Raw genomic sequence first — 57,671 nt, 5'->3', positions numbered from 1 at the left:
ATATGTCCGTGCCGCCGTCCCCTTCAGAATCGTTCGGATCGTCCGCCGGCTCATCAGCAGGCGGAGTGACGTTTTTAGCGGCAGTGGCGGTCTGGACGGTTTTTGGCTCCTGATCGCCTGTGTTATCGGAAGCAGGCTGCTCTTCTTTTGTGCCGTCTTCCGTTTTTCCGTCTTCTCCGGGATTTGTTCCGTTATTCGGATCGGTATCGCCGGAGTTTTCACCGTCATCGCCTTGGCCCGGGTTTTCCGGTTCCGGTTTTTCTTTTTCCGGTTCTTTTAATCCGTCAGAAATGTCATTGATTTCAGCGGAGATGCGTTTTAATTCGTCACGCTGATCGTCAAGGTCCATCTTCAGATCGCCGGGTTTTTCTTCTTCCGGTTTTTCTTCTTCTTTCGGTTCATCCGAGCCGTCATCACCCGGGTCCTTTTCCGGAACGGTTAATGCCGGCCGATCCCTTTTCATAAGGGTTTGGATACTGTTCAGTGTTTCAAATCTTGCTTGAGCTTTATATTGAGTCAAAAAATTGTTCAGTAAATTGGATTGAATATCTGCCATCCCGTGTTCCTGCTCAGGAACCTGCGCTTCTCTCACCTGTTGGGCGGCAAGAAGAGCCGATCCCGTCTGGTCAAGCTGTGTCTGCGCCCGGTTTATGCCTGAAGACAGCCCGCTCATCATCGTGCTGAACTGGTTGGCGGCCTGCTGTGCTTTAATGGCATTCAGTCCGGTTGTGATTTGCTTTTGGTTTTGTTCCTGCGCGGCCATCAGCAGTTTTTTCTGATTTTCTTGATATTGTTTATAGCGCTCGACCGTGTCGGCAAAGTCTTTAAGCGTGGTTTTGGCTTCATCTGCCGAAGTCAATTTTTCTTTTGCCGCGCCCTGCGCTTCATTCATTGATTTTTTCAGTTCGTCAATCAGGTCTTTTTGCCGTTTGATTTCACCTGCCAAGTCATTGGAGCTCGGCTTGTAAAAGTTATACATGACGTTTTGAAACTCTGATTCTTTATTGACGATCTTGTCAAAATCGCCTCGGACATTGTTCACTTTTTGCGAGACGAAATTCCAATATAATGCCGACATTTTTTTATTCATTGATTTTTGGGCGTCTTCTAGCTCACGCTGCACCTTTTCTTTGTTGACGGCGTTCAGGTTGCTTTGAATATTGAATGTCAGCGTGGCTTTTTGCGGACGCTCCTTGTCATAGCTTAAGATGTCTTTTGAAAAATCGGATGGAATGTAAACGACGGCGTCATACTTCTTAGCCGCCAGACCGTTTTCAGCCGCGCTCCTGTTGACAACCGTCCATGAATAATCCGGACGGCCGCCGAGAGCGGCCGCTACTTCTTTGCCGAAATGGACGGATTCCTCTTCCTCATTTTCATCTGTTTGTAAGCCCATGTCTTCATTCACGACTGCGATTTGGCGGGTGGCGTTGATTTTTTGTTTTCCCGGGTCATCGCCGATAAACCGGAAAAACAGCACCGGCAGCAGCAGAATGATGACGACCGCGGCTATTAATTTGATCAGGCTTTTTCGTTGTTCAGTCATCTGACGGCCTCCCTTTCCGCTGAACATAAAGGTATTTGGATTTTTTGCTCCTTCCCGTTTTCAACCAAATAGCCGAAGCCCGGCTGAATGTCCGGTTCCTGCCTTTGGTAAGGCAGCGGAATGACATTTTGTTCGGATTTTTTCACAAGCAGCATCGCGTGGCGGATCTGTTTCATTTCCGTCGTTAAGGAATCATAGCCTTTTGAGAATTCGCTGTGATTGCCCGCCGGGATAAAACTGAAGCCCACATGCGCGTAAGATTTCATAAACATCGCCAGTTTGTCCTGAATGGCGGTGTCGATCGTCTGCTGGAATCTTGTAATGCCGTCGGCCATTAACACGACCGGAGAGAAACTGAGTTTGTGCACATCGCCATTTTTGACGGCCTGCGCATACTGAGCTTCGCGCTCCGTGAAAATAGCTTCTGCCGTTTCGATCCACTGCCGGACGTCTTCTTTTGTGTCCAGATAGCTGACCTTTGTTTCCTGCGCATACTGCGACAGTCCGCGGTCAATCGAGTCAAACAGCCCGACCCGTTCCGTACCTTCACGCAGCAGGTGATTCAGCATCACTTTCAGGATGTTTGTTTTTCCACGCTGTGTCTGGCCTAAGATAAGGCAATGCTTATTTTTGCCCAGATCAAAGTACACAGGGCTGACCTTTTCCTCATGAAGCCCGACAGGAATGCGGAACGGTTCTTGATCCGGGCCGAGACGGAGTGAAAATTCGCCGGCCGTCAGCCTATCCGGAAGCATCGGAATCGGGTCTGGGCCGGCTGTTCCGGCGTGGCGCTCAGCTAATGCTTTGACATCGGCTTTCAGCGCCTGGAACATCTCGAGGTCATTTTCCGCTTCAGCCGGAAGAAACATTTGCGCGAAATACAGTTCTTCTTTTTGGATCATGACGCGGCCCGGGATCGGTTCGAGACTGAACGGCGGACGCCCGTAAATGGAGTATCCTTCTGACTGATCCATTAAATAATGGACGACTTTCGTTTTTATGTTGTTTAACAGCGACTGGCGGACGGCGTTTACCCTCGTTGCGGTCAGCAGGAAGTAAATGCCTAAGCTTTGCCCGTCGCGTGAAATCTGGATAAATTCCGTTTCTAATTCATGCATTTCATCTTTGACGATGTCGAAATTGTCAATTGTGATAAATATAAACGGCAGCTCTTCTTCACTGAGCGAATTGTACATTTTGATATGGCTGACTTCTTTTTCTCTGAACAGCCGTTTCCGCCGCTCGATTTCTTCCTTGATGCGGATCATGAATTTTTCGATCTTTCTCATTTGATCCATTAAGAAATAGTCTGCGGTGTGCGGAAGCTTTGCCAATGGCAGAAGCGTGCCGTTTCCGAAATCAAAGATGTACATATGAAGCTCTTCCGGCGTGTATCCTTCCGCGAAGTTCATCAGGAAGGTGATGGCAGCCACTGACTTGCCGTAGCCGGATGAGCCGAAAATGCCGATGTTGCCGTCATCCATCATCGTATAAGCGAGAGGCGCCTGTCTTTGCTGATCAGGCTCATCAACGCAGGCGATGAAGAAGCGGTCTTTTTCCTGCGCGGGGTAAAGCGTGCGCGGGATACGTTCGGCAAGCGGCGGAAGCCACGGGCTCGGCAGCTTTTCAATGCCCATTTCATTTTGAATCCGCTCGATTTCTTCGACTACGGCTTCTATTTCTGCCGGGGCATCTTTTTTCGCCGCATCATCCGCATCCACCTCAGACAGCGGAATTAAGCCGGTATCGGTAACGATGGCAACGTCATCCTCGGTGCCGTATACATCTTCCATGTAAGGGGCGCCGCTCCAGGCAGACTGGAACTGCTCATACACTTCGTTATTTCCGACTTGCAAGTAGCCGCGTCCGGTGACCGTAATATTCGCCGCATCACTGTTTTTCAGGATTTCTTTACTGTCACTTGCATCCTGCACTTTCAGCGCGACCTTAAAGCGTGAGTTGCTCCATATTTGGTCGTCAATGATGCCGCCCGGCTTTTGCGTGGCGAGAATTAAATGCACGCCAAGGCTCCGTCCGATGCGGGCCGCGCTGACAAGCTCCCTGATAAAGTCAGGCTCTTCGCTTTTCAGCTCGGCGAATTCATCTGAAATCAAAAACAGGTGCGGCATCGGAATATCCGTTTCTCCCTGTTTATACAGCTTTGTATAGTCATTGATGTGATTGACGCGATATTGATCAAACAGCCGCTGCCGTTTTTTCAGCTCGCTCTTAATGGATGCAAGCGCCCTGATACTGAAGTTTCTGCTTCCTTCAATATTCGTGATGGTCCCGAGAAGGTGCGGCATCTTGCGGAACGGCTGGGCCATTCCTCCGCCCTTATAGTCAATCAGCAAAAACGCCGCTTCATGCGGGTGGAAATGAACGGCCAATGACAGGATGTACGTTTGCAGAAATTCACTTTTCCCGGAGCCGGTCGTTCCCGCCAGCAATCCGTGCGGCCCGTGCGCTTTTTCATGCAGGTTTAAATAGACGATGTCGTCTTTCCCTTTATAGCCGATCGGAACAGCCAGCGATTTTGCAGACTCACTTGTCTCCCACTTCTGCCTGATGCCGATTTCTTTTACTTCCTTCGCATGAAACAGCTCCAGAAATGAGACCGTTTCAGGAATGGAATTCGTCATTCCGACCTGATGGTGCAATGTCCGAAGCGTCCGGGAAAACCGCTCGTTGTTTGTCCGTTCATGCCTGTCCAGCTTAAACGGGATCTGCACCGCTTTTTTCTGCTGAATGAGAATGTCTCCCTCATCTTCATTAATGTAGCGGACGAGGGTGTGAATGTTTTCCGCCAGGCTTTCCTTCGTTTCCGCGGCGATGATTGCCGAGATGCCGAGATGCTCATGCCGGCCTTCGATGTATTCTAAAATGACGTGCTCTGCGATCAGCTGCTGATTTGTGATGACAAAGACAAAATGCGGCTGGAAGATCTTTTTTTCTTTATCTTCTTCCAAATCCCGCTCACGCAGCAGCTCGTAAATGGACGATAACAATTGATCGCGGGTCTGTTCATTGTAAATAAATCCTTTCGCATACATATGAGGCAGCTGAAATTGCGGCAGCCACTTCATCCATTCCCATTCCTTATATTCGTCCTCATGAAAGATAAAGACAAATCGCAGGTCATGGTAGCTGTTGAAGAACGCGAGCTGGCCGATCAGCTGGTGAATTTCATTTTTGACGATCTGGGGTTTCCCGACAAGCCCCATCGGCCCTTCTTGTAAATCAACGGTCACGGGCGCATGGCGGATATCTTTATACACACGCTGCATGTGCTGCGACTGCTCCATCAAGTCATCCACATCACGGTTCGCAAGGTCTCCGCCGCTCATTGAAATCTCGTAGCTTGCCGGGACCGTGCCCGTTCCGAGCCGAAGCATCAGAAAATCCCTGCTTTCCAGCGATTTCTCCCAAATGCGGCCGCTGATTTCAGAAGTTAAATATTTCATTTTTTCAAACGGGGGAAAATGATGCGTCAGCACTTGCAGCTGTTTTTCCGACAGCGTCTGAAGCTCTTTCCGCTTGCTTTCTAAATACTGCTTGTACACACGCTCCCGTTTTTCCTCCCGTTTTTTCCGCTGGTTTTTTTCACGGAAATACTGCACGGTGGAGGTAATGAGAGTCATCATAAACATCGCCAAAGAGACAAGGATGAATATGCCCCTCGGCTGTATAATGGCGACAACCCCCATTACAATCAGCATGACCAAAGGAGGCAGAATGACGAGCCACAGCCCCCGGTTATTCTGTTCGCTTTCCTGCGAGGGAAAGCTGAATGAAACGCGGTCTTCTGGAAGATCGTAGACCATGCGCGGCGTTCTTCGATATTGCGGGTATTTCTTTTTCATTTCGGTGCTTGGTTTTACCGTTTTGGTTAAACCGGTTTGAAGCTTTTCGTGATGAACGATTTCTAAAAGGTCGTCCTCCGTCAGCCTCACACGCAGAAAATTCCACAGCAGCTCATCTCCCGTCCGGAGCCTTTCGGGAGCTTCTGCAAGTATTCCGTTCACATAAACGTCCTGGCCATCAGGGACGACAGACCAGCATCCTCCCGACTTTCGCAGATAAAAAGCCCCTGTTTGAGCGGAGGACGGCTCTTTGTATATATCCGCTTCCTCTGTTTCTGATGAGAAAACGATCTCATCCTTCCCGCCGATAAAATAAACGGAGGATTCTTCTTTGTCAGGGGTGAGCAGAAGCCGCATCGTCTCTTCTTCGATCCGGCAGGGCATTTCATTTCCTATTGTCAATTCGCCGGCACAGTTATTTCCCAGGAAAACATCATAACGATCTGTTTCTTTTCGATAAAGGGTTGCGGCGTTTTGCCGTAACGGAAGTGTGCCGACCGTGATTGTATCTTTCATATCCGGACCGATCGTAATCGGCTGAGACGGCGGGAGTTCAGACAGCTGAATCTTTTGTACGTGCTCTCGGTAAAAGACCCATAACAGACTCATATGGCGAACCTCCTGACAGCCTGATCGTTACCTGCGGCCATTTGATGTGTGCTGTTATTTTTTTTCATCTTTTTTCTCATCTTTCTTGTCGTTCTCTTTGTTATCTTTCGCTTTGTCTTGTTTGCTTTCATCCTGTCCGGCGGAAGCTTCGGCGGTGTCACCGTTTTCCTCCGCTTCTTTATGCTGCTCCTCCGCCTCTTTTTTCGCCTTCGCAAGCTCGCTTTCCACGGCGTCCAGTTCTTTCTGCTTTTCGTCGTCTTTCATACTGTCATCCGCTAATAATTGCTGTTTATATTTTGTAAGTCCGAGCCAGATGTACGGGTTGTACTCAAGATTGCGGCCGATTTTGATGGCTTCTTCATTCTCCCCTCTGCCGATATCAATCCAATAAAGGAAATGCTTCGGGTCTGATTGCAGCGTGACCAGATTCCCGATGTTTTTCCGCTGCTCTTCCCTCAGATTTTCAACTGCCACATAAGAGGAAGCAAGCTCGTACTGCACAGATTCCGGGAGGCTTTCCGCATCGTATTTGGCGAGTGTGTCAATGACTTTGCTGTACTGCTGATTTAAAAAATAGCGGTTGCTTTCTGTAATTGCCTCTTGCTTTGGCTGGGCGAAAAACAGAACGTATAAGGAGTAAAGAAGTGTCGGCACAAGGAGGACGGCAAGCGCCAGCCCGGCGTATCTTTGGATTTTCCATTTCTTTTTCGGCAGTTTTATGTATGTCTTGTCCCTTTCTTCGAGGGAATCAATTGCGGTTTGAATGGTTTCTTCCAGTTCTTCAATCGTCTCCGCCTCTAGCACGCTTTTCACCTCAGGAGAGAAGTGAAGCGTCTCCTTGTACTTCAAATATTCATCGAAGGTGTACGCCCCGTCAGCTGCAAGCGCCGCACAGGCTTTGAGCTCTTTTAACACCCTTTCTCTATCTTCCTCATAAGGCGGAAGGCTCTCCTTTACGCCGTAATGAAGAAAGTAAGGCGTCAGCGCTTTATCAAACACGATATTTTCAGGGGCGGCAATCAGATTGAGACGTTTCAGCTTATGCTGTTTTACGGCTTGGACAAGACGGTAGGCAAATTGCCACCTGCTTTTTTTATCTTTTCCTTTTATATAGCGGAAAGCCTGATAAGAAGAAGGAGGTTTGATTGTGATGGTTACTTCGTCTTCTGAAACTGAGACCTCTTTTTGAAAAAAAGGATCAGCATCTTTAATCACGTTTGCTTCCAGCCCGTCAAGAAGCTTGATTTTTTCCCGCTGGAAGGTGAACGTGAAGCCTGATTCGGTTTCTTCCCGGACGGCGTCTAATTCTGTTTCTAAATAAGATCTGTTATGACCTGTCATTCCACCATGTCCTTTCATAAAATTTCAAGGCGGTCTCCGTTCGTAATGCCGCAGTCAGATAGCTTTTGTTCTCCGGAAAAAACCGTTTCTTTATTGACCACTCTGATCCAATAGCCTTCACGCGGCGGAACGGATACATGCTGAGCCTGCCGGGCAATATCAATGACTTTTTTCACAGAATGGTAATCTGACAATCTGAGATCGAAGACGCTGCCGTTATAATGTGTTAAATCTATTGTAATATCGATATACATATTCATATCACCCTTACATAGAAAGAGCGCCGTCTTCTTGATTGAATCAGGCGCTCCGTTTCTTCATTCATCTTATTATCCGCGAATTTGGTTAGCGATATCTTGGTCAGTAGACTCAAGCGTATTTGCCGTTTGATCGAGCTGATGATTCACATCTTGAAGCAATTCAGACATTTTAATAAATGAAGGTTTCAGCTGCTCATATTGATCTGCAAATGCTTCACTTGAAGCACCTTCCCACATGCCTTTCAAATCAGAAATCATGCGGTTCAGGCGGTCAACCTGATTCATGACTTCCTGACTTTCAACGCCATATTGCTTAGCCATCGCTCTTAGCTCTTCGGGTGTGACACGAATTAATCCAGACATATTCCTTATACCCTCCTGTGTCATCAGCCTAAATATGGGCTAATTCACTTATTTTTTGAACGTCATTATTATAAAAACAACCATTCGGCACAGTCAAACAAATCTGTTTTAATTTTACAAAATGAGTCTTATGATATATTGGATTTTTCGTTACATTTACACATTTTGTAAATATAATAGTATGATTTTCTTATTATTTTCGTTTTCATCGAATGATCTTATTGTCCTAGTCTGTTTCCCTGCAAAGATGCCTTTCAGTCTGAAAAGCAAGATGGTAAGATCAAGATATGAAGCTATGAAAAAGTAGGGATACAGATGACCAATCCAAAGGATCCATTTAAGTACAGTTTCGACAGGCTTGAAGATGTTGCCGACCATATCAGTGAAGTTCTTCAATGCCCCATTACAATAGAAGACGTTAATCATAAACTGCTTGCATACAGCACGCACAGCGATTGTACAGATCCGGCCCGGACGTCGACGATTATCGGGCGGAGGGTGCCGGAAAAAGTCATCAACAAACTCTGGAAAGACGGAACCATTCCGGCCCTTTTAAAAACGGACCAGCCGATCAAAGTGAAAGAAATTGACGAGGTGGGCCTGAGCAACCGCGTGGCGATTTCCATCTGGAAAAACAGTCAGGTTCTCGGATTTATTTGGGCGCTTGAGATCAAAAAAAAGCTCAATGACGAAGATCTGAAGACACTTCAGCTGGCAGCCAAAGCGGTGCGGAACAAGCTTTTGCACCTGCAGATCCGCAAAACGAAAATCGAAGAGCGGGGCCAGGAGTTTTTTTGGAAAATGCTGACCGGCCATATTTATCAGGAAGCCGAAATGGCCGAAGGGTTTCATAAGCTCGGGATGGCGCTGCCGTCCGTGTTCAGCGTCATGATCATCCGTTTACATGATGAGCTGACTGAAAAGACGGAACAGCAGCTGCAATATTTGCAGGAAACGACACAGCAGATTCATGTCATGCTGGCGACTGTTGATTCAAATGAATTAATCTTATTAGCCGCGCCGAAAACCGATCAGCCTTTTAAAGATGTAAAGCACTTCGCCCTTCATATTCAAAAACAGCTGAAGGAACGATATAAAATTGAGGATGCGTCGATTGCGGTCGGCGGTATTTACGAATCGATTTCTTATGTTTACCGCTCCTATCAGGAAGCGCTTTCCGTATTAAAAGCGAAAGAGCGGTTTGTGAGAGAAACCAAACACCTTTTCAGCTTTTCGGAACTCGGCATTTATCAGTACCTGGATGTGTTGGATGAAAAACGCAAGCACAGCGGCTATATGAACTATTCCCTGTCAAAGCTTGAGCAGTATGACAGGGAGCACCAAGCCGATATGGTAAAAACGCTCGAACATTTTATTGATGCCGACAGCAACGTCAACACCGCCGCTAAAGCGCTTAACATCCATGTCAATACATTGAATTACAGGCTGAAAAGAATCAGCCAGATCGCAGAAATCGACTTAAAAAATGTGAATGAAAAGTTTACGATTTACCTTGATATCAAACTTCGCAGCATGGGTTCGTGAAATTTCACAAATCCGTGTTTTTTTATTTTCTGTTTCAAACAAAGAATTTTCGCAAAAATCGCGCTACACTTGAAGCATCACACAAACATTGGGGGAAACAGACATGATTATCGGGGTTCCAAAGGAAATCAAAAACAATGAAAATCGAGTGGCATTAACACCTGGAGGCGTTTCACAGCTTATCGGAAACGGCCATCGGGTTCTTGTGGAATCCGGAGCGGGACTCGGAAGCGGCTTTACAAATGAAGATTATGTATCAGCAGGGGCGGAAATTCTGGAGGACAGAACGCAAGTATGGGATGCGGAAATGGTCATGAAGGTAAAAGAACCGCTGGCTGAAGAGTATGCGTATTTCCGTCAAGGTCTGGTCTTATTCACTTACCTTCATTTAGCTGCAGAGCCGGAATTAGCTAAAGCGCTTACAGAAAAAGGCGTGACAGCTATCGCGTACGAAACGGTAACGGACGGACGTTCCCTTCCGCTGCTTACGCCGATGTCCGAAGTGGCCGGCAGAATGGCCGCGCAAATCGGGGCTCAGTTTCTTGAAAAACCAAAGGGCGGAAAAGGAATTTTATTAGCCGGCGTACCGGGTGTATCCCGCGGAAAAGTCACGATCATCGGAGGGGGCGGCGTCGGAACAAATGCCGCGAAAATGGCTGTCGGACTCGGTGCCGATGTGACAATGATCGATTTGAACGCAGACCGACTGCGTCAGCTTGATGATATTTTCGGGCATCAGATTAAAACATTGATGTCAAACCCTGTAAATATTGCAGATTCCGTCGCGGAAGCGGATCTTCTGATCTGCGCCGTGCTCATCCCGGGAGCCAAAGCGCCGACTCTCGTTACGGAAGAAATGGTTAAACAAATGAAACCGGGTTCCGTCATTGTTGATGTTGCCATCGATCAGGGCGGCATTGTGGAAACCGTTGATCATATTACAACCCACGATAATCCGACTTACGAAAAACACGGCGTCGTTCACTACGCTGTCGCCAATATGCCGGGCGCCGTACCGCGTACGTCTACGCTCGCATTAACGAATGTGACCGTTCCTTACGCGCTTCAAATCGCCAATAAAGGCGCGGCACAAGCCATTGCAGACAGCCCTGCGCTTAAAGCGGGCTTAAATACGGCTAACGGACATGTCACGTATGAAGCGGTAGCCAAAGACTTAGGCTATGACTACGTGCCTGCTGAAAAAGCAATGCAAGGTTCGGCTGCAAAAGCTTAATAGATATGAAGAGGACAGCCTGATCAGCGGGCTGTCCTTTTTTTCTTTCTCATAAAAGGAAAAACGGCCCCCTGTCTCGAATATCAATTCATATCCCGAAAGAAAAAGGAGGATTCATATGGCTGTTCAGCACTATGGTGTATTAAAAGGCACTGTGTCAGATATGAAAAGGGAAACAGATGATGATTCTCCGCATTTTCAAGTCGAGGTGCTAGGCGAGCCTGATACGCGCTATCGCTGTGCGATCAATGTCATGTCAAGTTCAAAAGAATCAGAGGTTCTGTATGCGGCATGCGATCATTTTGACGCAAGCGCGATCACCCTGCTGCCCAACATTCCGTATGGATATACCCCAATTGATGAAACCAGCCGTGAGCTGGCGCTGGATTATGTCCGCGGCGGATTGTTTGATCCCCGGAACATGGTGCCCCTCCCGCATGAAGTCACCGGTCCGGACAATGACTTAAATGACTTTATTGAGACGTACATGCAAAAAGCCAAATCAGAAAAAGCCACCGTCTATATTTACGGCTCTAAATTTGGGCCGGAGCCGGGCGCTGATAAGATTTTCGGGTTCAAGCCGACAAACGGCATGCATAATATTCATATGAATCAGGGAAACCCAATTGATACACGCTGGAAGAAGGATAACGGAACGTGGCACGACGGCGGTATTTTAATCCAGTTTGCAGACCAGTGGGCCGCGGTCTTTTTGGCTTTTCTGTCTCAGTCATGGTGCACGAATGAAGAAGGCCACCCTTATACATTTTGTGATCATACACAGCTTAACGGCTGATGTCCGCATAAAAAGCCTGCCGAAATAACGGCAGGCTTTTCTTATTACATTTTAGCGGCTTCGGCCTGTTTCAGGCTTTCCGGCCTCATATCACGCCAGTTTGTTTCAATATATTCGAGACAAACTGGGCGGGTTTCATTCGTGAGGCGTATTTCCCAGCCGCCCGGCACATCCAGATAGGCCGGCCACAGTGAGTACTGGCCTTCAGCATTGACGAGCACATGGTATGAGCCGTCTTCCCGTTCAAATGGATTTGTCATATCATCTCTTTCCTTTCTTTACCGGACTGTACGCCGTCCGTTTAATTTCTCTGCCAGAATCGCGCCGATGTCGGCAAGCGGGCCCGGCTGGCACATATCTTTATGGCGGCAGTCTAAGTCATACCGCTCAATTTTCCCCGTAATATACGGTTTCCAAGTATCCGGCTCAATCGGGTCAAACCACTCCGGAATAATCGTTGATCTGAAGAACAGCACATCTCCGTGGAACGGCTTCGGCTTGTATGTTCCTAACAGCCCGACAGAATTAATGTACGTGTCTTTCAGATTCATCATCACTGACTCGTCCAGGCTGGCTAATGCGCTTCCCTCACGGCGGAGAATGGTCAGCGCGGTGTCAAAATCAAGCGGCTGATCCCCGAGGCTGTCCGGGTCGTACCCTCCCAGGGCAAGCAGCGCGATGACGGCTTCCTCGTCATCAGGCGCATTTTTTATCGGCAGAAAATGATTCGGATACGCGTCAAGCATCACCAAAAGCGAAACCTCTTCACCCCGGCTCTGTAATTGTGTCGCCATGGCCTGAATGACATTCCCTCCTAGAGACCAGCCGAGCAGACGGTACGGCCCTTTCGGCTGCACGGTACGGATTTTTTCAATATAATCCGCCGCCATGTCATCTAGGCTTTGCGGAAGCGATTCTTTTTTTCCGATGCCTCTCGCCTGTAAGCCGTATATCGGATAATCAGCCTCTAAAGAAGACATCAGCCCGGCATAACACCAGCTGAGACCGCCGGCCGGATGGACACAGAACAACGGTGTTTCTTCTCCTGCCGTTCTGAGCGGAAGAAGAACATCAAGCGCGCTTGCGCCCGTTCCTGACTCAAGTCTTTCAGCAAGGCTTGCCACCGTAGGAGCTTCAAATAATGTTCCGATACTCAGCTCGGCTCCCATCGCTTCCCGAATACGGCTCATTAAATGAACCGCAAGCAAAGAATGGCCGCCTAAATCAAAAAATCTGTCATCAATACCGATACGCGGCAGGTGAAGCACCTCTGCGAACAGCTCACACAGCATTTCTTCCTGCGGCGTTCTCGGTCCCCGGCCGGTGACCTCCGTTTGGAAGTCAGGCGCAGGGAGCGCTTTTCGGTCAAGCTTTCCATTCGGTGTCAGCGGCAATTCATCCATTTGGACAAAAGCTGACGGAACCATGTAATCCGGCAGGCTTTCTTCGGCAAACCGGCGCATGTCCCCCGTGTCCAAGGTGCTGCCGGCAGCTCGGACAAGGTAGGCGGCCAGCCGTTTATCTCCCGGCCGGTCTTCACGGACGACTACGGCGGCATCCTCGACATCCGGATGTTTGACGAGAACCGCTTCGATTTCTCCCAATTCAATCCGGAATCCGCGGATTTTAATCTGGTGGTCCGCCCTGCCCATATAATCAAGAGAACCGTCCGTCCGCAGACGGGCTAAATCCCCCGTCCGGTACATCCTCGTTCCCGGCGGGCCGTACGGATCAGCCACAAAGCGTTCGGCGGTCAGGCTTTGCCGCCCTAAGTAGCCGCGTGCCACGCCTCCTCCGGCCACATACATTTCGCCCGTGATGCCCGGGGGCACAGGCTCCAGCCGGTCATCAAGCACATATACGTTCAGATCAGGAATGCCGCAGCCGATGAGGCTGTTTGCTCTCAGTTCGGCAATGTTTTTGTCTAATTCAAGGTAACTGACGTGCACCGTCGTTTCCGTAATGCCGTACATATTCACGAGCACCGGCTGATTGTCTGCGTGGCGGCTGTACCAATCCTCAAGCCGGCTCAGCTCAAGCGCCTCGCCGCCGAAGATGATATATCTGAGTGCGAGCTGACGCCCCAGCTCTTTGTGTTCTTTTTCCGCATGCATCAGCTGGTAAAACGCTGACGGCGTTTGGTTAAGCACGGTTACCCGCTCTTTCACGAGGAGATGTAAAAACGCTTCCGGCGATCTGCTGATGTCATGCGGCACGACGACGAGACGTCCGCCGTGAAGCAACGGCCCCCACATTTCCCAGACAGAGAAATCGAAAGCGTAGGAGTGAAACATCGTCCATACATCATCAGAATGAAAGTGATACCAATGCCGCGTCGACTCAAACAGCCTGATAACATTGCTGTGCGGAATGATGACACCTTTCGGCACACCTGTTGATCCCGACGTGTAAATGACGTAGGCCGGGTGAAGCGGTGACAGCGGCCGAATCCGGTCAGCGTCCGCAGGGTTCGTAACGGCATATCGCTCAAGTGTTTCTTTATTCTGCGGGTCATCCAAGATGAAGGCCGGCATGCCGCTTTCGATAGAGAGCTTACTTGCGCCTTCACGGTTGGTGAGCATAAATACAGGCTTGGCATCATGTAACATAAAAGCAATGCGGTCCGCGGGATAATCAGGATCAAGCGGCAGATACGCTGCCCCCGTCTTCAGGACGGCTAACAGCCCGACAACCATATCTAAAGAACGCGGCAGCGCCAGTGCGACAAACTGCTCCGGGCCGACGCCGCGGGCAATCATCATGTGCGCAAGCTGATTGGCTCTTTCATTCAGCTCTTTATAAGTGAGTCCGCTCTCTTCAAAAACTGCCGCCGTTTCATCCGATTTTGCGGCGGCCTGTATTTCAAACAGTTCAGGCAGTGTCTGCCGAGGCTGAATATGCTGTTTTGCCCGTTTAACCGGCAAAAGCTTCCGGCGCTCTTCATCAGAAAGAATGGTTAAGCTTCCGATCGGTTTTTCCGGATGTGATGCGGCATCTTCGAGCAGAAGAAGCAGGCGCCCGGCAAGTGCTTCAGCCGTTTCTTTTCTAAATAAGTCCGTACTGAACTCCAGCAGGCCTTCAATACCGGCAGGCGTGCCGTCGTCATGGCGCTGTTCAGCCAATTCCAGCGTCAAATCAAATTTGGACGATCCGACACTGCTGATTTGCAGGCTTGTTTCCATATCAGGAAGACTGAGTACAGGGTCAGGCGTATTTTGGAATGCGAGCATCACTTGGAACAGCGGATGTCTTGACCGGGAACGAACCGGATTCAATTCTTCCACGAGACGTTCAAACGGCACGTCCTGATGTTCATATGCTGCGAGATTCATTTCTCTGACCCTTTCAAGGAGCTCACAAAAGCTCGGATCGCCAGAGGTATCGGTTCTCAGTACGAGTGTATTAATGAACATACCCACAAGGTCTCCCAATGCGTCATCACTGCGGCCGGCTATCGGACTGCCGATCGGAATATCGGTCCCTGCACCGAGCCGGGTCAGTAACGCGGAAAGCCCTGATTGAAGCACCATAAACAGGCTTACGCGCTGATTTCTGGCAAGTGAGAGAAGACGGGCATGAAGCTCTTGGCCGATGTTGACCGGAATGACGCCGCCCCTGTAGCTTGATTCAGCGGGACGCGGAAAATCAGACGGCAGCTCCAGCTGATCCGGTACATTTTCAAGCGTTTTCTTCCAGAAATCAAGCTGGCGCGCAATTAAGCTCTCAGAATCAGACGCGCTGCCTAAAAGCTGCTGCTGCCAAAGCGCATAATCCGCATATTGGACCGCCAGCGGCGCCCATTCTGCTTTTTCACCTGTTTGCCGGGCGATATAGGCTATGGATAAGTCACGCATGAGCGGATTCAAGGACCAGCCGTCACCTGCGATGTGATGCAGGAGAATCATCAGCGTATACTCGCCGTCACCAAGATCAAACAGCTCGGCCCGGACGGCCGGCTCTTTAGCGAGATCAAACCGATATCGTGCCGCAGCGGCAAGCATGTCTTGGAGCTCGTTTTTGTCTGCACGTGTCACTGTAAACACAGGGCGGGCTTCTTCAGCAGATAAAATGAGCTGATGAGATGATCCCTTATTTTCCGGAAAAACGGTGCGCAGGCTTTCATGACGGCTGACAACATCGTAAAAGGCGTGTTTCAGCGCTGATTGGTCAAGCTTGCCTGACATGCGGACAATCACCGGAATGTTGTAAGTCGGGCTTGGCCCTTCAAGACAGTAGAGAAACCATAGACGCAGCTGCGCAAATGACAGCGGGATATGCTCCGGCCGGTCAAACGGCTTGAGCTTAGGCCGCGCACTCTTGGCGGTGTCAAGCTGTGCGGCGAGCCCGGCAACGGTCGGCGTATCAAACAGACGGCCGATGCCAAGCTCTGCGCCCATCGTCTCCCGGACCCGGCTCATCAGGCGTCCGGCTAAGAGTGAATGTCCGCCCAATTCAAAGAATCCGTCATCAATTCCGACCCGCGCGAGACCGAGAACCTCGGCAAACAGATCGCATAATATTTCTTCCTGCGGCGTCCGCGGCCCTCTGTCAGACAGGACAGCGGAAAAATCAGGTGCAGGCAGAGCGCTGCGATCGAGCTTCTTATTCGGTGTCAGCGGCAATTCTTCCAGCTGTACAAACGCGCCCGGCACCATATAATCCGGCAGGCTTTCGCCCATATATTCACGAAGTCTGCCGATATCAAGGGGCTGATCCGCGACAGCGTAAGCCGCCAGCCGCTTATCTCCGGGCTGGTCTTCACGGACAATGACGGCGGCCTGCGAAATACCCGGATATTTCGACAGCACTGACTCAATTTCTCCTAATTCTATCCGGAACCCGCGGATTTTAATTTGGTGATCGGCTCTGCTGATATAATCAAGCGAGCCGTCCTCACGCCAGCGCACGAGATCTCCCGTCCGGTACATCCTCGCGCCCGCGGACCCGTACGGATCGGCAATGAATCTTTCAGCTGTTAAATCAGGACGGTTATAATAACCTCTGGCAAGCCCCTCGCCCGCTATATAAAGCTCGCCCGCGATTCCCGGCGGGACGGGCTGCAATGCGGCGTCCAGCACATATACCCGCGTGTTCCAAATCGGCTTTCCGATCGGAGGCGCCCCTGTATGGTCTTTTGCAAGCGGCTGTGCGGCCGACCAGATTGTTGTTTCAGTCGGCCCGTACAGATTCGTCACCGTACAGCCTGATTCAAGCAGAGCATGCATAAGCGCGTTCGGAAGCGCCTCACCTCCGACAAGCACCTGCAGCGCCCGGAGAGAATCCGGTTCATTGGTGACTAATGAATGCCACAATGTCGGCGTTGCCTGCATGATTGAAATACCGTATGAGTGAATCATGTGCGCAAGCGCCCGCGGTTCCTGAATCGTCTCTTTACGTGCGATGACGCACCCCGCCCCGCTGATGAGCGGAAGGAAGAGCTCAAGTCCGGAAATATCAAACGCCGCAGTCGTAACGGCAAGCAGGCGGTCTTGTTCGCCGAGCGGGAACATTTCCCGCATGGATAAGAGGAAATTGCTTACGCTTTTTAATGTGACGACTACGCCTTTCGGTTTGCCCGTTGAGCCCGATGTATAAATGATATAAGCGGGGTGCAAAGGCGAACATTCCGCCTGAGCGGGACAGTCAGCATTTTGAGCGACAACGGTTTTTACCGTATCCGGGTCATCGAGAATGATCCTTTTTGCATCACTGTCTTCCGGCATGCGGCCGGATAATTCCATCGTTGTAATCAGGCATGCAGGCTGTGCATCTTTGAGCATGAATGTGATCCGCTCAGAAGGAAAATCAGGATCAAGCGGCAGGTATGCGGCTCCCGTTTTCAAAACGGCCAGCATGCTCACGGCCAACTCCTGTGACCGCGGAAGCAGCAAAGCGGCAAATTGTTCCGGTCCGAGCCCCTTTTCCTTTAGCATGCCGGCAAGCTGGTTCGCGCGCTTGTTCAATTCGGCATAGCTGAGCTCTTCGTTTTCGGTGATGATTGCCGGCCGGTCCGGTGTTTTTACGGCCTGTTCGGAAAACAGCTCCGGCAGACTTTTCTGCTTCTCGGCCTTGCGCGTGTCATTCCAGCTTTCCAGTACGCGGAGACGTTCACTTTCAAGCAGAAGGTTGAGTGTGCCGATTTTTTGTGTCTGGTCTTTCACAGCGGATTCCAACAGAAGCAGGAATCGTTTTTGATGGTTTTCAATATCTTCGGCGCTGTACACTTCCGGATTCGCATCAAAGTCCACACGCATTCCGCTTCCGTCCGCTCTGTCGTAAACGTTAATTGACAAATCATCAACGGGCCCTGCTGATAAATTATGAACGGTCCCCCGCGCTCCGGCGAAATCAAGCGCGTAGTCAAACGGCATCACATTGACTTGCGGGCCGAACAGCCTGCGATTTTCTCCGAGCAATTTAAGGTCGCGGCGCATGTCTTCATGGCGGTATTTCTGATGGCGCCGGATGTTTCGGATTTCTTTTGCCACTTGGCTGACGGCCTCATGAAAATTCATATCCGGGCGGAGAGAAAGCCGCAAAGGCAGCAGATTCATGACCATACTCGGAATATTCAGTGAAATTGAGCCGATCCGCCCCATCATCGGTAAACCGAGCACGATATCCCCTGCGTTTGTCATCCGATGGACATATACCGCCGCTGCGGCCGTGACGGCTTCATGCCAGTTCGGAATCGCTTTTACATGCTGTAAAGCCGTTTCAGAAAGATAAGCCGTGCTTCTCCGAAAACGTGTTGACGTTCGCGGCGCTCTTTCTGCCAAACTGACGACATCAGGTTCATCCGCAAATTTCTCCATCCAAAATTCCCGATCTTTCAGGAATTGATCAGACGCGCGGTACTCTTGATCTTCTTTTACCAGATCCTCCAAAGAACCGAAGGAGCGCCCGTTATCCGGACGTCCTTCCCGTATTGCGGTGTACATTTGCGCCGTACGCCGTGCCAGCAGTGAAAAACCGTAGCCGTCTATCGCTATGTGGTGAATGCGCTGATACCAGAAAAAGCGTTCCGGTCCCGCCTGAAATAAAATGTCGCGGAACAAAGGCCCGGCCGCCATATCAACGGGCTCAGCCAAATCTGTCTGCATGAGTCTGAGTGCGGCCTGCTTCGGATCAGCTTCTGAACTCACATCTATGACATCGATCGCAGCCTCAAATGGAGGATTGATGATCTGCTTCGGCCCGTCTGCTCCCTCTTCGAAGCGGGCGTGTAATGACGCGGCTTCCGTCAGCACGCGTTCTAGAGCGGTTTTAAATATGTTCACATCGATCGCGCCGTTTATCTCAACGTACTCGCCTGTATTGTAAATCGGATTATCAGGATCAAGCTGCTGCGCAAACCAGATACCGGCCTGTGCGCCTGTCAGAGGCAGCTGTTGTGTATCATGCATTCTATTCTCTCCCTTTATAAATAATCTGCGTTCGGCAAGACTTTTTGAGATCGGGAAGAAAGAAGTCTCCACCACTCTTCCAGCGTCGGGTTCTCCGCCAGTTCCACAAACGTCACTTCAGCTCCGTCACGGCGCCATTGTTCGACAAGGCTCATGATTCTGACGGAGTCAAGACCTCTGTCCAGCAGGTCTTCATGATCCGGAATATCAGACGGTGATTCTTGAAGAATCGCCGCAATTTGTTCCCGCACCCGGTCTTTTGTCAATACGGCGGAAACCTTCTCTTCTCCTCCAGAGACCGGCGCGCCGCCCAGCAGCTCCAGCACTTCGTTTGTCAAAGCTGTGTAAGCGCAGCGCTGAGACGCATATTCGATGGCCATCTTATGTTTTTCTGAAGAAAAATCAGCAACGGCATCTCCGATAAAGAAGCTTTGGATATCATCCATAAATGCTTCACATGCTGTGACGAGGCAGCCGATGTGTGCATAAATTCCCGTAATCATGAGCTGGTCTCTGCCGCTTTCACGCATGATCTCAAGGAGATTTGTCCGTTTAAACGCGCTGTATCTCCACTTTGTGAGGACAATGTCCTGATCATCCGGGGCAAGCTCCGGAATGACCTTTTCTTCATAAGGCCCGCTTTTTAGCCCCGGCCCCCAAAAATCCGTCAGCAGCGCACGGTCCGCCGGGTCTTGGCTGCCCGGCTGCGCGGTATACACCACCGGAATGCCGAGTGCTTTGCATTGCTCTTTTATTTTTTTGATATTCTCAGCCGCCTCCGTGATCGGAGCTTCACCTTTCGCAAAAGCATCGACGAAATAATTCTGCATGTCATGGATCAGAAGCACCGCGCGTTTCGGATTCAGCGTCCACGATACTTTATTTTCAGGCATATCTGACGCTGTCGGCAGCGCATATGCGGGAATAGACGGTATAGCCAATGTAAACACTTCCTTTTTTTAAGATTGTTTGATTTCAGCCGGCTTTACTTTTTGGGCGATCGTTTCGCGAAGATCCTTTTTACTGACCTTGCCGACGCCGGTTTTCGGGAAAGAAGCGATAAATTCAATCCGGTCGGGGATTTTATATGCCGCCAATCCGCGCTCACGCAAAAATGCTTTCAGCTCTCCCGGTTTCGGCGCTTCTCCTTTCGGGATGACGAACACACAGGATCGCTCCCCGAGAAAATCATCCGGCATTGAAACCATGGCCGCATCATGAACGGCAGGATGCGCAAGAAGGTGATTTTCCACCTCCTCAGCGGCTATTTTTTCACCGCCCCGATTGATTTGATCTTTCGCACGCCCTTCGACGATGATATAGCCGTCCGCCGTCAGTTTGACGATATCGCCGGTCTGATAAAATCCGTCGGCTGTGAATGATCTTTCATTATGTTCAGGCGCTTTATAATATCCGCGAATCGTGTAAGGGCCGCGTGTAAACAAATGTCCCCCTTCACCGGGGGCGACATCCCGCCCGTCATCGTCTAAAACCCTTACCTCATCAAAAGGTGACATCGGTCTGCCTTGCGTATTGACAATGATCTCTTCAGGATCATCCAGTCTCGTATAATTCACCAATCCTTCCGCCATTCCGAAAACCTGCTGAAGGGTGCATCCGAAAGCGCTCTTTACGCGGCGGGCCGCCTCAGCGCTGAATTTGGCGCCTCCCACCTGCAGCACTTGAAGGCTTGATAAATCATCACTTCGCGAACCTGATGCGTCCATCCACACCATCGCAAGCGGCGGGACGAGCGCTGTAATCGTGACACGTTCTTTTTCAATTAACGGGAAGCAGTCATCCGGGCTCGGCGTCGGTGACAGAACAACCCGGCCTCCGGCATATAAAGTTCCCAGCACACCTGGCGAGCTGAGCGGATAATTATGCGCTGTCGGCAGAGCGGCCAAATAAACGCTGTGATGATCCAAGCCGCATATTTCCGCACTGATGCGCAAACTGTATATGTAATCGTCGTGTGTTCGCGGAATCAGCTTGGACAGCCCCGTACTGCCTCCTGAAAGCTGTAAAAAGGCGACTTCCGCCGGGCTTATATCTTCCAGCTGAACAGGCTCTCTATGCAGGCTGCTCAGTTCCTGAAACTCTTCAGCTTCGCCGGCCACAATGACATGCGCCAAATCCGGAAGTTTGTCTTTCACCTGTCTGGCAAGCGCCCTGTAATCAAAACCTGAATGCATATCAGGAATGATGTATGCTTTCGCCTCTGCAAACTCGCAGAAATACGTAATCTCACTGCTTCTATGAGAAGGCAGCGCGAAAACGGGCAGCGCTCCCAGCCGGAACAGCGCGAAAATCACTTCAAAAAACTCAGCGATATTCGGCAGCTGAACGACAACGCGGTCTTCCTTTTGAATTCCGAGCTTATGCAGTCCCGCCGCTAAACGATCTGCCCTTTCATCTAATTCTTTGTAGGTCCAATGTACATCTTTACACGTCACGGCAGTTTGATTTCCGTATAAAGCCGCGCGCTCTTTCAGCATTCCTCCGAACGTCTCACCCTTCCAGCAGCCGTCTTTTCGGTATTTGTCAGCCCATTCTTCCGGCCATGGCGTAAATCCAGTCAGCACGATCCGTTCCCTCCTTTTTTACAACTCATCTTGGTAAAGCCCCATCGCCCGGAGCATGGTGCGGAATTTGGCCGAGGTCTCGTCCAGTTCATCCTGCGGCTTTGATCCGGCGACAATCCCGGCACCCGCAAAGAGCCGGAGAGACCTTGTTTCCGCTTCGGCGCAGCGGAGTGCGATAATCCATTCTCCGTCACCTTCAGCATCACACCAGCCCGCCATTCCCGTGTAGAAATTGCGGTCAAACGGCTCAATATCCTGAATCGCTTCTCTCGCCGCATCCGTCGGCGTTCCGCATACCGCGGGTGTCGGATGCAGGGCGATGGCCAGCTCAAGTGATGTCGTTGACGGATCACGCAGCTCTCCCTTTACCTCGGTGGACAGGTGCCACATCGCCTCAGTTTTAATGAGTGACGGTTTTTCCGGCACATCAAGCACACGGCAGAACGGTTTAAGGGCGGCGGCCACGGCGGCCACGACTACGGCATGTTCATGCAGATCTTTTGCTGATTGCAGCAGTTCTTCCGCTCTTCTCTGATCCTCGGCGGGATCTGTGCTGCGAGGTCTGGAACCTGCCAGCGGATTGGACAGAATCGATGTTCCGTTTTTGGACAGCAGCAGTTCAGGACTTGCGCCGAAAAGCGTTTTTCTTGTTTCTGACGTTCCCGTCACATCCGCAGCGAATGTATAGCCGCGCGGGTTGTGCTGCGCCAAATGCTTGACGGCCTGTGGAATGTCGATATCCTTTTCAGCGGTCAGATGAAGCGTCCTTGACAGCACGATTTTGCTGAGCGGACCGTCCGTAATGCTGAATACGCCTTGTTCCACACCGCTCATAAAGCCCTCAGGCTCCGGAACAGGACGGATGTCATATGTATTGGATTGCGGCTTTTCTGCGGAAGATTCCGCAAACGAAAGCGGGCCTGCCGTATGGACATTCTTCGGTACAAAAAGCCGGGAAGCTTTTCTGCCGTCAAAAGGAATGGCGCCGGCCGCAATCGGATGTTTGATGCCGGCTTGCTTTGCCTCAAGAAGCGTCTGTCTCACGCGTTCAGACAGTGAATCCAGCTGATTTTCCGTGTCTGTATCAGGCACTTCCGCAAACATTCCTTCCGCAAGCATCGTACTTTTCGGGGAAGCTAAAAAGAACGCCCCGGGCTTGTAAGCGTCCAGCACCTCTTTTGCAGACACTTCCGCCAATAAATGTTGATTTGTCATGTTTGTCCCTCCTTCTCGTTACATCAAACGCCTAAAGTAGCGCCGCCATCAACGCATAAATCATGCATCGTAATATGGTTTGCCTGTTCAGAAGCCAGAAACAAAACGGCATTTGCAATATCAGAAGGCTTCGCCAGCTTTTGAAGCGGAATTCCCGTTTTATATGTATCAAGCGAACCTCTGATGACGTCCCGGGCTCCGTTCTCATCCTGCCACAGCGCCCGCTGCATGTCGGTTTCCGTTGAACCTGGAGATACGATGTTGCAGCGGATATGATGGGCCGCAAGCTCCAGTCCGAGGCATTTCGTAAACATGACGGCAGCCGCTTTTGACGCCGCATAAGCCGCCATGGAAGCACGCGGAACGCCGGCTGCATTCGAACCGACCGTAACGATGGCGCCTTTTTGACGCTCAATCATGTACCGGCTTACAGCCCGCGACACATGAAAAACGCCGGTCGTATTAACAGAAAATGTTTGATCCCAATCTTCATCACTGAGGGATTGCACCGGACCCGGCCGCAGCACGCCCGCAACGTTCGCCAATATTTCAATAGGCCCCATGTCGCGTTCAACGGCGGCGATGATATCATTGACAGCCGCACTGTCAGATACATCTGCGGCAAACCCCTGCGCCTGCACGCCTTTTTGCCGAAGTCTGTCAGTAAGCCCGAGAAGCAGGTCTTCATTTGTATCTATAGCTGCCACATTTACGCCTTGTTCAGCAAGGGCAAGCGCTGTTGCTTCTCCGATGCCTTGAGCGGCGCCGGTGACAACGGCCGTTTTCCCTTTCATTCCCAATGCGTCCATATTATCATTCCCCTTCTATATTGATAATGATTATCATTATCAACTATGATTCAAGACAATCATATCCAAATCAAAACACGCAGTCAATTAGAAAATTAGAATCAGCCGCATTTAGTTCGAAGGGCCTGTTTTTTCTCATGCGGGAGAATACGGGGTATGCGGTCCTCCCGGATTCAGGCAGAAACGCAGGGCCCTGCTGATTAAAACGGGCAGGACAGAAATATGGCCCTCTCCTTCAAACTCGCTGTATTCAGCACGGACTCCATCATCTTCAAATCCGGATAATAAAGAGTACAGCGCCTCTGCGTGCTGCGGGATTCTGCTTTTATGTGTTTTTTCAATTTCTCCCGCAGCCAGCAATACGCTGACTTGAAGATTTTCCGCAGAGAGCCGGTCTGACAAACGTTCCGCTTTTTCCTGAATAAAACGCTTGTTCCAGTGAATTGACGGACTCCCGGCAACATAGGTCTGAAACATGTCCGGCCTCGTCAAAAGCACTTGCAGCACAAAAAGACCGCCCAGCGAATGGCCGAAAATCGTCTGCCTGCCTCTGTCGATCGGATAATCCCGCTCCATCGCGGGCTTTACTTCTTCTTCTATAAAACTCAGAAACGCTTCCGCCCCTCCCTGTTCGGGCCATGCCGCGCCGCGCGGGTGCACCGGCAGTTCTGATTCAGAAAGCGGCATCGTAAAATCACTGTGACGTTCGGCGGAAAACGGCTGATCTGTCGGGTAGCCGATTCCGACAATCACCGCCGGAACAACGCCTGTTTTTTCAGGCCGTCGGCTTTGCACCCGCAAAGCTTCGGCCATTGTGCCGAATACGGAATTCGCATCGAGCAGGTATATGACGGGGAAGCCGGATGCAGGCGGTTCTTCCTGAGGAAAAGAGACAAAGATACGATACGTACGGCCTCCTTTTGAGCGCATTTCTCTTACTTCTGTGCCCGGAACCGCGTATCGGCCGGCCGGGGCGAAACCCCGCTTTATTTGTTTTCCGTCCATTATGTGTTCATCCCCTTTGCGGCAATTGCTTTATCTATACTTATTGATAATGATTTTCAATATCAAAAGACACCTCAAATAATAGGTTTTTTGCCAAACAAAGTCAATGGATTTTTGATATAAAAAAAGCACCTTATTTCAATAAGGTACCTAAGAACTATATAGTGATAGGGGCTTAATCCCATGTAAAGCGCTCATTCTTCCATGGATCTCCCCTCATATGGTAGCCGTTTTTCTCCCAAAAGCCGGGGTGGTTTTCCTTTGTGAACTGAATGCCGCGCAGCCATTTTGCGCTTTTCCAAAAATAAAGATGGGGGAAAACGCCTCTGAGCGGATAGCCGTGCTCTGGCGTTAACGGCTCGCCGTTATGCGCATATGCCAGCAGGGATGTTTCCCGCGTAAAATCAGAAAGCGGCAGGTTGGCCGTCCAGCCCTCTTCAGCGTGCAGAATGACGAACCCCGCTTCTTTGTGCACTCCCGCTTTCTCAGCGATGTCTTTGGCGCGTATTCCCTGCCAGATATTATCAAGACGGGACCAGCCCGTGACGCAATGAATATCATTTTTCACTTCGGCTTCAGGAAAGGCTTTGATATCTTCAAAGCTTAACAGCATAGGACGATCAACAAGCCCGTACACTTGCAGATTCCATTTTGACATATCTTCATAATAAGGAACATTTCCGGCGTGAAGCACGGGAAACTTCGTTGTGACATTTTGGTTTGGCGGAATCCGTTCCGACTGTTTTGTTTGTTTCGTTTTCCCGAAAAACATATGGCTCCCTCCATTTAGTAAACCTGTATTAAATCTTTGTTGACAATCAATCACCCTTCGATTACGCTAATCTGGTACAAGTGTAAGGGGGAAAAACAAATGAAACAACGCAACCTTCGCGCGGGTGATATGGCGCTTATCGGCATGTTTGCCGCACTGATGGCCGTCGGCGCCAACATTACATCAATGGCTCCTTTTTTGCAAGTTGCGGGAATTCCGTTATCGCTGCAGCCTTTCTTTTGTCTGTTAGCCGCGATGCTTCTCGGCGCCAGACGGGCAGCCATTGCAATGACGGTATACGCATTGGCCGGACTCGCGGGGGCGCCTGTTTTCGCTCAATTCTCAGCAGGCTTTGCGCCGTTTATCGGAAAGAGCGGCGGATTTATTCTCGCTTATATCCCGGCGGCATTTGCAGCCGGATGGCTGCTGGAAAAAACAAAAAAACCCGGCCGCCTGCATTATGCATGGGCCTCTTTGATCGGTACCGCCGTCATTTATATCATTGGCACGACCTATACGTATATTGCGCTGAAATTATGGCTTCATGCTCCGATCAGCTACGGAATGGCCTGGTTTTACATGATATGGTTTTTTATAAAAGATATCGTTTTAGCACTGTTATTGGCATCAATCGCGCCTGCCGTTTACAGGTCTATTCATAAAGCGACGGGGTTCAGCAGAAACCCGGCGTAAGATGTTCTCAGCATACAAAAAGGCTCCCCTTTCCGGGAGCCTTTTTTTACAGGACAAGTGCGGCAATCCAGCCGAATATCACAAGCGGAATGTTATAGAAAATAAATGTCGGTACGCACGTATCCCAAATGTGGTGGTGCTGTCCGTCGGCGCTGAGGCCTGACGTCGGCCCGAGCGTACTGTCACTTGCAGGAGAACCCGCATCACCGACCGCGGCGGCCGCTCCGATTACGGCAATCGTCGCCATCGGACTGAATCCGAGCTGAGCGCACAGCGGGACAAATATGGTCGTAATGACGGGTACGGTTGCAAATGATGATCCGATTCCCATCGTGATTAATAAACCGACCACCAGCATCAGGAGCGCGCCTAATGATTGGCTGTGGCCGATAAAGCCTGTTGATGCTTTGACCAAGGAAGCCACATCACCCGTTTTATTCAATACATTTGAAAAACCGGCCGCAACAAGCATGACAAACCCGATAAAAGCCATCAGAATCATGCCGTCCGTGATCAGCTTATCCGCTTCATTGCGCTTCATGACTCCGCTGATAAACAGCGTAAACAAGCCGGCAAGCGCACCCATGATCATACCTTCCACTCCGAGCACTTGTGACAGATAGAGCTGAACGGCAAGCGACACGGCAATGGAGATCAAGGCGATGGCAATGCTTTTTTTCGTATAAGGAGAAGACGATAGTCCGGCAATCTCCTTCGTCTCATATTTCTTCGGTTTCCGGAAGACGATGACGGCTAAAATTAAACCGACTACCATCCCGGCCGTCGGAATGATTAAAGCATACGGGATATCACTGAGCGGCACCTTTAAACCGGCTGACGCCATATTATCTCTCAGCATCCCCTGGAAAATCTGTCCGAATCCGACAGGCAGAACGATATAAGGCGCAGTCAGTCCGAATGTCATCACACACGCGATCAGTCTGCGGTCTATTTCAAGTTCGTTAAATATTTTTAAAAGCGGCGGAATCAATACAGGAATAAACGCAATGTGAACGGGCACCACGTTTTGCGAGAAACAGGATATGATTAAAATAATCAGTACGATTAACACTTTTGACAGTGCTTTTTTCCGCGAATCTTCCTTTTTTCCGATTAGTTTGACAGACGCTTCCACCATTGCATCGGGAAGCCCCGTCTTTGTCAGCGCCGCGGCAAATGCTCCGAGCAGCGCGTAGCTGACCGCGACGGTGGCATTTCCGCCGAGACCGTCCGTAAAAGCTTTCACCGTCTCTCCGAGGCCTAAGCCGCCGGTCAGTCCGCCGGCAAGCGCGCCGATCATTAAAGCTATAATAATATTGACACGCAGCAGGCTTAAGACGAGCATAAGCAATACTGCGACAACAACAGCATTCATTGATGAGTCCCTCCAAAAATCCTTTAGTTTGCTAATGTAGTAGATAATTAAAGTTACCATATATTCTGCGCTTTAGTCAACTAAAGATTTTGGAAATCAAAAAACCCGCTGCATCAAGGCAGCGGGATGCTGTTATCTTTCGGGCGTAAAGCGCTCAGTCAAAACAGCCAACGTCCTTGCCATGACGCCTGTTGCGCCGGCAGGGCCGAAGCATGTCGCTTTATTCGCCGTCGCGGTTCCCGCAATATCGAGGTGAACCCACGGCGTGTTTTCCGCAAATTCACCAATGAATGCCCCCGCCATAATCGCGTGGCCTTCTCTTCCCGGAGAATTGTTCAAATCAGCCATCTGACTGTTTCTCACCCGTTTTTTATCCTTTTCTGTAATCGGAAGCTGCCAGATCGGCTCGCCGGATTCTTTCGCCGATTCCGCCACCTGTTCGTAAAACGCGGCGTGATTGGTCATGGCGCCCGTCATTTCGTTCCCTAAGGCGACAATGACACCGCCCGTTAACGTTGCGACGTCTACGAGGACAGAGGCTCCGTGCTGCTTGGCGTATGTGATGCCGTCGGCAAGCACGAGACGCCCTTCCGCATCGGTGTTCAGGATCTCAATGGTTTTTCCGCTGAGCGAAACGATGACGTCATCCGGCTTCATAGCATCGGACGAAATCATGTTGTCCGTAGACGGTATGACGGCGAGCACGTTTTGTTCAGGCCGCAGTTCGCCGATAATTTCCATTGCCCCTAATACCGAGGCGGCCCCTCCCATATCGCTTTTCATGCCGACGATGCCGGTTTTCGGCTTAATTGAATATCCGCCCGTATCAAAGGTAATTCCTTTACCGACCAGGCCGATGACGTCTTCCCACTGATCTTTGCCCTGATACTTCAGAACGATCATTTTCGGCGGTTCGGATGAGCCCTTGTTAACAGCAAGCAGCCCGCCCATGCCGAGCTCTTCCATTTCATCTTTTTCCAAAATTTCACAATCGAAATCGTATTTTGCCGCAAGCTCAGCGGCATATGACGCCAAATCAGTGGCCGTCAGCATATTACCCGGCATATTCACAAGCGTGCGGGCTGAATTCGTCCCTTGGCCGTATGCCGCTCCGACGTTCAGGCCGGCCTGCACTTCCCTCAGGTCTTCTTCGGTCACGGCGCAGACTGATTTCAGTTCCTGATCCGGCTCATTCGATTTATGTTTATAATCCTGCACTTCGTAAACCGCAAGCAGACAGCTTTCTGAAAGCGCATGAGCGGCATCGGCGGCAGGCACTTCCCCGGAGACGAATGTATCGAGCAAAACGGATACTTCCTGTTTTTTATCTTGATGAATCTGCTGAAATACTCGTGCAAAGCATTCTTTCGTATCTTCAAACGAATAATCCGCTTCTCTTCCCAGGCCGATAAAATAAATACGTTTCATACCGGTCGCAGCCGGAGGGTATACTTTTGATACACGATTGCGTTTGGCGGACACATCACCATCCTTTAACAGCTGGGTCAGATGACCGTCCAATTTATCATCCAATTCCTTCGTAAATCCGTTCAGCGTGCTTTTTTGAAAAAGACCGATGACCAGTGTTTCGGGATGCCGCAGTTGATCAGATGCATAAAACATGAGTACACACTCCTTATGTGGGTATTTGTTATGTAAAGTGGTATAATGAAAAAACATTTTTCATTGATTTTATTTTACCAAACTAAGGGCGTTTTCTGCAGTTTTTCGATACGATCGGAATCAGCAGATACAGAAAGGATGTTGCATATGGATGTACTTATGAATTTTCCTTTACTGGCGAGTTTTGCCGCCATTATTTTTGCCCAAGTTGTAAAAGTGCCTATTCAATTTATCGTATCCAAAAAACTTGACTGGTCTCTTGTGACGAGCACCGGCGGCATGCCGAGCTCCCATTCCGCCGCCGTCACCGCGCTGTCAACCGGAGTCGCTTTGGAACAGGGACTGGACTCGCCCCTGTTTGCAGTCGCCGCGATTTTCGCCGTCATTACGATGTTCGACGCTACAGGTGTCAGGCGGCATGCGGGTGAACAGGCGACGGTCATTAATAAACTGGTCATCGACTTTAATCGGTTTGTCAGCGAAGCGAAGGACTTTCAGAAAGCGGAAGAGAAGGAAAAACAGAAGAAACTGAAAGAACTGCTCGGCCATCAGCCGATTGAAGTATTCTTCGGCGGCGTCACCGGTATTGTGCTGACATTGATTTTAGATTATCTCTTTATGTAAAAAACGCTTCAGCGGATGCTGAAGCGTTTTTATTCTTTTACCGTTTTGTATTGATTTCTGAACACTTGCATCGACTTTGTTTCGTTCAGCTTTACAAGTTCGTCCTCGGTCACTGTGCCGTTCCCTTTTTTAATCATGTAGACCTCAAGTGTTTTTTTGCCCCAATTGTTATAGACGTCCTTGACGGTGTCAAAGTAGAGGTCAAGGCGGCTGCCTTTAATTTTTGAGCCGGTATCGGCGACAACCCCGTAACCGTAATTCGGTATAAACAGAATCGTCCCGATCGGGAAAACAGACGGATCGGCCGCAACAGTTGAATATAAATCGCGTTTGACCTTCACGCCTGAATATGTAATTCCGTACTGCGGATGACCCGGAGATTTTCCGGTAGATTCCGCTCCGGCGGTATAACCGGTGGCCGTCACCTTATGTGAGGGATAGCGTTCCCAGTCAAAAGCTTCTTCCAGCGGTTTTATCCTGCCTGATGCCTTCTTTTCCGGCTGATTCTGTAAGGATTGAAACGGAGTGCCGATGTTTTTCAAAACGGCGCCGCGATGTTCCTTCATCCAATTTGTCAGATCCTTTGCTTCAACTCCGGTTATGGAAAAGTATGTCGCATGGCATGCGCCCAAAAAGAGCACGATCATGAATACGCGTCTGATTATCGTCAATCTGAAATCACTCTCCTCCGAGTCATTGTTCCCAACTCGGTGAGGTGCTATACAAAAAGCGCCGCGGCACAAAAAAAAGCTTTCTCGAATAAGAAAGCGGCTTAAAACATTTGATATCCTCTTTTTCTGAGCGCCTTTATGGCAATGCCTGACATGATGGCTCCCGCCAGTCCGCCCGCCAAAATCACGACATCCGCAACCGCTAATGACATGATGCGCTGAAACAGGCTTTGAAAGGATTCCCCCGGCGCCTGCACGTAACTGATCATCTTTTTATTGCTGATAATGAAAAGGCATACAATCGGATAGACAACAGCCATAATCCACGACATTCTAAGCAGCATGTTCAACAGAAAGCCTATGCCGAAAAACAGTACGAAAAATAGTACGATTGAGATCAGGACGACCGGCAAACTAATCACAAACATCCACCCCCTACAGCACTTTCAGTGTACCTCGGGGGCGGTAAAAAAGTCAACGTCTGGAAAAATCATCGTCTCTCTTTGCCGCTTCCCTGGCAGGAGGGACATGTTTCGGAGCCGCCAAGAAGCAATTGAAAATACCCTTTACCTGAGCAGAACGGACACGCCGCCGTGCTTTTTGCTGTCGTTTTCATGCGGATCACCCTTTTTTCTTAATTTTCTGATAATATATCATATTTACTTGTCAAGCACCAAGTCAGAATATGTAACAAAATAACTCATGTAAGCGAAAACATTTATTTTTTTCTTTTACATTCTTTTGATAGCGCTCTTTTTTAAAAGAAGAGAAAACCCGCGGCTGCGGGTTTTCAGAAGAATTTAAACTTCCCTTTTTTCAGCGTCAGGCCCAGCCCGCCAATCATAAAGAGCGAGCGGTTGTCAATGACCTTTTTCATAAAGGACGCCGGCGTGCCTTTGAGCTTCCTGCCGTATACGACTCCGACGGCGTTATGCTCACCGAGGGAGGCGACGGTTCCTTTAATGTCAGGCTTGAACTCTTCAAGCTGGCCTCCTTTAATCAAACCGCCCAGATTTTTGGCGACCGTTTCTCCTTGCTGCATCGCGATCTGAGCAGTTGGCGGGTACGGCCGTTCCGTCTCTTCATTGATAAAGAGCGAGCTGTCGCCGAGTATAAAAACGTCATCATGCCCCGGCGCCCGAAGATCAGGGTTGACCTTGACACGGCCGCGCATATTTTCAAAACCCGCTTCCTCCACGATCGGATGTCCGCGCACGCCCGCGGCCCAGACAACGGTCTGCGATTTGATTTCTTCCGGCTCTTCATCTTTCTTGCCGACTGTGACACCGTCTGCGCGGCATTCTTGAACCGCGGTGCCGATTTTAAATTCAACGCCTTTGCTCTCAAGGTATTGAACGGCGTATTCGACAAGCTCCGGATCAAATCCCGGCAAAACCGTCGGGGCGGCCTCGACACAGACGATCCGGACGAGACTTTCATCTATATCATAATATCTGCATAACTCCGGCTTGCGGTTCGCAAGTTCACCGAGAAATTCAATTCCCGTAAAGCCCGCTCCGCCGACAACGATGGTTAAGCGGTCAGGGCGTTTTTCGGCCTCCGTATTGTATGTCGCAAATTGGAGCTCAATATGGTCTTTCAGCTGGCGCGACGTATTAATATTCGCGATCGGAAAAGCGAATTCTTTTAAGCCTTTAATCCCGAATGTTTCAGGGACGGCGCCAAGTCCGATGACGAGATAATCATAAGGGATGTCCCCTTGTGAAAGCGTCACCTTTTTATTTTGCACATCTATCGCTTTTACGGTATCCTGCACAAATTTGACCCGTGATTCATTGATTACATCTTTTATTTGATATCTGCAGCGGTCATGATGCAGCGTTCCTGCGCTCGCTTCATGCATCCATGTCGTTTCATAATGATAATTGTGTTTATTGACCAAAGTAATGTCAGCGTCATTTGCCCCGATATGCTTCGGAAGCCTTGTTACTGTCATTAATCCACCATAACCTGCACCTAAAACCACGATTTTGGGTTTATTCAATGCCATCACATCCACCTTCTTTTTTTTGCTGTTAGACGCATAATCAAATCAACATTTGTATTAGCTTCAGCTTATTGGCGGGATTTTATGAAATGAAATATAAAATTTTTTAGAAAACCGCACATGTCTGCATATCACCATACTATCCGGAAGAATCAGAAAAGATTCAGGAAAAAACAGATTGGAATTTGTCCCCATATTATCGGCGGCCGCAATTTTTTTCAAGAATGAAGCGGCCGGGCGGTTTTCGGCACTCGTCATCCTTTTAAATTGTATGTTATAATTAATAACAATTTTCAATTAGGAGGCAATTTGGTATGCAAGAGGATTCAAAGGTTTATGATATTACGGTCATCGGCGGCGGCCCGGTCGGCCTGTTTACCGCTTTTTACGGGGGAATGAGACAGGCGAGCGTCAAAATCATCGAGAGCCTGCCTCAGCTTGGCGGCCAGCTCAGCGCGCTGTACCCTGAAAAATATATTTATGATGTAGCCGGATTCCCGAAAATCCGCGCCCAAGAACTTGTGAACAATTTAAAAGAGCAAATGGCAAAGTTCGATCAGACCATCTGCTTAGAGCAGGCCGTTGAATCTGTTGAAAAACAGGCGGACGGTGTGTTTAAGCTTGTCACGAATTCAGAAACGCATTATTCAAAAACGGTTATTATCACCGCGGGAAACGGCGCATTTAAGCCGAGAAAGCTTGAGCTGGAATCAGCGGAACAATATGAGGGCAAAAACCTGCACTACTTCATTGACGACCTCAATCAATTCGCAGGCAGACGCGTTGCCGTTCTGGGCGGCGGCGATTCCGCGGTTGACTGGGCGCTCATGCTTGAGCCGATCGCGAAAGAAGTCAGCATCATCCACCGCCGTGATAAATTCCGCGCGCATGAGCACAGTGTCGAAAACCTTCATAATTCTAAAGTCAACGTGCTGACACCGTTTGTTCCCGCTGAACTTGTCGGTGAAGACCGGATCGAACAGCTCGTTCTCGAAGAAGTGAAAGGCGACCGTAAAGAAATCATCGAAATTGATGACCTGATCGTAAACTACGGCTTTGTTTCTTCTCTCGGCCCGATTAAAAACTGGGGCCTTGACATCGAGAAAAATTCCATCGTCGTCAAAAGCACGATGGAAACGAATATTGAAGGCTTCTTTGCCGCCGGAGATATCTGCACATATGAAGGCAAAGTCAAGCTGATCGCCAGCGGTTTCGGCGAAGCTCCGACAGCCGTGAACAACGCGAAGGCTTACATGGACCCGAAAGCGCGCGTCCAGCCTCTGCATTCTACAAGCATGTTTGAAAAATAATATAAAAAAGAGTCTGTGTCATACCGGCACAGACTCTTTTTTATTTAAACATCCAAATATAATTCATGACGGTTCCGACAACGAGCGCAATGACAAGCGCCGACACGACCCAAATCGTGCCTAAAATAATCCGGTCTTGAATTTTCTGGGCTTTCGGGCTGTGCCCGGGCTGTTTTTGTTCCACACCGGCCCCTCCCTTCTTTGCAAATCTATCTATCGTAACAAATGTCTTACAACACCCAATACTACTATGATAACCAAACTGCAAATGGATGACAAGCTGACCGCATATGAGGCAGCATGAAATCATTTGACATTCCTGACAAAACAAAGTACATTATAAAAAGACGAACATTTTAATTTTATTTAATTCTATTATTCGCTTTTAGGGGTGTTATATATGGAAAATGTATTTGATTACGAAGATATTCAGCTGATTCCTGCAAAATGCATTGTGGACAGCCGATCTGAATGTGATACATCAGTTACATTGGGCGGACACACGTTTAAACTTCCGGTCGTGCCGGCCAACATGCAGACGATAATAGATGAAAACATCGCGGCCTGGCTCGCGGAAAACGGGTATTTTTATATCATGCACCGCTTCGAGCCGGAAAAACGCCTGGCTTTTGTCCGGGATATGAAAGCGCGCGGACTGATTTCTTCCATCAGTGTCGGCGTGAAGGAAAATGATTATGAATTCATCCGGGAGCTGAAAGCACAGGAGCTTGTGCCGGATTATATTACCATTGATATCGCGCACGGCCATTCCAATGCCGTGATCAGCATGATTCAATTTATTAAAGAACATGTCCCGGAAAGCTTTGTCATCGCAGGGAATGTCGGGACGCCTGAAGCCGTAAGGGAGCTGGAACGCGCGGGCGCCGACGCGACAAAAGTGGGAATCGGCCCCGGGAAAGTCTGCATCACCAAAATTAAAACCGGCTTCGGAACCGGCGGGTGGCAATTAGCCGCGCTTCGCTGGTGCGCAAAAGCGGCGAGCAAACCGATCATTGCTGACGGCGGCATCCGCACGCACGGCGATATTGCGAAATCCATCCGTTTCGGCGCGTCTATGGTCATGATCGGATCATTATTCGCCGGCCACGAAGAATCACCGGGACAAACGATCGAAATCGATGGAAAGCTGTACAAAGAATATTTCGGCTCCGCTTCTGAATTTCAAAAAGGCGAAAAGAAAAACGTCGAAGGCAAAAAAATGCATGTCGAACATAAAGGGTCTTTACAGGACACGCTGGTTGAAATGGAGCAGGATCTGCAATCTTCCATCTCTTACGCCGGCGGCAATACACTCGAAGCCATCCGCAATGTCGACTACGTGATCGTAAAAAACTCTATTTTCAACGGCGACAGATTTTAACACGCAGCAGAGCCGCTCAAAGATAAAAAAATGACATTCAATATGAATGTCATTTTTTTATTAAATACCGAAATAAAGAGCCGCACTGGCCAATAGATTAATCACAAAAATAAACAAAAAGATGTAACGAATGAATTTATTTTGCACCGGAGCAAATATAAAGAGATATAGTCCTGCCACCCCAAAAGTAAGAACAGGAAACAGCCACTCAAAGGATAAAGAAATGATATAACCGATAATCATAACAATCGGCACACCGATTAATGATAATTTACTTCTCATATGATTTCTGCCCCTTTTACTTAAAAATTGGTGTGATGTAAGCTTCAATAATGGCAGCGGCGATCAGCAGACAAATAATTATGAGCACCAATATTCCAATATGCCTGAACATTGAAGCCATTATCTTTTTTTCCTTAGAAAAACACAGCCTGATGACCAATTCAACGCCCTTAAAACCAATGGCGCCACTTAATAATAACGCGGGAACTTCAAATATACCATGAGGAATTAGCAGTAAAAAAATCTGATAAAAAGGAACCCCGCTATGCAGATTTTCTATAATAGAGCCGCTTAAAATAAACCCGTTGGTGAATAAATAAAAGATTGAGGTCAACCCAAAGGTAAAAAAACCCGCGGCTAAAAACAGACAAGCGATTGCATTGTTTTTCAGCAGTTCAACCGCGCCTGACGAGCCGTTGTAAGACGCGGTTGAAACAAAGTGATCGGAAAAAAACGCAGCGATCACACCGCCTGAAAAAAACAGCAATGACGCGGTTAACGGAATGACGGACGTCCTGATTGCCGGCAACATGCGGTTCATCATGTATAGATACTCTCAGCCAATTCTTCAATCTCTTCTAATGAATGCTCGGATGACTGATACTCCGCAGCAAAAACGCCTTCATGTATAATACCGATCGTATCACACAGCGAATGCGCCAGCTCCAACAGGTGGGTCGATAACAGGACCGTATGTCCCTGCTTGACGTACTCCTTTAATAACGTCCGTATCGTTTTACCGCTGATTAAATCAATGCCCGTCAGCGGTTCGTCAAGAATTAATATCTTTGGCTGATGAATGAGCGCGGCCGCAATTGATAATTTTTGTTTCATTCCATGTGAATATGTTTTAATCAGCTGATTTCCGTCTTGAGCAAGCTTCAGCATCTCTAACATATTCTTTATATACTCATTTGTCCGCTGAGACGGCACTTGAAACATTTCCGCTGTAAAACGCAGGTATTCGACTCCCGTTAAATAATCATATAAAAAGGCATGGTCGGGCACAAAACCGATATCAGCCGATATTTGCCCCCCCTCTTCTGAATCCAGTTCCTTACCGTCAATCATGACGCTGCCTGAAGTCGGTTTAAGCAGGCCCGAAATGATTTTCAAAGTCGTTGTTTTCCCGACTCCATTAGTCCCCAGCAAAGCATAAATTGAGCCTTTTTTTACCTCAAACGAAATATCTTTCAATACCTGTTTTTCACTATAGTTTTTTTGTATATTCACTAATTTAATCATTGTTCGCAAACCTTTCCGCCATATTGATTCTGCGAAGAAACAGAAACATGACTCCATAGTTTAATAGTGTGAACAGGACAAAAATACCTGATGCAGAATGAATAAGCATCGTTTCAAGTTCCGGCTTTTTATAGATAAAATACGACGTGATCGCAGCGATTTGAAGCGACACAATGAAAATGAAAGATCCGTATAAGTTGTTATACGTCTTTGCTTTCCCCGCTTCTCCAATTTCGTACATATGCTCCCAGTTTTTCTTAGGATACAGGGCGGTGCTTGAAATCTGGACAAGACTGTATAAAAAACCCGAACATAAAAACACAATAAACAAGTAAATCGTCAGCGCAGCGGAAGACGGAAAAAACACCGTAATCAAAATGGTGATGATGAACGAATAGATAAGAGCGGCGAGATTATAAATACATACTTTCGGAAACACCAGCTGCCACGCATGTTTGATATTTCGGTGAAACAGATGCTGATTTTTTATTTCTCCGTCAACTGATAATACTGTTTTGAGCGCATCTCCGACGAGCTGATACGAAAAGTTCGCAATGATAACCGCCGCAGACACGATGGCGGCTGCCGAATACCCGATAAAATGATGCGATAGAAGCGGAATACAAAAACCTAAAAACAGCATGAACAAATACAGCATACTGCCGAAGTTCCTGATAAAAAACCCGTCAATTCTCGATAAAAACAGCAGATCCTTTTGAAAAACGGCATGAAATATTTTGTTATTTCTATATAATTTCAGCTTTGGCGCAAATTCTGCGTTTGTCAAAAACATATAAGGAATAAGGTCCATTTTCTTCAGCGTGGCCGACCACAGTTTAAACATCCCCGCCGTTAAAAGGACGGCGGCCGCAAACGCCGCAGCGAAAACGAGCACGGAATGTGAGCGGAATGCTAACCATACATACGGCGTATTCATGAGGATGTTCCGGAAAGCCGGTGACTCCGTAAAGCTTGAAATATCCTTTGCGGTATACTCCCCAAACACGAGAAGATAAACGGCATACCCGACTGCAAGCGGAACCAGCAGGCTGACGCTGAATAAAATGCCTTTCATGATTTTCAAGTAAAACAATTTGCTCCACATATTTGTAAGAAGATAAACAACATAAGAAAACAGCATAGATAAAAATAAATTGAGAAGAAAATAAACGAAGCCCAAGAAAAATACGATGACCGCCGCAGACCCGGTCATGCCTGCGCTTGATAAAAACAAAAAGACCGGAAAAACAAAAAGATACCATACGAAAATGGTTTTTTTGATCGCCTGGCCGGCAAAAACAGAAAACAGCTGTAAAAAACGAACCTTTTTTAATTGATGAATGACCTTGCGCGTATCCAGCAGAAAGGCATTGTGGTGTTCTTTAAAGAAGCCGGCAGCCCAAAACAGCTGCTCAAGTGAAACGGCGATTAAAACAAATTGCCCCCATGCGCTGAGGGGCAGCTGAATCAGTTTTGTCCCGAATACAACACCGCATCCCAGGAAAACGAGATATAAACATAACAGAGAAATAATAATGGCAGACAGCAGTTTGCTGTTGAGTTGAGGAATGCCCCAATCTTCCTTTCTTTTTCGAAACGATGACAGGGTATTATATTTGATAAGAGCCGCAATTTGTTTGACTATCATACTTTCAATCCTTACATATGTATTTGGGAGAGAGGCTCTTTTTGCAGCTTGTACAAAAAGAGCAATTATTTATTGATCGATTTTACCAAGCAGCTGCGTATTTTTTGCCGTATTTCTTAATCATTGTTTTTGCTGTTGCAACGATTGCATAAGAAATCGCGCCTGCGCCTGTAACGATACCGATGAGAGAAATGATAGAAGCAATTGTTGATGCCGCATCAATAATATCAATTGCTTTTTTAGCTGCTGCTGTAGAGATGCCTAGAGTTGAAGCTAATTCAGCATTGGCTGAGAATGCATGAGCCGCCGCCACGTTTAATTCAGTTCCCGTTAATAATAGTGCATAAACCAATGTTGCTGCAGCAAGAGCCGCGCCAAACAAAATGAAAGACTTTTTATTAGATTTTACTAAGTTCATCATAACATCTCCCTACTCTGTTTTTTTAATTTATAATAAAATTCAGCTTAATTGACTCTCTCCCGAGCTAAATTTTATCCGCCATAAAATAGTTTAAGAAAATAGTAAAGAGTTTTAGTAAAACAAAACATCCAGTCAAAATGATTCTCTTGCCTTTACTGAGATCGGTCAGTTTTCCCGCAGCAGCATAAAGAGCCGCGATTGATATGAGCAGAAATGGATCCAGCAGCTGCAGACTCAAGCTGGTGCCGCCGGCAGAATATATAAGCGAGGAATCAGCCGTTAAGTAGTTAACAACTGAAAGAATCAACATTTTAAATGCCGAGATTAAAGAAGTCAGCGTATATAGAAGCAAATATATTTTTTTCGGTTTTTTTGTACCGAGAATAAAAGCGGCAACGAATAACAGAAATCCGCCTATCAGAATTTCCACAAAAGTTGTGAAGATCATAAACCCTTGCAGAAACATGACAATCGTACGAACACTTTTCTCCCCGATATCGTAGGTACTTTCTCCGACGGAAGAATAATACGACTGCAGAACTTTATCTGAAATACTGAATTGGAAGAGTAATGAACAGATCAAAATGATGAAAAAAGAACTTAAAAATATTTTTTTATTGCTCAATTGACCTATCATATTATCATCCTTTTCTTACAAAATAAATTAACTATTCTATACTTTTACAATTTAGTTTAATCCTATCAAAAAATCAATATCCTTTCGAAAAATATGACTTTAGAACGTGTTGACAAAGAGCACATCTTTCAGAGTTTTTGGTGCTATGTACCCTTTATTTTTTTTCGAATTTGCAAATAGTATGATTTAGACAATTGATTTGAAGTTTTAGGAAGAACCTGTCGAAAGAGACGCAGGATATAAAAAAGGAGGATATCGTCATGTATCCTCCGGATGTATGATCGCCAGCACCTGATGATCTTCCCATTTTCCATTTATTTTTACTTTTTTTCTCGCAATGCCTTCTTTATGAAAGCCAGCTTTTTCGAGCACCCGGATTGACGCCTTATTGTTCGGCATGACTCCGGCTTCTATCCGATGCAGTTCCAGCTCATTGAATGCATAATCGACTGCCAGCTTGACAGCCTTCGTCGCATAGCCTTTCCCGTTATATTTGCCATCTAAAAAATAACCGATAAAAGCGCTTTGGAGGGAACCCCGAACCACCTGAAAAAGGCTGATCGTGCCAATCAGGGCCTGATCCTGAAGAAAAATGCCGAAGCTGTATTCAGTATCATTTTCCGCATTCTTCAGTGATTGTTCAATTCGTTTTTTCCGGCCTTCCAGCGTATAAAAATCCCCTTGTCTCGACATGGCAAACCGTTCAAAAAACATGCGGTTTTCCGTCTGCAAAACCAGTTCCTGCTCTGCATCATTCAAGCTGATCGGCCTGATATCAACGCTGTTTCCTTCCTGCATATGCATCGCCGTCCTTTTGTTTTGATCAGAAACGTTTTTTAAATTGCCTCTCACCCATGTGATACGGTACGCTTTATCGCATTAAGAAAATTCCAAGACTTTACGTTCACCTTTCCTGTCGTGACCTATGTCTGATGTGAGTAACCGAAACGGAAGCACAAGGTTCTTTTGTTGACTTAAACCGTGCTTTAAGCCGTATCATCATATTGTGACAAGGAAAGAATAGTTTTGGCGGGTTTCCCGATGATCTAAAAATCAATTTTACAGAATCACTGCTGTCTTATTTCATGCCTATTTGCGGGATGAATATATTGATTGGATCAAAGCTGAAATGTTGACAAAGAAATGTAAAAACAATCGGAAAAGAGGAGTTAATATGAAACTGACGGGAAATACAATACTGATTACAGGCGGAAATGCCGGAATAGGATTGGCTTTCGCAGAACGGTTTTTAAAAGCGGGAAATAAAGTCATCGTGACCGGACGGCGTGAGCACGCTCTTCAAAAAGCAAAGGAAACATTCCCGGAACTTATTACATATGTCAGTGATTTGAGCATTCCATCTGAACGTATATCACTGTTTGATTGGGTGAAAGAAAATTATCCGGAAGTGAATGTGTTAGTAAACAACGCGGGGATTCAACAACGTTTTCATGTGCTGAAAGCGGATGCGAAGGACAATTGGGACTATTTCAATAAAGAAATCACAACGAACATTGAAGCTCCCTTCCACCTGTCTATGCTGTTCGCTCCGTTTTTTGCCGGAAAAGAAGATGCGGCTTTCATTAACGTCTCTTCGGGATTGGCTTTTACACCGCTAGCCATTGCACCGATCTATTCAGCAACGAAAGCGGCGCTTCATTCATTTACAATGAGTCTGAGACATCAGCTTTCTGATTCATCTGTAGAAGTGATTGAAGTTGCGCCTCCGGCGGTGAATACAGATTTAGGCGGAGCAGGGCTGCATACGCAAGGGGAACCGCTGGATGAATTCGCTGATGGGATTTTTAAAGGACTGAAAGAGGGCAAACAAGAAATCGGATATGGTTCTTCAGAAGAACGGCTGCGCATGTCACGGGATAAAGCCGATGAACATACGGCAAATATGTACCATGCGATGAAACATACAATCGAATAACCTCTTTGAAAAAGCAAAACCCGCTTCTGTTGAGCGGGTTTTCCTTTTATTAAACAGATAAACGCCTTTTTTAACAATGGTGCAAACGCCACCGAAAGAAAGACGTCATATTTTTTCATCCTAATAATGGCGGGTTGACCCTTAGCACTCTTCCGGCGTACCGGCGTTTTTGGCCGTGCGGAAAGATGAACCGCAGCCGCAGGAAGCGATGGCATTCGGGTTGTCAATGGTGAATCATACGATCAGTTTACGTTAGATGAAAACCCGATCATATCAGCGTTTATGTACGATTTGTACGATTGTTACTATTCGGTTAGATTGTTAACGCCGCGTATTCCTAGCGACGAATCTCGTTAACAACATAATACCCAAACTTTCCACGAATGACAAGCGTTGTTATCCACATCCTGAAAATTAACCGTTAAAATAATCTTCGCGACTCACTTCGTACCCCGTCGATTTGAGTGCCCGCTCTATCTTCGGCCACGTCGAATGTTTTGGGATGTATGCTTTATCGTTACATAATTTCGAACTGTCCCGCAACTAAGCTTCGCCCTTTCCTCGATTTCAATTGCGTAATTCCTCCGCGATCAACTCATTTTCCGAACCTTGTCCGAGGCTTGCCGATATTGAAAACGAAAACATGTCCGCACCCTCTTCCGTTTTTAAAAGCCCCGTCCATACATTCACCCGTTTATTAACTCGATAACGAAACCGAAAGAAAAACAATCGTCCACATAAAAAAAATCGCCCCATCCGCGAAGGATAGGGCGTGGATTGTTACTTTTTAAACGCTTGATGTTCATAATAATTGTCGGCAACTATTTCGAAATTCTTGTATTTGAATTCTTTCCAGTTTATTTCATCGGCTGTATTTCGCTCTAACTGAATCGATAGGACTTTTTGAAAAGATGAGTTGCCGTTTGCATCCTTCAAAGGAAATTCCCACGTTATTAAAGCCCTGCCTACGGAAGTATCCTCAAAGATCTTAGGAAAAAGCTTTTCGCCTTCTTTAAGCATCCCCTTTTTCACCATATTGTTAGTTAAATTGTCATTCCCATTTAGAGTAACGCTAACTGTTTTGATGTTATGCTTATTTTCGTCTACATCATCAAAGATATCAAGCTCCTTCAATTTTTCCGTGTCTTTTGTTCCGTTTTTCTTCAGCTCATCCGCTATAAGCATCTTTACGCTTTTATTCGTAACTTTAAAAGGCTCGACTTTCTTATTTTCTACACTGTCTTCTTTTTGAACCGTACCTGCATTAACGCTATCTTCACTGCATGCCACCAATAGTAAAAGTGGTACCGAAAGTAATAATAAAAGCATCTTACGCATTGGAATACCTCCGCTATGTATTAACAAAATTATACTATGATGCCAAACTTATCCGCAATGGGTTTTCCTACGTTAACATACGTAAGCGCTTGCTAAAAGTTTCATAATCACAAAAAGACCGTCGATCAGTTTCGGCAGTCTTTGTCTGATTGCGAATAGGAAAGACCAATTCAAAAAACCACGTTTTAAACGTGGCTAATTTCATCCTCGTGCTGTTGCCCCATGCACAAACCTAAATAAATTGCCTCGTCAACCTCGTCCATTATTTCAGGGCTTAATTGACCAGCGGACCAAACGCCTTTAGCCCTAAAAAGACTTTTTCTTATAGTATAAGGCTGAGAACATAAGATATAAGATTTCTCTTTCAATGATGTCGTCCCAAGCTCAATTGTTACGTTTGTGTCGTAATACTCAGCGCTAAAATCGCTAGTTATAAGCAGTACGGTCACTGTATCATACTCTTTGAAGTACTCACCTTCTTGTAACACTAGAACAAACTTAGGTTTACCGTTGGGGTAGTTAGGGTCGAAGGTATATGGGAAGTTGATGTAGTAGATTTCTCCTCGCTGAAGTATCGTCATCCTCGGAGATCAATCCTCTGTGTTGTGAATTGCCTTGTACTGCTCATATTCCAAATCCTTGTGATTTTCTTCAAGAATTCGTTTTTGGCCCGCGTTTAATTCTGTTCGATACTCCCCACCATATCTTCTCTTCAACGCTTTACTTCTTAAATCTTGAAGTTTACTTTTAAGGCGTGACTCTGTTATTGCCATATCGTCATCCCCCTTCTTTTTATCGTGCATCAAATATCACCACCGAACGTATAAAATTTGGCGATCATATTATGCATTCGATAAATATACAATAATTGTAATGCAAACAGATCGCCAAAACAAGATTTTTCGCACTTCTAAGTGGACTTTTCCCTATTCTCGGTATTTTATGCCTTAATTTATACATTCATGATATAAAAAGATATAAGTCGATACTGACAACTTAGTTATTATCCTTTTGTGCGCGCAGTCCTCGTTACTTTATTGTCTTTCCAGTACGCCCATAGCGAAGTAGCTCCGAGGAACGCCAACGAAATGAAGTCCTGCACGCCGGCCTCGTTGACCGGAATCGGACTGTGCCCCGTCATTGTTAATCCGCTATTTACGAGCGCAACCAAAAGAAGCACGAATCGAGCGACCGTGCCTGCGCTAATTTTTTCCGTATTCATATAATCGTCTCCCTTTTCGTTTATTTTACTGTTGCGCCTGTTGTTTTTCCGGCATAGATGTTTACTTTTCCGAACTGGTCCGTCTTGATCGTGTACACGTCCGTTTGCGGATTCGCAAGAATTTCGTATTTAAGGCCGCCGAATTTTTTCGGGCGCAAATAGTTTATCTCGTTTCCTTTGACGGGCGCTTTGTTTGTCGGATAGATGCGCCATGAGTCGGCAGATGCCGGAAGGTAAACGTATTTCTTACCGCTGGATGACGGTTTAGAAGAGCCGGCCGCCCCCGTCAGTTTTAACACTTGGCCGACCGAAATCTTATTCGCATTCTTAATGCCATTGTATGCTTGTAACTTCGCCATACTGACGCCTGTTTTCACCGCAATTTCGGACAAAGTGTCTCCTTTCTTAACGGTGTATGTCGATCCGGACGTCTTGGTTTCTGTCTTCGCTGGTGAAGATGGCGCGCCGCTTATACCGGCCTTAAAAGAGTCCCACCGATCAAGCAATTTGCGCGGACAATACTTACCCGACCAGTGTTGATGTGGAACGACATTTGCAAGGGAAATGCCCTGCTCCTTCATGAGCTTTTTGATCAGCCATTGAGCATTCGCCACGGCTTTCTCAAAATCACCATCGCTATTCTCACAAATTTCAATGCCGATAGATTTTCGGTTCCCGGTGCCGTTTCCGTCGCCAGCGTGCCAGCCGTTCTCATTTAATGGCAGATGCTGATAAATCTCTTTGTCGTCTACTGTAAAGTGCCAGCTGGTGGGAGTTTCCGGATTTTTCTCATAACGGGCGTGCATGGCTGCGCTTGCCCCTTTTGCCGTGTTCGCCGTGTTGTGAACGGTGATGTACGCTGGGTTCATTGCGTATCCCGGTCTGTTATTGTGTCCTACTGGAATAAAGTCCTTTGTGATTTTCACCATGTCTCATCGTCTCCTTTTTCATAATTTAAAAAGCCCGCCGGGACTCTCACCTGACGGGCGTGTTACGTTTAATCGGTTATTCTCTTCCGCGGAATTTCTCTTCGAGTCTATCGATCTTGTCGATGATGACGTCGTACTTATCGCTAAACTTATCGAGTAGATCTTGTAGCCGCGATTCACGCTCACGGTTCGATTTCATTACGTAAATCAGCAGCCACGTAAAAAGGACCGCGAACGGTCCCTGCGTTAAAAAATATTTGAGTACGTCTAATTCGCCGCCGTTCAATAACTACGCCTCCTGTCCGCCTGTTTCTTCCGAAGGTTCTTCGATAGGAGGCTCGTTGGGATCGTAAACATCCCCGGTGATTTTCTCGTATTCTTCCGGCGTTATCCGGCCAGCTCCGACAGTATCGTGAACTTGCTTCTTCGTCCAAAGACCGGCGTCATAAAGATTTTTGATACGGAGATACCAAGTCATTTAGTTCCCTCCTGTCGCGATAAGATAATATAAATCCGCTATTTGCTTCTGAAGATTCTCGATTTCATTCGGAGCCGGCGGGTCAGGCTTAATGCTCTCTTTGTATTCCTCCGTCGCCGCTTCGACCCATACGTTTTTCTTTTTATCGAATCGCGGCGAGATGATCGACGGATCGGGCAATACGTCCGTACTATTTGGCGGCAGCACTTCTACATCAATATCTTCTTCGCCGGCATAGTCGAAATTTTTGTCGTAGTATAAAACGTGCATTCTGATTTCCTCCTTTACCATAATGGGATACCGATATTAAAGGACACACGCGTAACGCTCGCCGAGTCGGTTGCTGAAAGGCCATCGAATCGTAATTCGCCATCCGTCGTAAATGCAAACCGCGCCGTACCGTAAGAGCCAATCGTAGGAACGACGAAATCTACGAGCTGCGTCGGTTTATACGTAAATTTCGCTACCGTCGTACCAGCGGCCGGTAGCGAGCCGAACGTGCCTCTCAGTTTAATTTCGTTATTCGCAACGGAGAACTTGAACGGGTAGCCGGTGTTTTGCTGCGCGCCGTTAATCAAAGTAACGTTATTCCATGTCGCGGCCCATGGACTATTCCACTTATCTTTATCCGCCTGTACGACGTGAATGTCCGTTCTGTTGGCGTGGGCATCTACCTTTGATTGCGCCCCTTCTACCGATTCAAGCTCGCGCCACGACGTCCATGAATCCGAGCTCGCGACCTTATTACGCATAAATTTCCGCCGGCCCGATGACGTCGAATCGTTACTGCTATAGGACGTGTATTCCTGATACGCGTACGTGCTGTAGTTATGAACGAGAAGATATCCGTTGTTATTTACCGGTGCATTCAATGCCGTCGTTGCGCCGCTCATATAATAGAAGCCGGTATCTGTCACCGTATTAAAATCGATACCTGTCATGTACTTTGCTGCGCCGGTATCCTGCGTCAATTTAAACAATTGTGATCCGTTCCACTTGTCTTTCTCAACCTGCGAAGTATGACGGATGCCATTCGAATCGTGCGCTCGGAATTGGTCGAGAGGCGCCTGCTTAACGTTGTCTACGTTATTAAGCCCGATCTGATCCTTCGTCACTGAGTGCGGGTTATCCATCCGATCTGCGTGTTCGTCCGTGTACGCTTTGCTGTCCGTTAAGGCCTTGTCGGCTTTTTCCTGCGCTCCTGCTTTCGTCTCAATATTTTCGAGGTCTTCGAATTTCTTACGCAACTCTTCGATGGTTTCGATAGCTTCGTCATATAGTTCGTTTACCTTTGCGATCAAAGCCTCGAAGTCATCGATATAATACTCCGCAATAGGAACAATATCCGTATCAATCAGCGCCTTGTCGATAGTGAACGAGAATTTATGAACGGAGAGCGCCTGTTTATTCGCGTAATACAAATTGAGCTCCGCCTGGACGTCGCCGTAGTGGCGAATCTCTTCGGGTGATAAAACGTGCTGCGCGATGCCTTCGACCTTATCCACGATCTCTACGTTTTTTATAAACCGACTGCCGTCCGCCATGAACATAACGAGCTTCCCGGTAACAGCAGACAACGGTAACGGGACGCCGTCTTTTGTTAACGAGAATATTAAACGTGCAGTATCGATGTCTTGCGTGCTGAACTGTATGGCGGTTTTAATATTCGTTTTTGTCCAGCTCGTTACCTCAAACGCAAGGGGTGCGTTATTGTATATCACTGCAAAACCTCCTTTACCGCATAAAAATAACGGCTACACCGTATTCCTTTTCGGAATCGTAAGCCGTCTTAATTCGCATTACTTTAAATCCGCTGTTGTCCCCTGTTTTCGTTGCAATACCGTCGAGTCCCGCCGTAACTTTATCACCTACTCTGACTGTGTCGTCAATGCGTACGTGTATTTGTCCGATAAGGCCGACTATATGCCACTCAACACGCTCATCACGCGGAATATATTCAAGGGTCGGATCATAGTTCGGATTCTCTTTCGGCACAACCAGTTCGCGGCCATTCTCGATGATTGTTTCGTAGAGCATACCGCCAAACTCGTTACGCAAGAACCGATCATTCCAGTAAAAACCCGCGCCTCCCAATACAACGCCGGCAGTTTCAGATATAATTCCGTCCACGCTATCCCCTGGCTGCGCTTTTCGGATTTTATCGCCTTCGAGCGTTACCATAAGGCCGGAATCAATTCTCTGTCCGTCCAGTGACTCGAAGTATTCCGCAACGTCCTTAAAGTCGGAAACGCTTTCGACCCGGCCGACGCCCTGAATATTACCGTTCATGGAGTCGATCTTCCATTTGATGTTCCCTGCGGATGCTTCACCGGAACCATATCCGCCTACAACCGTGTAACCGTCATCGTTTATTACGGACTGTGACGATAGGATGGTTCGAGCCGGGCCGTCACCTTTTGTATGCGAATTGTTCGTTGCGAGAATAGCCTGACGCGATCCTTCAGTCGATGAACCTCCCGAAACGCCGCCCATGAAGTTTCTAGGCCCTTTCGCAACATTATCACCCGTGGCCGCAATGATTGCGCTCGTCGGATCTAGGGGTGATCCGCTCGTGGTAGCGCCTTTGAATCCTCCTTTAAAATTCGTGGGCACAACGCTGTACGAACGCCCACCGAGGTTTGCCGCAGATGCATATCCAGTCGCGTTAATTGCCGCAAGTTCTACTTGGTTGTTCGGAGAATAAACGCCCATTTCACCACTATCTCCGATCAATGTGGCGCCAATCAGAGACGCATTATAAACACCGCCACCGAACGCGACACCGATCGGTGAAGACTCGGAGATGGTTACGCCGGAGATCTGTATATAGTCAGTTCTTTGAGCGCCGCCAAAAGCTCGTATGTCGTGGCTGGCCGTCTTAAACCCTCGAATCTTGATTCCATCAACGTTGATATAGCTAGATTTAAATTGAAACGCGACTACCGGGTTGGCCTTGTAATCGTATTGCGGATCGCCGATCGCAGTAAAATTCGAAATCTGAACATGTTTATAGGCTGAGATAACCAACGCTCTTGGAGAAATATCTGCGTATAAACTATTAAAGACGGGTTCAATCGATGTGCAATTTGCGAATGTCACATGATACGCAGATGTACTCTCAGGATCAGTCTCGCTATGATGGGCGATGTGTCTTGCATCGTAAGAACGAACGTCCCTATAAGAAACATGATTCGTCACATGGATGTTTTGCGATGCCGGCCATTCTTTGTGCGCCTTTACTTCGACGCCTCGAATGTTTCCACTCGTATAACAGCCGTCTACCCAAACATTTTTTGATCCGTCATCAATTTCGATCCCATTCGAATTAGCAGCACCGGCCGGGTGTGCCTTTCCGCTAGGGTCCATACAGTGTGAATTTGAAATGAAAATGTATTCGCTATAATGTGTCGTAATCCCATCGTCACCGTAACCGGAGGCAACGCAGTTATCCAGCCAAACGTAATATGATCCATCAGCCGTATAATTTTCCGCAGTATTGTCGTATGCCGGAGCCGTTATATCAAAGCCATGTAGGCCGGGGTTCACCGCCTCTACGTCCTTAATCCAACCGAATTTTACTTTCGCTAAGGTTAAGCAGCTCGAATTTATACCTCCCGTCGCAGTCACGCCGCCTTGTCGATCCGGGTTCCAATCGAGTGTCATTCCCTCTACGTAGATATTCCGGTTTCCTCCTGAGTGGTCAGCGTTCGTAATAACCCACTCGTCGGCCGGCGTATCCTCGTGTAGCCTCAGTGTGGTAACGCCTTTTCCCTGACCGATAAGATACGTCCATGACGGGATCTTAGCACCTTTGATGACGTATTCGCCCGCTGATAAATTAAGGCGCACCTTACCATTACCGAGTGCCCTTACGAAAGCATCCGTACTATCTGTTTCACCAGTAGGATCAGCGCCATAATCGTCCACGTTTACGTTGCGTTGGATCTTTCGGAGCAACTTGTAATACTCTTTATCGAGCCGCTCTTTTAATAGAGGTTCAACGTTGCCGTCCGCATCTACACGAGCGTCTACCACCTCTTTTACGTTCGTTCCGTCTGCGTTAAGAATCAAGTTTTTTATACGGTTATACAGACCGTCTATATATGTGCGCAAAGAAAAACCGCTATGGTCAATCTGATCTGACGTATGGGCATGCTCCGCGGTCTTATGGCGGCTCAAACCGTTACTCAGATCGAGCATGTCGTTACCGATGTCTTCAAGGTTTTGGTTGTAGTTCTTGATATACTGACGGTCAAACCCGCCTGTATCAGCTTTCTTATATGAGTATTTCCCCATGCGCTCACCTCCGTTTAGTTCGCTTTAAATTGCGTGTTGATTGCGATAAAAGCGTTCGCAGTAGAATTCGTACTGCTTTCGATGCAAACATCGCCATTTGTTTTTATAACGCCGGTATAAATAAAACCAACGCCTGCCGATCCGGTAAAATGATACGGGTAAGTTGGCCGAAAACCTTCCGGAAGTGTGTAAACCGGCGTTGTCGGTCCGATGGTTCCACCTTTCGCAACGCCTCGTAATATCACCGTTCCGACCATATCCTTACCGTACTGAACCGGATAACTTCCGGAAGCGTCAGTGTATTGCGCCCATCCGCTTTTAAATGTCGGAGCCGTCCAGGTTATGTTCGTCAGACGGGCTTCCAATGCGGCGGCCGCTCCGCCAGACTCCTTCGAATCCCACGTTAACTTTTCTGATGCGGTTACGTGTATGTCCGTGTTTTTGACATGCGCATCTAAATCGCTCTTGAGCGCCAATCCCGCTGTATTCAGTGCGCTTGCTTTAATGGTTCCGGTGGACGCATCGATTACCTTATCAACCGTTTTCTTAGTCGTATCAAAATCCGCAATTAAATCCGACGCTTTTTTCGTGACTGATCCAAATGTGAATACCGGCGGCTTTTTGTCATTCGAATAGTCTTCGATAGTTAAGACGCGTAGCTGAACGTTAATATCAAACGGTTCGATAACGCACCACAGATAATCGCCTTTTCTTACGTCTTTAAAGCCCATATTTGCGAGCTCAATAGCCGTAAATGTTAGCGAAATGTCTAGGCTATCACCGAGCTTATTCTTCATTTCTGCCAGCAACGAAGATTTATCCGTAAACCTTTCGTCTTTTACCGGCTCGGCGTGCTTTATTCCGTAGATCGTTGCTAGTGGACTTGTATACTCCGCCTGCACAACATAGGTACCGTCATCTTTTTGCTTACCGTAGCCGCGAATATAAGTCGCAAAGCTACTAGTATCGATCTCTTTTTCCGGCTCACTGACGTTGTACTTGTATCGCAGAAAAGGTTCGTCTTTCTTGCTGCCGATCTTTTTCGCAATGTAAATACGCTTACCGACGTAATCAAATTCTGCGCCAAACTTTTCGAGAATGCTTCGCAATAAGGCTAACGAATTATCCCATCCGAAGTTTTGAACCTCTACCGATGTCGGAAGATCCGTATTGTCTACTTCATACGTGTATCCGGTTCCTTTTAACGCAAAATCGAGCATCGCATTTATTCGCAGCGTGCCCGATTTCTCTTCGTAAATCCGGTAATTTATCAAGTCGTCAAATATCCGATGAAGTGCCGTTACCTCAACGCCCACGCCGTTTTTGAACGTTTTCTCCTTATGCGTTTTGATAATGTATTCTTCGTCTTTATAAATAAGGATATTTTCGTTTTTAACGAATTTGTAACCGTGTTGATTTAGAACCGTCTTATACCCCGTTACATTTAACGTTTTTTCTCCCTCGATTCCGTTACTACGCGTAGCAAAGAAGCCCGGCAAAGGTTCCGCGATTCCCGATATATCTTTTACTGCTAAAATAGCCATCGTCGCTGCACCTACTTATATAAATAATGAAAATCGAAAGATATTTCGAAGCTTCCCACCGTTCCGGAAAGTTCGATTTCGTTCCATCCGGGCGCAAGCGAGATGTAGCCTCGGTTCGTATTCGCGTATATGCTTGTGCCGTTTTTCAAATGCCTGAGACCTTCGAGCTTCAACGTATCGGTAGATCCGGAGCTACCCGAATAAGCCACCGTTTGGGTAGTCGTTTTATTCGCGAGCTTAAAATTGGATGAGGCGCCTTTATAAACGATATCTAACGGTACGTCTTCGGCTGGATCAACCGTTACGTTGCCTGCGTTATAAATTCGGAATCTGTTCGTTTTGTGACGATACGATAAATCATCCGAAGGTAGCATACCTTGTGCTACTTGCCACTTATCAGAGTTAAACGTTAATGGGGCGAGCGTTGACCCTAAAGATGCTGCAAAAGGAAAAGCAGCCGTAAACTCAACCGTAAGTTTCCCGCTCCTAGGCGTGATGTCTTCCGGTTCGTACGTGCTGCTCACTTTTAAGGACCAAACCTTTCCGGGTTGGCGCGAATCTATAATTTCCATTTCGTTCTGCGTCGCGAATAGATCGTATATTTCGTCTAATAACAAATGATAGTCGAGATGGTCAACGCCTTTAAAAAGAAAGATGGCCGTTAACTTTCGGGCATCGAAGGTCGTACCTATATCGATTGATCCGTTGCGGCCATCTATTTCCTGAAGATCTGTCCGATGGGTTAACGAGTCCTTACGAAAACTAAGAAGCCGCAAACCGAAATTACGGTGATCGATCGTCTCACCGTTTTTTATAATAATCAGATGCACTACCGATCACCCCTAAATAATCTTTTCATCGTAGCTTGTTGCGCCTGAGAGCTGTCGACGTAGTTAGTTAAAGCGTCCTTATCTACCCGTACGCTCGGATCTTTTTGCGCGATTATGTTAAGCGTCGCTAAAGAACGTTGCTCCACGCTGACCAGCCTCTCAAGTAGATTCGCTACAACCGTCTGATCTGTTCCGCTCTCTACGCCTAATTTCTTGCCGGTTTCTTTATAAAGCTGAAGCGCCCGCTGACGGTTATTCTTTAACGGGATGACTGCTTCCGGACCCTCTTCCGCAACCCAAGCGAGTTGCTTTTGCGTCACAATGTCGCCGATTTTGTAACCCTTGTAAGGGCCGCCGGCACGCATTGATTTAATTCCGGGTACATTAAAAACCGTTTTGTATCGTGAAATGATGTAGCGAATGGCTGCAACCGCGTTGTGAACCGGATTCATGATGTCGCCCATGCCCTTCATTTTATACGCGTCAAACGTCGGTCTAATTGTCTGCATAAGACCCATCGACGGCGTTCCGCGCTTCCAGTTGCTATCCCATTTGTTGATCGTTGAAGGGCCGGTCCGTCCTCCGGATTCTTTCATTGCGATTGTTGTTAATGGGTTAAACCAACTACTCGGAACTTTTGTGACGGCCATCGCTTTACGAATCCACTGTTTAACGTTACCCGTCGCTTTTTCTCCGCTTCCGAAGCCGCCGCCAAAATCATCGATCTGCTTCTTAACGAAACCGACCATTGACGATTTAATCTTTTCGTAAGACCCTTTCGCCAAACTGCCGAATGCGCCAGAAATTTCCGGAAGCTTTAGTCCGAGGCTATTGACAACCTTCGAAACTAGTTTCTTCGGATCTGAAACGTAATCCCATACGTCAAACGCGAAGTCTTTGACTTTATTCACGGCGCCTTTCGCGACATTTACGACAGTGTCTTTTGCGCCCGAAACCGCATCGACACCTCTTTCGAATAGGTTTTTCTTTTTCGTCCCGTTCTTGAAGGCCGGAATGCCCTGCGCAATAAGCTTTTTCGTCATGTCGTGCGGAAGGACTTGCGTTCCTTTCGGTAAATTAAACAGCGTATCTCTGCCGGGACTTAGGCCGGTAAATCCGGAAGGTGTTCGGAATAGCTCAGGACCGCCACCATCGCCAAGGATCGCTGGACCGCCTGGGTGTCCGCCTGCTGCCGTACCTTTCGCATACCTAGGAATCTCTAATTTCGGAATGAAATGCTTCTTATCGACGCCAACCAAGCCGAGAACCTTATTGATACCTTTTTGCGTAAGGCCGTTTACGATACCCTCGAAGCCGCCGATCATCTTGTTTCCCAGAGATTTGACACCGTTAACAGCTTTACCGGCCATGCTTTTGATTCCGTCTCCAATTCTTCCTGGAAGCTTTTTCGCGCCATCTACTATACTGTTAAAACGATCCATTACTTTTTTCTTCATCTCGTAAGTTAAAAGCGCCATCTTATTCTTAACGTAAGTCCATTTATCGGAAATTGCTTTTCCTAGGTTTGTGACCAATTTTACAATTGGCGCGAATATAGCTTTTAAGATTCCGAGGACTGCGTTCCATGCAGCCTTCCAATCTCCTCTTAACAAAGCCGAGAACAATTTGATTACGTTCGTTACTATATTTAGCGCGGCTCTAATGACGGAAACTATTACAGGGAAAACTGCTTGAACAACACTCAGAATAAACTTTACGGCAGGAATTAAAACAGTTTTGATAATAATTGCGGCTGCCTTTAGTACCTGAATGATAATTTGTGCCGCATATTGAATGATAGGTACGATCAATGGAAAGACCGCTTTTACGACTTCCAAAATTAAAGGTAGGACGTTAACTACCAGATCCTTAATAACTGACGCAACCAACTGGATAATAGTAGCCACGAAAGGCATGACCGCTTTTACCACTGCTAAAACGACTGGAAAAATCGCCTGAACCGCGCTCAACAAAACCGGTAAAACTGTAGTTGCAATCATCTGAATCACCGGCGCAATCGCTTGGATAAGGCTTAGTATCACTGGAAATACCGCTTGAACTACGTTCAAAACAATCGGCAGCAGTGACGTAAATCCTTCGACGAGAATCGGTAGTACTGTCGTTACAATTGACGTTATTACCTGTAACAACGTGCCTTGGACCTGTACCCATATGTTTAATAGTCCGCTTACCAAGCTAATTATCCCCGGGAGCATCTGCGTAAAAGCGCTCGCTAATTCTCCGAGTAGAGGCGTAATTTGAACGACCGCATCCGAAAATGCTATACCTAATTCTCCCGCTAAACTTGCGAACGTCGCGCCTAATTGTGCGAAAGATGGTCCGAGCTCTGCAATAGCTGCACCTAACTCCGCAAAAGCCGGCTTTAACGTAGCCAGACTCGTAACCATAACGTTCATCGTTTCTGCGAACTCGGGCGCCAGTTCAGCCGCTATTTCACCGAAGTATTGACTGAATGCATCAAATACCGGTTGCAAGGCCGTCATTGCGCTACTAATAACGCTTGAAACTTGCGACCAGACAGTCGTTACAGAGTTACGGAACTGCTCGTTAGACTGATAAAGGCGGAATAAAAATCCGGACAAACTAGCTAACGCCGTAATCGCGAAGCCGATCGGCCCTGATACGCCCGCTAACGCCAAACCAAACCCCGTAATCACGGGCGCAACAATAGAGATTACGCCGCCGACACTTGAGAATGCGGTTTTCAATTGTGCGAAAAATATCCCCGCCGCGTCCGCTACTTTAGCTGCGACTCCTTGGCCGAAAAATTCCGAGGCTTTCTGTCCGAGCGAGTAAAAGAACGAACCTATTGCAGCGATCGCACTATTGAAACCGCTCTGAATTGCGGCTCCTATGTTGACCGCGCCGGCTGCAAATCCGTTCCACATGGCCGGACCTTTTTCGAGCAAGTACGCTGACATACGATCTACAGCCGCAATGATTCCATCAAACGCTACCTTCGCGCCATTGTATGCGACTAAGGCACCGGATTTGATAGCGTTAAACACTACGCCTAAAAGCTTCTGTAACTGCTCCGAATGTTTGTATACGAGTGTGAATACAGCGATTAGTCCCATTATTCCCGCGATGGTTAAAGCAATAGGACTGGTTAGCGCTGCAAATACGGAGCCGAGAACGGTCCCACTGACGGCCAGAAGACCGCCCCCTTCAATCAACGCTCCGATGCCCGCAGCCATCGCTCCGAATCCAGCTAAAACAGCTCCGAACGTTGTTATGATGCCGAGGATCACAGCTACGACCGCCGCAGAAATTGCGATAAATGTCTGCATACCTGGCGATAAATTATTAAACGCGTCTACAACTTTTTGCAAAACGGCAACTAGCGCGGATACGGCCGGGGTTAACGCTTTACCGACATTTATTTGTGCCGTCTCGAAGGCGCCTGATAACTCTTCGATTCGCCCTTTCAAGTTGTTCATACGCTCGGCCGCAACGTCTGCCGCTTTGATCTTATCCATCGCATTAGCCATCTCGGTAAAACCTTTAGCCCCGGACTTGCCGAGAATCAATGCTCCGCGGATAGCATCGGAGCCGAAAATTTTGTACAGTGCTTCCTGTTTATCTTTGGCTGACATACCATCCAAGGCCTTTGAGAGTTCTCCAGATATCTCGGTCATACTTTTAATGTTTCCTTGAGCATCGAAAAACTTATTGTCCATCACTCCAAGTGCAATCGATGCCTTAGAAAATGCTTTTTCGAAGGAGGCCGTACCCTTCTTTAAGCCGGTTGTCTTCGTAACGTAAGCGTCCATCGCTTTGTATATATCTCCGAGATCTTGGCTAGCCGGTTTAAATCCTTGTTTAGCCAAAGACTCAAACGCTTTTTTCGTATCTAAAGAAACAAGACCGAGAGACTCCATTGTTGTATAGGCACCGTCTGTCATCGGCACTAAACGACTTAACATTGTTTTTAGTGATGTACCAGCATCAGAGCCCTTTAGTCCATTCTGCGCAAATACTGCGAGTGCGGTAGACGTGTCTTTGAAAGATAAACCCATACCCGCGGCTACCGCTGAAGTCATAGACAGTCCGTACTTCATTTCTCCGACAGAAGTAGCCGAAGCATTGGCCGCTCCCGCTAGAATGTCGGCAGCCTTGGCAACACTTAAATTATCGTCTTTGAACGCATTGAGTGCGGTAGAGGCGATTTCTGCAGCGTCTGCCAGTTCGAGATCACCAGCTGTCGCTAATGAAAGTGCGCCGGAAAGGCCTCCGCCCATGATGTCTTTGGTAGATACGCCTGCTTTAACGAGCTCTTCCATACCTTGCGCAGCCTCTAACGCGCTGTATTTCGTATCCGCACCGAGTTTAACCGCAAGGTTCGTTAAAGCGTCGCTGTATTTGTTCGCCTCTGCCGGGTCCATTACCGATTTAACGTTCGACATTTGCTGCTCGAAGTCCATCGATTTCTTTGTCGCGAGTCCGAGGGCTCCGCTGATTGCCAACGTTGCAACGCCGAATGATGTTGCGATTTCGGAGCCAATCGACTGTAATTTCCCGCCAATCGTTCGAAGGTTTTCGCCGCTCTCTTGAGCTTGCGTTCCCATACGGTGCCATGCGTTGGCCTGCTGTTCAATCTGCGTGTTAGTCGCTCTTAACTGCGCCTGCGTCTCGCGGAGCTGTGCGGTAGCTTCGTTCATTCTTGCGCTAAGTTCTTGCGTTTCCTGAGCGTCTTCGCCTTTTGCGCGCTTGGCTTCGAGATATAATCGGCGAAGATCTTTTAAGCGTTGTTGCTGAAGATCAATCGATTTATTTAAGTGGTCGGCTTTCTGCCTCAGCTGATCCGAGGTCGATCCGAAATTATCAACGCCGGCCGTTGTCGCTTTAAACGCCGCGTCAAGCGCACGCATTTTCGTCGTGATCGTATTGACGCTCGCATTTAGTTTGGCCCCTAGCTGTGCGAATCCCGTACTCTGCTCTCTAATCCGCTTATTAACGAGGTCGAGTTGGTCCTCGGTTTTCCTCATGGCCGCTAATGCTTTATTGTACTGCGTCAGTAACCGGACGGAGGCGTCATTGTCTTTTCCCTTTACTCGTACACTCTCTTCATACCGACGTTTAAGCTCGGACAGCTTCGATGTGTGTACCTGCATCGTACGATTGAGCACGTTCGCTTTCTTATTAAGAGCATCAAGACTGTTATCGAATCTGCCGGCGCCGGCCATCGTAGCCTTGAATTCACTATTTACAGCCTCAAGTTTCTTGTTGATACCATCGAGGCCGCGAGTTAACTCAGTGCTATCTAGTCCGATACTGACCCGCAAAGAGCCGAGTGATTCCGCCATGCTTTACCTCCTTTCTAAAAACCGAGTACCTGATCGATATAGACTCCCTTCTTCCCGCCGCTTGAATCGCCGCTCTTGTCTTTTCCGCTTCCGGAAAATTGCATAAGCTCGAAGAACCAACCGATGTCCATTTCGTCGAGATAATAGATATCTTGTGGGCGCTCCATGCTATCGAGATAAAGCTTTTTAAGGTCGTGTTCAAGCTTTTCGAGGAAGTCTAACGGGAAAAGGTACCCTGGCTTTAGTTTTTTGCCGGAGTCTCCGCAGTGGCTTCGCCTTCGCCTTTTGTAGCGTCAGTCTGCTCAACACCTGCATTTACCGTCCCGACAACACCTTGGATAGTGTCCGAGATTGTTGGAATCATTTTTTCGGATGCAATACCATCGTAGAATTCATCAAGTGAGAATTGGTTGTCATAAACACGAACAACATAATCAACGAGGTTATCGAGATCGCCGACGTCTAGTTCGTCAAAGTTGCTTGTTTTCGATAGCTTGATAGCTT

Annotated in this window: 49 protein-coding genes and 1 pseudogene (2 of these 50 cut by a window edge); 8 read left to right on the top strand and 42 right to left on the bottom strand. The window is 47.7% G+C overall.

Annotated elements, in window-relative coordinates; all coding sequences use genetic code 11:
• From esaA to G9F50_RS11835, 5 genes are all read right to left on the bottom strand, one after another.
• A protein-coding gene (gene esaA / locus G9F50_RS11855; RefSeq protein WP_060561883.1) for a type VII secretion protein EsaA crosses the window boundary here: on the bottom strand, positions 1-1,546 show its 5' portion. 1,580 nt of this gene lie to the left of the window's left edge; the window shows 1,546 of its 3,126 coding nt (coding positions 1-1,546); it begins with the start codon at positions 1,544-1,546; its stop codon lies beyond the left edge, outside the window.
• On the bottom strand, positions 1,543-6,018 hold the full coding sequence (essC, locus tag G9F50_RS11850; RefSeq protein WP_060561884.1) for a type VII secretion protein EssC: 4,476 nt from the start codon (positions 6,016-6,018) through the stop codon (positions 1,543-1,545). The genes esaA and essC overlap by 4 nt, the downstream gene beginning before the upstream one ends.
• Positions 6,019-6,072: 54 nt before the next feature.
• A complete protein-coding gene (essB, locus tag G9F50_RS11845; RefSeq protein WP_039063744.1) occupies positions 6,073-7,359 on the bottom strand; it encodes a type VII secretion protein EssB in 1,287 nt (428 codons plus the stop codon).
• A gap of 14 nt (positions 7,360-7,373) precedes the next feature.
• Complete coding sequence (gene yukD, locus G9F50_RS11840) at positions 7,374-7,613, bottom strand: ESX secretion system protein YukD (RefSeq protein ID WP_003152015.1); 240 nt, start codon at positions 7,611-7,613, stop codon at positions 7,374-7,376.
• A 75-nt stretch (positions 7,614-7,688) separates the two neighbouring features.
• A complete protein-coding gene (locus tag G9F50_RS11835; protein WP_003152013.1) occupies positions 7,689-7,982 on the bottom strand; it encodes a WXG100 family type VII secretion target in 294 nt (97 codons plus the stop codon).
• Between the two features lie 315 nt (positions 7,983-8,297).
• Here G9F50_RS11835 and G9F50_RS11830 point away from each other — a divergent pair, with 315 nt between their 5' ends.
• From G9F50_RS11830 to G9F50_RS11820, 3 genes are all read left to right on the top strand, one after another.
• Positions 8,298-9,527: a sporulation transcriptional activator AdeR gene (locus G9F50_RS11830; protein ID WP_007408691.1), complete on the top strand. Its 1,230-nt coding sequence runs from the start codon at positions 8,298-8,300 to the stop codon at positions 9,525-9,527.
• A gap of 103 nt (positions 9,528-9,630) precedes the next feature.
• Positions 9,631-10,761 (top strand): alanine dehydrogenase, encoded by a 1,131-nt coding sequence (gene ald, locus G9F50_RS11825; RefSeq protein ID WP_060561885.1) that lies wholly within the window; start codon positions 9,631-9,633, stop codon positions 10,759-10,761.
• Positions 10,762-10,879: 118 nt separating this feature from the next.
• Positions 10,880-11,557 carry a YukJ family protein gene (locus tag G9F50_RS11820; protein ID WP_060561886.1) on the top strand — a complete coding sequence of 226 codons (678 nt, stop codon included), beginning with the start codon at positions 10,880-10,882 and terminating at the stop codon, positions 11,555-11,557.
• A gap of 44 nt (positions 11,558-11,601) precedes the next feature.
• Here the strand turns inward: G9F50_RS11820 and G9F50_RS11815 are convergent, their stop codons facing one another.
• The 8 genes from G9F50_RS11815 to G9F50_RS11780 form a co-directional block, all read right to left on the bottom strand.
• A complete protein-coding gene (locus G9F50_RS11815; protein ID WP_025285196.1) occupies positions 11,602-11,817 on the bottom strand; it encodes an MbtH family protein in 216 nt (71 codons plus the stop codon).
• Positions 11,818-11,835: 18 nt separating this feature from the next.
• Entirely contained in the window at positions 11,836-18,963 is a 7,128-nt protein-coding gene (locus G9F50_RS11810; RefSeq protein WP_060561887.1) for an amino acid adenylation domain-containing protein, read from the bottom strand.
• A 14-nt stretch (positions 18,964-18,977) separates the two neighbouring features.
• A complete protein-coding gene (locus G9F50_RS11805) occupies positions 18,978-19,904 on the bottom strand; it encodes an isochorismatase (RefSeq protein ID WP_060561888.1) in 927 nt (308 codons plus the stop codon).
• Positions 19,905-19,922: 18 nt separating this feature from the next.
• Positions 19,923-21,548 (bottom strand): (2,3-dihydroxybenzoyl)adenylate synthase, encoded by a 1,626-nt coding sequence (locus tag G9F50_RS11800; protein WP_060561889.1) that lies wholly within the window; start codon positions 21,546-21,548, stop codon positions 19,923-19,925.
• Positions 21,549-21,566: 18 nt separating this feature from the next.
• Positions 21,567-22,763: an isochorismate synthase DhbC gene (gene dhbC / locus G9F50_RS11795; protein WP_060561890.1), complete on the bottom strand. Its 1,197-nt coding sequence runs from the start codon at positions 22,761-22,763 to the stop codon at positions 21,567-21,569.
• 23 nt (positions 22,764-22,786) lie between these two features.
• The gene (locus tag G9F50_RS11790; RefSeq protein WP_043020747.1) at positions 22,787-23,572 is read right to left on the bottom strand and encodes a 2,3-dihydro-2,3-dihydroxybenzoate dehydrogenase; all 786 of its coding nucleotides are present in this window, start codon (positions 23,570-23,572) and stop codon (positions 22,787-22,789) included.
• Between the two features lie 135 nt (positions 23,573-23,707).
• Positions 23,708-24,577 (bottom strand): alpha/beta hydrolase, encoded by an 870-nt coding sequence (locus tag G9F50_RS11785; protein ID WP_012118332.1) that lies wholly within the window; start codon positions 24,575-24,577, stop codon positions 23,708-23,710.
• Between the two features lie 175 nt (positions 24,578-24,752).
• Positions 24,753-25,349, bottom strand: a complete 597-nt coding sequence (locus G9F50_RS11780; protein ID WP_012118333.1) for a sulfite oxidase-like oxidoreductase — start codon at positions 25,347-25,349, stop codon at positions 24,753-24,755.
• 99 nt (positions 25,350-25,448) lie between these two features.
• On the opposite strand from G9F50_RS11780, the gene G9F50_RS11775 reads away from it, so the two are divergent.
• Positions 25,449-26,042, top strand: coding sequence for a biotin transporter BioY (locus tag G9F50_RS11775; protein WP_007408702.1), 594 nt, complete (start codon positions 25,449-25,451; stop codon positions 26,040-26,042).
• A 46-nt stretch (positions 26,043-26,088) separates the two neighbouring features.
• Here the strand turns inward: G9F50_RS11775 and G9F50_RS11770 are convergent, their stop codons facing one another.
• Together G9F50_RS11770 and G9F50_RS11765 are read right to left on the bottom strand one after the other, a co-directional pair.
• Positions 26,089-27,417: a Na+/H+ antiporter NhaC family protein gene (locus tag G9F50_RS11770; protein ID WP_025285203.1), complete on the bottom strand. Its 1,329-nt coding sequence runs from the start codon at positions 27,415-27,417 to the stop codon at positions 26,089-26,091.
• A gap of 132 nt (positions 27,418-27,549) precedes the next feature.
• Positions 27,550-29,040 (bottom strand): leucyl aminopeptidase, encoded by a 1,491-nt coding sequence (locus tag G9F50_RS11765; protein WP_060561892.1) that lies wholly within the window; start codon positions 29,038-29,040, stop codon positions 27,550-27,552.
• A gap of 147 nt (positions 29,041-29,187) precedes the next feature.
• On the opposite strand from G9F50_RS11765, the gene G9F50_RS11760 reads away from it, so the two are divergent.
• Positions 29,188-29,664 (top strand): divergent PAP2 family protein, encoded by a 477-nt coding sequence (locus G9F50_RS11760; protein ID WP_015240497.1) that lies wholly within the window; start codon positions 29,188-29,190, stop codon positions 29,662-29,664.
• Between the two features lie 29 nt (positions 29,665-29,693).
• Here the strand turns inward: G9F50_RS11760 and G9F50_RS11755 are convergent, their stop codons facing one another.
• The 4 genes from G9F50_RS11755 to G9F50_RS11740 form a co-directional block, all read right to left on the bottom strand.
• The gene (locus G9F50_RS11755) at positions 29,694-30,335 is read right to left on the bottom strand and encodes a 3D domain-containing protein (protein WP_079891074.1); all 642 of its coding nucleotides are present in this window, start codon (positions 30,333-30,335) and stop codon (positions 29,694-29,696) included.
• 101 nt (positions 30,336-30,436) lie between these two features.
• Complete coding sequence (locus tag G9F50_RS11750) at positions 30,437-30,757, bottom strand: YuiB family protein (protein ID WP_003151989.1); 321 nt, start codon at positions 30,755-30,757, stop codon at positions 30,437-30,439.
• A gap of 68 nt (positions 30,758-30,825) precedes the next feature.
• Positions 30,826-30,951, bottom strand: a complete 126-nt coding sequence (locus G9F50_RS11745) for a YuiA family protein (RefSeq protein WP_007408708.1) — start codon at positions 30,949-30,951, stop codon at positions 30,826-30,828.
• Between the two features lie 174 nt (positions 30,952-31,125).
• Positions 31,126-32,346, bottom strand: coding sequence for an NAD(P)/FAD-dependent oxidoreductase (locus G9F50_RS11740; RefSeq protein ID WP_033574903.1), 1,221 nt, complete (start codon positions 32,344-32,346; stop codon positions 31,126-31,128).
• A 311-nt stretch (positions 32,347-32,657) separates the two neighbouring features.
• Here G9F50_RS11740 and yumC point away from each other — a divergent pair, with 311 nt between their 5' ends.
• A complete protein-coding gene (gene yumC, locus G9F50_RS11735; protein WP_003151984.1) occupies positions 32,658-33,653 on the top strand; it encodes a ferredoxin--NADP reductase 2 in 996 nt (331 codons plus the stop codon).
• Positions 33,654-33,693: 40 nt separating this feature from the next.
• On the opposite strand, the gene G9F50_RS11730 is transcribed toward yumC, so the two are convergent.
• A complete protein-coding gene (locus tag G9F50_RS11730) occupies positions 33,694-33,837 on the bottom strand; it encodes a hypothetical protein (RefSeq protein WP_003151982.1) in 144 nt (47 codons plus the stop codon).
• Positions 33,838-34,053: 216 nt separating this feature from the next.
• Here G9F50_RS11730 and guaC point away from each other — a divergent pair, with 216 nt between their 5' ends.
• Entirely contained in the window at positions 34,054-35,034 is a 981-nt protein-coding gene (gene guaC, locus G9F50_RS11725; protein WP_033574902.1) for a GMP reductase, read from the top strand.
• A gap of 60 nt (positions 35,035-35,094) precedes the next feature.
• Here the strand turns inward: guaC and G9F50_RS11720 are convergent, their stop codons facing one another.
• The 7 genes from G9F50_RS11720 to G9F50_RS11690 form a co-directional block, all read right to left on the bottom strand.
• Positions 35,095-35,316: a DUF5970 family protein gene (locus G9F50_RS11720; RefSeq protein ID WP_003151978.1), complete on the bottom strand. Its 222-nt coding sequence runs from the start codon at positions 35,314-35,316 to the stop codon at positions 35,095-35,097.
• A gap of 16 nt (positions 35,317-35,332) precedes the next feature.
• Entirely contained in the window at positions 35,333-35,860 is a 528-nt protein-coding gene (locus G9F50_RS11715) for a stage II sporulation protein M (protein WP_025285208.1), read from the bottom strand.
• A complete protein-coding gene (locus G9F50_RS11710) occupies positions 35,857-36,561 on the bottom strand; it encodes an ABC transporter ATP-binding protein (RefSeq protein WP_060561894.1) in 705 nt (234 codons plus the stop codon). Before G9F50_RS11710 ends, G9F50_RS11715 begins: the two co-directional genes overlap by 4 nt.
• Positions 36,554-38,209: a hypothetical protein gene (locus G9F50_RS11705; RefSeq protein WP_060561895.1), complete on the bottom strand. Its 1,656-nt coding sequence runs from the start codon at positions 38,207-38,209 to the stop codon at positions 36,554-36,556. The genes G9F50_RS11710 and G9F50_RS11705 overlap by 8 nt, the downstream gene beginning before the upstream one ends.
• Before the next feature lie 82 nt (positions 38,210-38,291).
• Positions 38,292-38,627 (bottom strand): uberolysin/carnocyclin family circular bacteriocin, encoded by a 336-nt coding sequence (locus tag G9F50_RS11700; RefSeq protein ID WP_003151973.1) that lies wholly within the window; start codon positions 38,625-38,627, stop codon positions 38,292-38,294.
• A 67-nt stretch (positions 38,628-38,694) separates the two neighbouring features.
• The gene (locus G9F50_RS11695; protein ID WP_007613520.1) at positions 38,695-39,267 is read right to left on the bottom strand and encodes a hypothetical protein; all 573 of its coding nucleotides are present in this window, start codon (positions 39,265-39,267) and stop codon (positions 38,695-38,697) included.
• Positions 39,268-39,525: 258 nt separating this feature from the next.
• Positions 39,526-40,065, bottom strand: coding sequence for a GNAT family N-acetyltransferase (locus tag G9F50_RS11690; RefSeq protein WP_060561896.1), 540 nt, complete (start codon positions 40,063-40,065; stop codon positions 39,526-39,528).
• A 376-nt stretch (positions 40,066-40,441) separates the two neighbouring features.
• Here G9F50_RS11690 and G9F50_RS11685 point away from each other — a divergent pair, with 376 nt between their 5' ends.
• Positions 40,442-41,203, top strand: a complete 762-nt coding sequence (locus tag G9F50_RS11685) for an SDR family oxidoreductase (protein WP_060561897.1) — start codon at positions 40,442-40,444, stop codon at positions 41,201-41,203.
• Between the two features lie 141 nt (positions 41,204-41,344).
• Here the strand turns inward: G9F50_RS11685 and G9F50_RS11680 are convergent.
• The 15 genes and pseudogenes from G9F50_RS11680 to gpG form a co-directional block, all read right to left on the bottom strand.
• Positions 41,345-41,437 (bottom strand): annotated as a pseudogene (locus tag G9F50_RS11680) (iron-sulfur cluster assembly accessory protein); the annotation flags it as partial.
• Positions 41,438-41,983: 546 nt separating this feature from the next.
• Positions 41,984-42,541, bottom strand: coding sequence for a hypothetical protein (locus tag G9F50_RS11675; RefSeq protein ID WP_165417769.1), 558 nt, complete (start codon positions 42,539-42,541; stop codon positions 41,984-41,986).
• 185 nt (positions 42,542-42,726) lie between these two features.
• Positions 42,727-43,122: a type II toxin-antitoxin system PemK/MazF family toxin gene (locus tag G9F50_RS11670; RefSeq protein ID WP_165417768.1), complete on the bottom strand. Its 396-nt coding sequence runs from the start codon at positions 43,120-43,122 to the stop codon at positions 42,727-42,729.
• A 9-nt stretch (positions 43,123-43,131) separates the two neighbouring features.
• Entirely contained in the window at positions 43,132-43,314 is a 183-nt protein-coding gene (locus tag G9F50_RS11665; RefSeq protein ID WP_165417767.1) for a hypothetical protein, read from the bottom strand.
• Between the two features lie 230 nt (positions 43,315-43,544).
• Positions 43,545-43,763, bottom strand: coding sequence for a phage holin (locus tag G9F50_RS11660; RefSeq protein WP_165417766.1), 219 nt, complete (start codon positions 43,761-43,763; stop codon positions 43,545-43,547).
• A 20-nt stretch (positions 43,764-43,783) separates the two neighbouring features.
• Positions 43,784-44,692, bottom strand: coding sequence for an N-acetylmuramoyl-L-alanine amidase (locus tag G9F50_RS11655; protein ID WP_165417765.1), 909 nt, complete (start codon positions 44,690-44,692; stop codon positions 43,784-43,786).
• Between the two features lie 76 nt (positions 44,693-44,768).
• Complete coding sequence (locus tag G9F50_RS11650; RefSeq protein WP_013351581.1) at positions 44,769-44,978, bottom strand: BhlA/UviB family holin-like peptide; 210 nt, start codon at positions 44,976-44,978, stop codon at positions 44,769-44,771.
• 3 nt (positions 44,979-44,981) lie between these two features.
• Positions 44,982-45,170 (bottom strand): XkdX family protein, encoded by a 189-nt coding sequence (locus G9F50_RS11645; RefSeq protein ID WP_165417764.1) that lies wholly within the window; start codon positions 45,168-45,170, stop codon positions 44,982-44,984.
• Positions 45,171-45,440 (bottom strand): hypothetical protein, encoded by a 270-nt coding sequence (locus G9F50_RS11640; RefSeq protein ID WP_014470931.1) that lies wholly within the window; start codon positions 45,438-45,440, stop codon positions 45,171-45,173.
• Between the two features lie 14 nt (positions 45,441-45,454).
• Positions 45,455-46,891 carry a BppU family phage baseplate upper protein gene (locus tag G9F50_RS11635; protein ID WP_207195680.1) on the bottom strand — a complete coding sequence of 479 codons (1,437 nt, stop codon included), beginning with the start codon at positions 46,889-46,891 and terminating at the stop codon, positions 45,455-45,457.
• 13 nt (positions 46,892-46,904) lie between these two features.
• Positions 46,905-49,466: a peptidase G2 autoproteolytic cleavage domain-containing protein gene (locus G9F50_RS11630; RefSeq protein ID WP_165417763.1), complete on the bottom strand. Its 2,562-nt coding sequence runs from the start codon at positions 49,464-49,466 to the stop codon at positions 46,905-46,907.
• A gap of 14 nt (positions 49,467-49,480) precedes the next feature.
• Positions 49,481-51,010: a phage tail protein gene (locus G9F50_RS11625; protein ID WP_165417762.1), complete on the bottom strand. Its 1,530-nt coding sequence runs from the start codon at positions 51,008-51,010 to the stop codon at positions 49,481-49,483.
• 11 nt (positions 51,011-51,021) lie between these two features.
• Positions 51,022-51,840, bottom strand: coding sequence for a phage tail family protein (locus tag G9F50_RS11620; RefSeq protein WP_165417761.1), 819 nt, complete (start codon positions 51,838-51,840; stop codon positions 51,022-51,024).
• Positions 51,840-57,167 carry a phage tail tape measure protein gene (locus G9F50_RS11615; protein WP_165417760.1) on the bottom strand — a complete coding sequence of 1,776 codons (5,328 nt, stop codon included), beginning with the start codon at positions 57,165-57,167 and terminating at the stop codon, positions 51,840-51,842. The genes G9F50_RS11620 and G9F50_RS11615 overlap by 1 nt, the downstream gene beginning before the upstream one ends.
• A 241-nt stretch (positions 57,168-57,408) precedes the next feature.
• Positions 57,409-57,671: the 3' portion of a phage tail assembly chaperone G gene (gene gpG / locus G9F50_RS11610; protein ID WP_241264965.1), read on the bottom strand. The gene runs 76 nt beyond the window's last position; the window shows 263 of its 339 coding nt (coding positions 77-339); the start codon falls outside the window, past its right edge; the stop codon is at positions 57,409-57,411.

The organism is Bacillus sp. EKM206B (assembly GCF_011066015.1).
Classification (GTDB): domain Bacteria; phylum Bacillota; class Bacilli; order Bacillales; family Bacillaceae; genus Bacillus; species Bacillus velezensis.
Note: the sequence above shows the minus strand (reverse complement) of the source record. Positions and strands in the feature narration are given on the sequence as shown.

Coding starts and splice junctions, on each gene's coding strand:
- G9F50_RS11655 (WP_165417765.1), bottom strand. CDS start 44,692: ATGGTGAAAATCACAAAGGACTTTATTCCAGTAGGACACAATAACAGA.
- G9F50_RS11810 (WP_060561887.1), bottom strand. CDS start 18,963: ATGCATGATACACAACAGCTGCCTCTGACAGGCGCACAGGCCGGTATC.
- G9F50_RS11630 (WP_165417763.1), bottom strand. CDS start 49,466: ATGGGGAAATACTCATATAAGAAAGCTGATACAGGCGGGTTTGACCGT.
- G9F50_RS11625 (WP_165417762.1), bottom strand. CDS start 51,010: ATGGCTATTTTAGCAGTAAAAGATATATCGGGAATCGCGGAACCTTTG.
- G9F50_RS11690 (WP_060561896.1), bottom strand. CDS start 40,065: ATGCAGGAAGGAAACAGCGTTGATATCAGGCCGATCAGCTTGAATGAT.
- G9F50_RS11785 (WP_012118332.1), bottom strand. CDS start 24,577: ATGGACGGAAAACAAATAAAGCGGGGTTTCGCCCCGGCCGGCCGATAC.
- G9F50_RS11775 (WP_007408702.1), top strand. CDS start 25,449: ATGAAACAACGCAACCTTCGCGCGGGTGATATGGCGCTTATCGGCATG.
- G9F50_RS11835 (WP_003152013.1), bottom strand. CDS start 7,982: ATGTCTGGATTAATTCGTGTCACACCCGAAGAGCTAAGAGCGATGGCT.
- yumC (WP_003151984.1), top strand. CDS start 32,658: ATGCAAGAGGATTCAAAGGTTTATGATATTACGGTCATCGGCGGCGGC.
- G9F50_RS11705 (WP_060561895.1), bottom strand. CDS start 38,209: ATGATAGTCAAACAAATTGCGGCTCTTATCAAATATAATACCCTGTCA.
- G9F50_RS11715 (WP_025285208.1), bottom strand. CDS start 35,860: ATGATGAACCGCATGTTGCCGGCAATCAGGACGTCCGTCATTCCGTTA.
- G9F50_RS11815 (WP_025285196.1), bottom strand. CDS start 11,817: ATGACAAATCCATTTGAACGGGAAGACGGCTCATACCATGTGCTCGTC.
- G9F50_RS11645 (WP_165417764.1), bottom strand. CDS start 45,170: ATGACTTGGTATCTCCGTATCAAAAATCTTTATGACGCCGGTCTTTGG.
- G9F50_RS11740 (WP_033574903.1), bottom strand. CDS start 32,346: ATGGCATTGAATAAACCCAAAATCGTGGTTTTAGGTGCAGGTTATGGT.
- G9F50_RS11695 (WP_007613520.1), bottom strand. CDS start 39,267: ATGATAGGTCAATTGAGCAATAAAAAAATATTTTTAAGTTCTTTTTTC.
- G9F50_RS11670 (WP_165417768.1), bottom strand. CDS start 43,122: ATGACGATACTTCAGCGAGGAGAAATCTACTACATCAACTTCCCATAT.
- G9F50_RS11780 (WP_012118333.1), bottom strand. CDS start 25,349: ATGTTTTTCGGGAAAACGAAACAAACAAAACAGTCGGAACGGATTCCG.
- G9F50_RS11820 (WP_060561886.1), top strand. CDS start 10,880: ATGGCTGTTCAGCACTATGGTGTATTAAAAGGCACTGTGTCAGATATG.
- G9F50_RS11710 (WP_060561894.1), bottom strand. CDS start 36,561: ATGATTAAATTAGTGAATATACAAAAAAACTATAGTGAAAAACAGGTA.
- G9F50_RS11660 (WP_165417766.1), bottom strand. CDS start 43,763: ATGAATACGGAAAAAATTAGCGCAGGCACGGTCGCTCGATTCGTGCTT.
- G9F50_RS11640 (WP_014470931.1), bottom strand. CDS start 45,440: ATGCACGTTTTATACTACGACAAAAATTTCGACTATGCCGGCGAAGAA.
- yukD (WP_003152015.1), bottom strand. CDS start 7,613: ATGTATATCGATATTACAATAGATTTAACACATTATAACGGCAGCGTC.
- G9F50_RS11765 (WP_060561892.1), bottom strand. CDS start 29,040: ATGTTTTATGCATCTGATCAACTGCGGCATCCCGAAACACTGGTCATC.
- G9F50_RS11720 (WP_003151978.1), bottom strand. CDS start 35,316: ATGAGAAGTAAATTATCATTAATCGGTGTGCCGATTGTTATGATTATC.
- G9F50_RS11760 (WP_015240497.1), top strand. CDS start 29,188: ATGGATGTACTTATGAATTTTCCTTTACTGGCGAGTTTTGCCGCCATT.
- G9F50_RS11770 (WP_025285203.1), bottom strand. CDS start 27,417: ATGAATGCTGTTGTTGTCGCAGTATTGCTTATGCTCGTCTTAAGCCTG.
- G9F50_RS11700 (WP_003151973.1), bottom strand. CDS start 38,627: ATGAACTTAGTAAAATCTAATAAAAAGTCTTTCATTTTGTTTGGCGCG.
- G9F50_RS11675 (WP_165417769.1), bottom strand. CDS start 42,541: ATGCGTAAGATGCTTTTATTATTACTTTCGGTACCACTTTTACTATTG.
- guaC (WP_033574902.1), top strand. CDS start 34,054: ATGGAAAATGTATTTGATTACGAAGATATTCAGCTGATTCCTGCAAAA.
- G9F50_RS11830 (WP_007408691.1), top strand. CDS start 8,298: ATGACCAATCCAAAGGATCCATTTAAGTACAGTTTCGACAGGCTTGAA.
- G9F50_RS11790 (WP_043020747.1), bottom strand. CDS start 23,572: ATGGACGCATTGGGAATGAAAGGGAAAACGGCCGTTGTCACCGGCGCC.
- essB (WP_039063744.1), bottom strand. CDS start 7,359: ATGACAGGTCATAACAGATCTTATTTAGAAACAGAATTAGACGCCGTC.
- dhbC (WP_060561890.1), bottom strand. CDS start 22,763: ATGACAAATCAACATTTATTGGCGGAAGTGTCTGCAAAAGAGGTGCTG.
- ald (WP_060561885.1), top strand. CDS start 9,631: ATGATTATCGGGGTTCCAAAGGAAATCAAAAACAATGAAAATCGAGTG.
- G9F50_RS11665 (WP_165417767.1), bottom strand. CDS start 43,314: ATGGCAATAACAGAGTCACGCCTTAAAAGTAAACTTCAAGATTTAAGA.
- G9F50_RS11685 (WP_060561897.1), top strand. CDS start 40,442: ATGAAACTGACGGGAAATACAATACTGATTACAGGCGGAAATGCCGGA.
- G9F50_RS11745 (WP_007408708.1), bottom strand. CDS start 30,951: ATGAAAACGACAGCAAAAAGCACGGCGGCGTGTCCGTTCTGCTCAGGT.
- G9F50_RS11615 (WP_165417760.1), bottom strand. CDS start 57,167: ATGGCGGAATCACTCGGCTCTTTGCGGGTCAGTATCGGACTAGATAGC.
- essC (WP_060561884.1), bottom strand. CDS start 6,018: ATGAGTCTGTTATGGGTCTTTTACCGAGAGCACGTACAAAAGATTCAG.